At 33.4% G+C, this 57,671-nt stretch carries 34 protein-coding genes and 2 pseudogenes (2 of these 36 only partly in view); 20 read left to right on the top strand and 16 right to left on the bottom strand.

All coding sequences use genetic code 11. The annotated features are described in order from the left end of the window. The 4 genes from phytr_RS05200 to phytr_RS05185 all read left to right on the top strand — a co-directional run. Nucleotides 1–1,140 carry the 3' portion of a baseplate megatron protein TIM-barrel domain-containing protein gene (locus tag phytr_RS05200; RefSeq protein ID WP_106874812.1) on the top strand. Its footprint begins 696 nt before the window's first position, so the window shows 1,140 of its 1,836 coding nt (coding positions 697–1,836); its start codon lies beyond the left edge, outside the window; the stop codon is at nt 1,138–1,140. A 429-nt stretch (nt 1,141–1,569) separates the two neighbouring features. Continuing rightward, the gene (locus phytr_RS05195) at nt 1,570–4,215 is read left to right on the top strand and encodes an AHH domain-containing protein (protein ID WP_106874811.1); all 2,646 of its coding nucleotides are present in this window, start codon (nt 1,570–1,572) and stop codon (nt 4,213–4,215) included. Next, nucleotides 4,196–4,948 carry a hypothetical protein gene (locus tag phytr_RS05190; RefSeq protein ID WP_106874810.1) on the top strand — a complete coding sequence of 251 codons (753 nt, stop codon included), beginning with the start codon at nt 4,196–4,198 and terminating at the stop codon, nt 4,946–4,948. Before phytr_RS05195 ends, phytr_RS05190 begins: the two co-directional genes overlap by 20 nt. A 13-nt stretch (nt 4,949–4,961) precedes the next feature. Beyond that, the gene (locus phytr_RS05185; RefSeq protein ID WP_106874809.1) at nt 4,962–5,717 is read left to right on the top strand and encodes a hypothetical protein; all 756 of its coding nucleotides are present in this window, start codon (nt 4,962–4,964) and stop codon (nt 5,715–5,717) included. Nucleotides 5,718–5,732: 15 nt separating this feature from the next. Here the strand turns inward: phytr_RS05185 and phytr_RS05180 are convergent, their stop codons facing one another. Together phytr_RS05180 and phytr_RS05175 are read right to left on the bottom strand one after the other, a co-directional pair. Beyond that, the gene (locus phytr_RS05180; RefSeq protein WP_106874808.1) at nt 5,733–6,962 is read right to left on the bottom strand and encodes an ankyrin repeat domain-containing protein; all 1,230 of its coding nucleotides are present in this window, start codon (nt 6,960–6,962) and stop codon (nt 5,733–5,735) included. Nucleotides 6,963–7,202: 240 nt separating this feature from the next. Then, nucleotides 7,203–7,814 carry a recombinase family protein gene (locus phytr_RS05175; protein WP_106874807.1) on the bottom strand — a complete coding sequence of 204 codons (612 nt, stop codon included), beginning with the start codon at nt 7,812–7,814 and terminating at the stop codon, nt 7,203–7,205. Nucleotides 7,815–7,962: 148 nt separating this feature from the next. On the opposite strand from phytr_RS05175, the gene phytr_RS05170 reads away from it, so the two are divergent. Further along, a complete protein-coding gene (locus phytr_RS05170) occupies nt 7,963–10,989 on the top strand; it encodes a Tn3 family transposase (protein ID WP_106874806.1) in 3,027 nt (1,008 codons plus the stop codon). A 117-nt stretch (nt 10,990–11,106) separates the two neighbouring features. Here the strand turns inward: phytr_RS05170 and phytr_RS05165 are convergent. Then, nucleotides 11,107–11,864 (bottom strand): annotated as a pseudogene (locus phytr_RS05165) (IS110 family transposase). A gap of 248 nt (nt 11,865–12,112) precedes the next feature. Between phytr_RS05165 and phytr_RS05160 the strand changes: the two are divergent. Then, entirely contained in the window at nt 12,113–12,346 is a 234-nt protein-coding gene (locus phytr_RS05160; RefSeq protein ID WP_234352487.1) for a PIN domain-containing protein, read from the top strand. Nucleotides 12,347–12,416: 70 nt separating this feature from the next. On the opposite strand, the gene phytr_RS05155 is transcribed toward phytr_RS05160, so the two are convergent. The 3 genes from phytr_RS05155 to phytr_RS05145 form a co-directional block, all read right to left on the bottom strand. Then, nucleotides 12,417–12,911: a hypothetical protein gene (locus tag phytr_RS05155; protein WP_106874805.1), complete on the bottom strand. Its 495-nt coding sequence runs from the start codon at nt 12,909–12,911 to the stop codon at nt 12,417–12,419. A 93-nt stretch (nt 12,912–13,004) separates the two neighbouring features. Then, a complete protein-coding gene (locus tag phytr_RS05150) occupies nt 13,005–13,763 on the bottom strand; it encodes a hypothetical protein (RefSeq protein ID WP_106874804.1) in 759 nt (252 codons plus the stop codon). A 22-nt stretch (nt 13,764–13,785) separates the two neighbouring features. Continuing rightward, nucleotides 13,786–16,374 (bottom strand): ankyrin repeat domain-containing protein, encoded by a 2,589-nt coding sequence (locus phytr_RS05145; protein ID WP_106874803.1) that lies wholly within the window; start codon nt 16,372–16,374, stop codon nt 13,786–13,788. Between the two features lie 572 nt (nt 16,375–16,946). Here phytr_RS05145 and phytr_RS05135 point away from each other — a divergent pair. Further along, entirely contained in the window at nt 16,947–18,086 is a 1,140-nt protein-coding gene (locus phytr_RS05135; protein WP_410519431.1) for an ATP-binding protein, read from the top strand. A 232-nt stretch (nt 18,087–18,318) separates the two neighbouring features. Here phytr_RS05135 and phytr_RS05130 read toward each other — a convergent pair. From phytr_RS05130 to phytr_RS05110, 5 genes and pseudogenes are all read right to left on the bottom strand, one after another. Beyond that, nucleotides 18,319–18,723, bottom strand: a pseudogene (locus tag phytr_RS05130) (ankyrin repeat domain-containing protein); the annotation flags it as partial. Between the two features lie 15 nt (nt 18,724–18,738). Then, a complete protein-coding gene (locus phytr_RS05125; RefSeq protein WP_106874800.1) occupies nt 18,739–25,776 on the bottom strand; it encodes an ankyrin repeat domain-containing protein in 7,038 nt (2,345 codons plus the stop codon). 318 nt (nt 25,777–26,094) lie between these two features. After that, entirely contained in the window at nt 26,095–27,882 is a 1,788-nt protein-coding gene (locus phytr_RS05120) for a hypothetical protein (RefSeq protein WP_106874799.1), read from the bottom strand. Continuing rightward, nucleotides 27,882–28,235, bottom strand: a complete 354-nt coding sequence (locus phytr_RS05115; protein WP_106874798.1) for a hypothetical protein — start codon at nt 28,233–28,235, stop codon at nt 27,882–27,884. Before phytr_RS05115 ends, phytr_RS05120 begins: the two co-directional genes overlap by 1 nt. 196 nt (nt 28,236–28,431) lie before the next feature. Continuing rightward, nucleotides 28,432–29,055 carry a recombinase family protein gene (locus phytr_RS05110; protein ID WP_106874797.1) on the bottom strand — a complete coding sequence of 208 codons (624 nt, stop codon included), beginning with the start codon at nt 29,053–29,055 and terminating at the stop codon, nt 28,432–28,434. Between the two features lie 346 nt (nt 29,056–29,401). Here phytr_RS05110 and phytr_RS05105 point away from each other — a divergent pair, with 346 nt between their 5' ends. From phytr_RS05105 to phytr_RS05090, 4 genes are all read left to right on the top strand, one after another. Next, a complete protein-coding gene (locus phytr_RS05105; protein WP_106874796.1) occupies nt 29,402–29,644 on the top strand; it encodes a type II toxin-antitoxin system Phd/YefM family antitoxin in 243 nt (80 codons plus the stop codon). Then, nucleotides 29,637–30,056, top strand: a complete 420-nt coding sequence (locus tag phytr_RS05100) for a type II toxin-antitoxin system VapC family toxin (RefSeq protein ID WP_106874795.1) — start codon at nt 29,637–29,639, stop codon at nt 30,054–30,056. Before phytr_RS05105 ends, phytr_RS05100 begins: the two co-directional genes overlap by 8 nt. Nucleotides 30,057–30,243: 187 nt before the next feature. Continuing rightward, nucleotides 30,244–30,513 carry a hypothetical protein gene (locus phytr_RS05095; RefSeq protein ID WP_106874794.1) on the top strand — a complete coding sequence of 90 codons (270 nt, stop codon included), beginning with the start codon at nt 30,244–30,246 and terminating at the stop codon, nt 30,511–30,513. Then, nucleotides 30,506–30,805: a hypothetical protein gene (locus tag phytr_RS05090; protein ID WP_106874793.1), complete on the top strand. Its 300-nt coding sequence runs from the start codon at nt 30,506–30,508 to the stop codon at nt 30,803–30,805. The genes phytr_RS05095 and phytr_RS05090 overlap by 8 nt, the downstream gene beginning before the upstream one ends. 41 nt (nt 30,806–30,846) lie before the next feature. Here the strand turns inward: phytr_RS05090 and phytr_RS05085 are convergent, their stop codons facing one another. The 4 genes from phytr_RS05085 to phytr_RS05070 all read right to left on the bottom strand — a co-directional run bounded on the left by phytr_RS05085 (nt 30,847) and on the right by phytr_RS05070 (nt 34,787). After that, nucleotides 30,847–32,067, bottom strand: a complete 1,221-nt coding sequence (locus phytr_RS05085; protein WP_106874792.1) for a lipoprotein-releasing ABC transporter permease subunit — start codon at nt 32,065–32,067, stop codon at nt 30,847–30,849. A gap of 304 nt (nt 32,068–32,371) precedes the next feature. Further along, nucleotides 32,372–32,497 carry a hypothetical protein gene (locus tag phytr_RS06490; protein WP_267895090.1) on the bottom strand — a complete coding sequence of 42 codons (126 nt, stop codon included), beginning with the start codon at nt 32,495–32,497 and terminating at the stop codon, nt 32,372–32,374. A 27-nt stretch (nt 32,498–32,524) separates the two neighbouring features. Beyond that, on the bottom strand, nt 32,525–33,025 hold the full coding sequence (locus phytr_RS05075) for a hypothetical protein (protein WP_106874790.1): 501 nt from the start codon (nt 33,023–33,025) through the stop codon (nt 32,525–32,527). A 64-nt stretch (nt 33,026–33,089) separates the two neighbouring features. After that, complete coding sequence (locus phytr_RS05070; RefSeq protein WP_106874789.1) at nt 33,090–34,787, bottom strand: hypothetical protein; 1,698 nt, start codon at nt 34,785–34,787, stop codon at nt 33,090–33,092. A gap of 277 nt (nt 34,788–35,064) precedes the next feature. Here phytr_RS05070 and phytr_RS05065 point away from each other — a divergent pair, with 277 nt between their 5' ends. The 7 genes from phytr_RS05065 to phytr_RS05035 all read left to right on the top strand — a co-directional run bounded on the left by phytr_RS05065 (nt 35,065) and on the right by phytr_RS05035 (nt 49,012). Next, entirely contained in the window at nt 35,065–41,232 is a 6,168-nt protein-coding gene (locus phytr_RS05065) for a MobA/MobL family protein (protein WP_106874788.1), read from the top strand. A 59-nt stretch (nt 41,233–41,291) separates the two neighbouring features. Next, nucleotides 41,292–42,674, top strand: a complete 1,383-nt coding sequence (locus phytr_RS05060; protein ID WP_106874787.1) for a tetratricopeptide repeat protein — start codon at nt 41,292–41,294, stop codon at nt 42,672–42,674. A 55-nt stretch (nt 42,675–42,729) separates the two neighbouring features. Next, nucleotides 42,730–43,677 carry an Rpn family recombination-promoting nuclease/putative transposase gene (locus phytr_RS05055; RefSeq protein WP_106874786.1) on the top strand — a complete coding sequence of 316 codons (948 nt, stop codon included), beginning with the start codon at nt 42,730–42,732 and terminating at the stop codon, nt 43,675–43,677. Between the two features lie 1,072 nt (nt 43,678–44,749). Beyond that, the gene (locus tag phytr_RS05050) at nt 44,750–45,181 is read left to right on the top strand and encodes a helix-turn-helix domain-containing protein (RefSeq protein WP_106874785.1); all 432 of its coding nucleotides are present in this window, start codon (nt 44,750–44,752) and stop codon (nt 45,179–45,181) included. Nucleotides 45,182–45,288: 107 nt separating this feature from the next. Then, complete coding sequence (locus tag phytr_RS05045) at nt 45,289–45,540, top strand: type II toxin-antitoxin system Phd/YefM family antitoxin (protein WP_106874784.1); 252 nt, start codon at nt 45,289–45,291, stop codon at nt 45,538–45,540. Continuing rightward, nucleotides 45,540–45,794, top strand: a complete 255-nt coding sequence (locus tag phytr_RS05040; protein WP_106874783.1) for a Txe/YoeB family addiction module toxin — start codon at nt 45,540–45,542, stop codon at nt 45,792–45,794. Before phytr_RS05045 ends, phytr_RS05040 begins: the two co-directional genes overlap by 1 nt. A 56-nt stretch (nt 45,795–45,850) precedes the next feature. Beyond that, entirely contained in the window at nt 45,851–49,012 is a 3,162-nt protein-coding gene (locus phytr_RS05035) for a tetratricopeptide repeat protein (protein WP_106874782.1), read from the top strand. 85 nt (nt 49,013–49,097) lie between these two features. Here the strand turns inward: phytr_RS05035 and phytr_RS05030 are convergent, their stop codons facing one another. Beyond that, complete coding sequence (locus phytr_RS05030; protein ID WP_158706876.1) at nt 49,098–50,453, bottom strand: ankyrin repeat domain-containing protein; 1,356 nt, start codon at nt 50,451–50,453, stop codon at nt 49,098–49,100. A 404-nt stretch (nt 50,454–50,857) separates the two neighbouring features. Here phytr_RS05030 and phytr_RS05025 point away from each other — a divergent pair, with 404 nt between their 5' ends. Beyond that, nucleotides 50,858–56,539 (top strand): hypothetical protein, encoded by a 5,682-nt coding sequence (locus phytr_RS05025; protein WP_106874780.1) that lies wholly within the window; start codon nt 50,858–50,860, stop codon nt 56,537–56,539. A gap of 10 nt (nt 56,540–56,549) precedes the next feature. Next, nucleotides 56,550–57,671, top strand: partial view of a preprotein translocase subunit SecA gene (locus phytr_RS05020; protein ID WP_106874779.1) — the start only. The gene runs 6,936 nt beyond the window's last position; only the first 1,122 of its 8,058 coding nucleotides appear in the window; the start codon lies at nt 56,550–56,552; its stop codon lies off the right edge, out of view.

The raw sequence follows: 57,671 nt of genomic DNA, 5'->3' as shown, positions 1-57,671 counted from the left end.
GGTGGAACAATAAATGATGCCAGCGTCATTGAATACTTAAAACATGCTCAAGAACTTGGATTTAAGATAATTTTTTACCCATTGATTATGGTGAATCAAATTGGTAAGCCATGGCGAGGATGGATAGGTAAAGATGAGCAAGTGACAGTCGAAGATGTTCAGAACTTTTATGAGAACCAATATAGACCTTTTATCTTGCACTACGCAGAGTTAGTTGCAGGTAGGGTAGATGCATTTATTATTGGTTCTGAGCTGATTGGACTTACTTCACTTAAAACTGAAGATAATCTGTTTCCTTTTGTCAAAAAACTAATTGAACTTGCAGGGTTAGTCAGAGAGATATTAGGACCAGACGTAAAGATTAGTTATGCAGCAGATTGGTCAGAATATCATAGCGTAGGTGGATACTTTAGACCTCTTGATGAGTTATGGGCTAACCAAAATATAGATTTTGTGGGAATTGATGCATATTTTCCTCTCACTCATTCTCAAGAATCGCGGTTTAGTTTGGAAGAAATAGGGAAAGGATTTACTAATGGTGAGGGATGTGAATTCTATTTTGATGGTGATCGTAAGATAGAGTTTAAGAAATCTGAGCCTTGGAACCAGTGGAAGAATTTACATGATTGGTGGCACAATGAGCATTGGATTGGAAATGATAAAACTTTATGGCAACCTAAGATGAAACCTATATGGTTTACTGAATTCGGTTTCCCTTCAATTGATAAGGCTCCAAATAAACCTAATGTATTTTATAATCCAGAATGCCGTGATGGAGGTGTTCCTACTTTTTCGAATGGCAAAACAGACTATGCGGTACAACGTCTGGCACTTAGAGCGGCATTAGAATATTGGCAAGAGTTCGAATTTATGCAAAATATGATTTGCTGGACTTGGGATGCTAGAGGTGAGAATTGGATGAACTGTTCATATTATGCTGATGGTCCTTTATGGAAATGTGGACATTGGATAGATGGTAAGATAGGCGCACCCAGAAATGAAGTTGCTTTAAAAGGAAATAATATAGATATCAAAAATCTTGTTGTTGCAGCTCCTAAGGTTAAATTTGATCAAATAAACATAATTATAAGAGATGTAGCAGCTTTGTCAGGAGATTCTTTAACTATCTCAGATAGTTGAATTAGCGCAGGTCGGTTATTTGCCTCCTTTAAAAATAACGCCAAAATTACCCCAAATATACGAGCAGAGTTTAATCGCTATGATTTTGGTAAAACTGTTATAACAACTGATATAAGCTATGTTACTAATCAGATCATTGATGCAGAAGAGGCATTAATAGTTATAGATGGAGATCTAGTTATTGATCACGCTACTTTAAAAATCAAAGATCTATTTATTAGAGCTTCTGATGTAGATTTCGGAGCAACTGTTACCGAGAATAAAAGAGAAGAGCAACGTGGCAAAAAATATTCACTTGATGATTGGGAGGAAAAAATTGAAATAATTCAAACTGCTCATACTGTACAAATAATTAGTGATACATTAGAAATTGATGTAGATAATTTATTTAAGGCCACTGCTGCTAGGATTATTACCTCTGAGTTAGGCATGGAAGCTAAAGATTATCACTTTACAGGTATAACTTTAAATCATAGCGTATCAGTTGAAGGTCAAAAAATTAGAGGTATACTTTTTTTTAGTAGTATTAAAAATTATGGCAGTAACACAAGCAATCAAAACATAGAAGGTGTGGAGGTTTTTGTTGCTGGTCATGCATATGTTATTGCGGATGGCAAAATTTGGTTACAAGCAAGCCAAATTAATGCTGACGCAGTAACTATGAAGGCAAAACAAATAGAGCTTGAAGCACTTGTTGGAACTAACTTTCACAACATGTGGATTAAGAAACATAGCTTACGTCTTGCTTTTACTTGTGGCAAAGGTGAACTGTCTGCTGGAATTGAGAGTAAGTATACTTATACTAACACGACCGTAGTGGAACAACATCTTGCTCCTTCAGCTATAATTGGCCGCAGTAGAGTAGATATAGAAGCAGATGAGCTTAATCAGATTAGCAGTGCCATTCAAGGCTCTAAAGGTAAAATCAAAGCAAAAAAATGGATAGCAAAAGCGATAGAGCTTATTAGATCAGTTGAATCAGATACGGTAGAGGTAAGTGTTGGGCTAAAACTAGGGGTTCAGGAAAATATAAGTGGTACTACAAAAACTATAAAATACACTATTTCTAATTTAGACAAAGGAGGAGATTTTGCTGGCATCAACACTATATCCAATATTTATTCAAGTGTAAGAGGGGTAATGGCACTTGCTGGAGGTAATATTATTTCCCCTTGCCCATGGGTAAGCGCTAGTGCCAGCGCAAGCCATTACGAACGCAGCGATACTACTTATGCAATAAGCGAAGCAATGTTCGATGAGTTATACGTAGAAAGTGACAGTATAGAGGGTGCTCTTAACATTCAAGCAGAAGCTGATATTAAGGCTGAAAGTATGAATTTAACCAAGCCTGAAGGTAAGACTCATGAGGAAATGAGTTTTACTGGAGTTAGTGTATCTAATACAGGATTTTCTGCAAATCATTATCAAGAAGAAAACGGTCGTGGCTTTGGCTTTGGGATAAGTGGCAGCTGGGATAGAAAGAACCAACTATTTGGTGACACGTACAATTTTAAATATAAAAATGGAGAACATTTTCTAGATGTTTCATATGCTCATCCTAATCATGAAAAATTGAGTGAAGTAGATCTTAGCCTGAAAAATCTACCATCAAGATGCATAGATAATGTTAACCAAACATTACGCAGCGTTTTTGAAACAGTGGGCCTAAAATATAAACCTTTAATCTTTGATACCATACAAAGCGAGTCAAAAGAGGAGCTGAATCAAGACGATCCTAACATTTCAGAGCAAGATCTAGATCCTTTTGATCAACTAGCTGATGAGATCGATACAGCATTCTCTGAAGAGATTCCTGATTCTTCAGCTATCGATAAGGAGAGGGTAACATCTGCATTAATCTTAATTAAAGCCAACGAATTAGGCTACAATGCTACTGACATACAAAATGACGAAGTTTTGGAGCATGCCTCCGATTTAGTTAAAATCGACCTATCAATAGCAGAGTGGAAAAAAGTATCTGACCAAAATACAGGCATTAAAAAAGTTTTTGCTGATAACATGGTAGCTTCACTAAATGGGGTCAGAGATGATATAGCAAATGGCAACAAAAGTTTTGAGTCCTATTGGGCTGAAACAAAGCATAATTTAGAAAGCGGAAAAACAAGCTGGTCAGGAGCAGTTCCCGACGGCGTTGGTAACTTGGTATCATATGTAGAAGGCAAGATCGGCAACGTGATATCTAATAACTTACCTAAAGTCAAAGCCTCTGTTTACGCTACGCTAGGCACAGGCTTTGCTTACGCTTTAGAAGGCGCTAGGAAACTTTTTGGAGATGAAAATGTTGCAGCAGTAATAAACAAAATGAAGGACTGTAAAGAATGCATTGACGAGCATTCTACTTCTGGACAAAGAAAAGTAGCAGAATACATATTAGGATTTACAGCTGGTGCTCTTATTAATAAGACATACTATGCAATCAAAGGTAAAGGTAAATTGCCACATATTCCGGATGAGTTTATAGGCAGTGCCAAGAGTAAGATATTCACTAGTACCGAGAAAATAGCAGAGATACTAAATCCATTAAATAAAAAAGGCCAAAAATTCTTTGATACAGGTATTTCGGCAATTGAAGAAGCTGTTTTCAATAAAACTAAATTTAATGAGCTACCAAGTGATGTCAAAAAGTACTTTGCTGGTATAATACAAGTAGATAAAAACGGAGTAGTTGAAGGCATAGCGCATATGCAAAGCCACCATATACTACCAAAAGCTGTATCTGAGTTTGAAGATTTACTAACCTTAGGTGGTATGAACATAAACGATAAAGTTAACCTTACACATTTACCTGACGGCGTTGCTAAAGGTCTCTATCCTACAGCTAGAATGATTCACAGCGGTAAACACAACAGCAAAGAGTATATCGACCCCTTACTAAAAAAAGCTAAAGAACTTACTACTTTAGGTACAGCAGAGAGTTGGTCTCAGGAGCAATATAAAAATAAAATCATTGAATTAATAGGACAAACAAGGCAAGGCCTAGAAAATGGCACTATAAAGCTTAATAATGCAAAACCATTATTGGAAAAGGTAAAAGATGGCTCTATCAAAAGATGAAAAGACTCTATCAAAAACACTAAAGGATCTCTACAATATTAACTGGGAGAAATATCAAGAAAGATTCAACGGCACAAAACCACTTGAGATCTGGACAGGAGGTAGGTATCCAATGCGCTTATGGTTGGGTTACAAAGATCGTGAACAATTTTTAAGCATAAGCTCAAAATATAAACTTAATAGGTTAGGTAATAATGCTTATATAGAACTAGGATTTAAAAAAAAGGTAGATCCAAATGAGGTAAAAAAATTTCGATATATTCTTGCTAGCTCTATGGGCCCTATATTTCAGAAAGATATTATAGATAAAATACTTGAAGTTTGTCCTGACGACTTTGAACCTGTAAAAGTTACTCTAAAAAACTGGCATAAAAACTCAGAGCCTTTTTCTATAGAAGGTTTTTATGCTATCAATGCCCTAAAAGTAATTAAAGCTATAGACGAAAGTAAATCTGAAATAAGCTGGAGTGATGGGATTGCTAATATAGGAGACTATAATTACAAAGAAGACCCTTGGCAAGATGGTTGTGATGTACTATTCGGACCAAACTCTCCTAACAATACTAATAGATACCCCCCTAAAAAGCTTGATAAACCTTGCATGATTGCAATTGATGCACTCAGCGGTGCAATAGTATGGCATCCTAAATTAGCCAAAATCATCCCCCCCCATCCGTACCTCTTTTTCGCTCAGGACTTTGAAACTCGCGTACACCTATACGGCTCCTACTAAAAAAGATAAAGAAATGAATCTAACAAAAGAAGAGAAGGCCTTAGCAAGAAAATTAAAGGAGCAATATGACATGAGTTGGGATAAATATCAAGAGAGATTTAATGGAACAAGACCTCTAAGTATTTGGCCTATAGATGACACGTATCCATTACGCTTTCAAGGTGAACCTAAGGATCTAATGTGGTCTATATTAAATATAAGTTCAAAATATCTTAGACCTATAGACAATAACATTCGTATAGAAATTGGTTTTAAGAGAAAGGTAGATGCAAATGAGCTCAAAAAATTTGAATATCTTGATGGTGGATTAAAGGATCCCATCTTCCAAAAAGATGTCATTGATAAAATGCTTGAGATTTGTCCTGATGATTTTGAGTCCATACCCGTAACGCTAAAAAATTGGAATAAAAAAACAGAGCCTTTTTCTATAGAAGGTTTTTATGCAATCAATGTCCTAAAAGTAATTAAAGCTATCGATGAAAATAATACAGAGATACGTTGGAGCGATGGATGTGCTATGATGCAAAAATATTGGTTCAAGGACAAACCATGGCAAGATGGTTGTGATGTTATTTTGGGACCAGATGCGCCTAAGGATACCTCTCAGTACCCTCCTAAAAAACTTGATAAACCATGCCTTATTGCAATTGACGCTCTAAGCGGTACGATAGTATGGCACCCCAAGTTAGCTAAAGTAATTCCAGCTCATCCTTACCTCTTCTTTGCACATGATATTGAGGTTTGGAAAAGCCTATTTACCAATGTGTAATCCAAGTTTCATCCGTTATTGACAGATTGATGTCGTATCATTTTCATCTTGATGACCAAGGATCGAAGGTTCTGTACAGGTTCCTGATACTTCATCTTTAATTGAATCGCCTGATACTTCAGTATCATGATCCATAGTATTGGTTTTGATAATTTTACTCACCTGTCTTAATCTGCCTATATCTCGTATTTCTAAATACTTTCCTAATAAGTCTGCTATATCTTTTTGGCTTAACATATCAGTTTTTTCCCCAGAATAACCGGAAATTTTTGAATCATCTCGTACAGCATGTTTTTGTGGAGAATCATCAGGTACCGTTTTGAATATTTTTGTGCCTTCTTTTTGTGCCGGTTTTAATTTTCCTTCAAAAAGTTTATATTCAGTTGGATATATAGGTAGTTGAGCACCTAATAATGTATCGCCTATATACTTAGTTGAAGCTTCATCAAAAAGTTTTATGGTTTCCTGTAGCTTTTTATTATCTTTATATTGAGTTTTGTTATAAAGTTTGTGAGCAACTTCTGCATCAGCCTTCTCGAACCTCAAATCCTTGTACCCCTTTTCAATTTTTTGATTTAATTGTTTGATCATCAACGTTTCAAGTTCTTCCATGAGACCAGGAATTTTTAGAACTTGAGGGCAGTCTAAAATAGTTTTATCTGGACTAAATCTTAAATCTGCTCCATTTTTACATAATCCATAGACTATCTTCATAAAATCATACTTAGCAGCTAACATTAAAGCAGTATTTTTATTATTATCTTTCAAATCCAAGTCCGCTCCAGCTTCTATTAATGCTTTGATTATTCCAGTATGGCCGTTGTAAGCAGCCCTAATCAGTGCTGTTGAACCTGTGTTATCTCTTGCATTTAAATCTGCACCTGCTTGTATTAAAGCTTGAACTATTTCTATATAACCACGTTCAGCAGCAGCTATTAATGGAGTAATACCACAACTATTTTTAAAATTAACACTCATCCCTTGTTGTAGTAATTCATTAACTGATCTTATACTTCCTAAAGTGGCGCCATTAAGTAATGCTTTTACTTTTAAGTTATCTTCTCCGTAACCATTTACGGTGGCTTTTGCATGAGCTTTAATCCTTTTCATATCTTCACGCATACGAGCTTCGTATAAAGACATTGTATTAAAATTATTATTTTGATCTATATCAGATTTGTTATCTATCGTGATTCTTGCCCACCCACAACCAGGAATAGGTACTATAGTTGTTTTATTTGTCATAACTTTATATTTAAAAAATGTAATTAAAGTAAGCTTGCGTTACAAAGGTTTATATTGTGATGTTTTTTCTTCCTTTTCTGGGATGCAACATAGCTTTTACTGATCCTTTATAAATATTTTTCATATTTATACTTAAAAATATAATATCTTTACGAACCTTAAGTCAAACAAATAAATAAGCAAAATATTAGAAAAGCGTTAAAGCCTAGATCTAAGCTTAAAAAGTGTTATGGTAGTTTGTTAAGAATTGAGGAGTTTTTGGCCGTGAGGTCTGATTGTACCGTTTGGAGAGACGTAGCGATAGAGAGTAGCTCTAGTAACACCTATTTCTTTGCATAGTTCTGATACTTTAGTATCTCGAGATGCCATAGCTGCTTGTGCTAGGCGTATTTGAGCTTTCGATAAAGCAGATTTTCTACCTCCTTTACGTCCTCTAGCCCGTGCTGCAGCAAGTCCTGCCTTTGTTCTTTCTCTGATAAGCTCAGATTCAAATTCCGCTAATGCAGCAAAAATTCCGAACACTAACCTACCGTTAGGGGTTGTGGTGTTGATATTAGCTCCTTGTCCAGCTAGGACTTTAAATCCAACCTGACGTTCTGAAAGATCTTGTACTGTATTGACTAAATGCTTAAGATCTCTGCCTAGTCTGTCCAATTTCCATACTACTAGAGTATCTCCCTTTCTTAAGGCTTTGAGGCAAGCTATAAGACCTGGACGATTATCTTTAGCTCCAGATGCTTGATCTTCATAAATGTTTTCTTCTGATACTCCAGAATTTATTAATGCATCTTTTTGAAGATCAAAGTTTTGAGAGCCATCAACTTTAGAAACTCTGATATAGCCAATTTTCATAATAAATTTTGTATCTTAAACGATCGTTTGTGAAGCAACAAGAATTATAATCTATTATGTCCTTAAACGCGTATTTTTAAATATATTAAAAACTATGTATACTATACCATAGTAATATTTAGAAAACAATACTAATTTAGGTCATATTATGCCAAGAATGAATATTTTGGATAAAAATAGCTTGTTAGCTTTTCAAACTCCACCCGAACTAAGTTCATTAGAACGTAAAGTTTGTTTTAGTTTTCCAAAGCAAGTACTGGAATTTGCTAAAGAGTTACGAACCCCTTCCAATCAAATAGGTTTTTTGCTTAGTTGGGGATATTTTAAGTTTTCTAAAAGATTTTATGATCCAAGATATTTTAATAACCTTGATATTCTTTATGTTGTAAAATCTTTAGGTTATAACGAAAAAGCATTTTGTCCAGAAAGTTATGTTAAACGTACTCAGCAAGGGCATCAGTTAAAAATAATCAAATTATTTGGCTTCCAAAGATTTAATAATTCGTACCAAAAGAAGCTAGATATAGAGGTATTTGATATGGTTAAGCAATATCTAAAACCCAAGCTAATTTTTTGGCGATGTATCGACTTAATAATAGCTGATAAGGTTATTTTGCCTGCTTATTATACGATTCAAAATCTAATTTTATCTAATATCAATAGCTATAAGTCAAAGTTAAATGCTATAATTAAAGATCATATAACCCCAGAATGTAGCAATATGCTGAAGTGCTTATTCGAACAAGAATCAGAGTCTAATAAGTACAAACTCACTTTGTTAAAAAAGCCTTCTCAAGGCAAAACACCGCTAAAAATTAAGGATAAACTAGATGATATGGTTTTGCTTAAAGAGCTATATGGACATATTGAGCCTCTTTTGCGAAAATTGCAATTAACAGCTGAGGATATTAGGTATTTTTCATCAAGTGTCATTAAAACCAAAACAAATCACTTACTTAGAAAAGATCAGACAGACGTAGATCTTCATTTAATAGCTTTTATTGCTAACCAATATTATAATCTGCAAGATAATTTAGTTGATGTATTTTTAAGCTCAGTGAAGAGCACTCAAAATGCTGCTAATAAGAAGCAAAGAGATTGGTATTATGAAAATCGCAACCTACCTAATGAGACTGTTATTGATAAGCTTGATCAGTTAAAGCTAGACATTCTTGTAAAATTTGAGGCTATCAGTACTGTAATCAAGGACCATAATTTATCAAAAATCCATAAGTTAGAACGTATCGAAGAAATAGTCTTAGAAAAGGATATTGCAGATACCTCTAAGAAATTTAAGGATATTACAGACGATTTAGATAATACTGATGCTCAAAAGGAACTATATTATGGCATTTTAGAAAAGGCATCAATACCTTTGCAAAATAGGGTTAGTGGTATCCTCAAACTACTCAACTTCCAAAATAATGGAACTGCAAATGAGCTTATGGATGCTATACAAGATTTTATAAACAAAGATGGTAATATTACTCCTTCAGCTCCATTGAACTTTTTAAGTACAGAAGAACGAGCAGCTTTGATACGAGATAATAAATTTCGCGTTTCTCTTTATAAAGTCTTTTTATTCCAACACGTAGCTGGAGCAATTAAGTCTGGTTGTCTTAACCTCAAGCACTCATATAAGTATCGCTCTCTGGATAGTTATTTAATAAGCAAAGAAAAGTGGGTTTCTGAAAAAGATCAGTTGCTAAAAAGAGCCAACTTAACTAATTTCACTAACCCAGACCATCTGTTACAAGGCCTTGATAAAAAGTTAACAGAGCAATTTGTATACATCAATAAAAAGGTAGCCTCAGGAGAGAATCATTATATTAAATTTACTAAAAACGGAGAGTATTCAGTTAGTACACCAAAACAAGAAGAAGATTCTGATACCATAGCAACACTTTTTCCTACCAGCCACTTTATACCTCTAACTGAAATACTAGCTACAGTAAACTGGCAGACTAATTTTACTAATGAACTGCAACACTGGCAACAGAGGTATAATAGAACCAAACCTATTAACTCTTTGTTTGCTGGGCTAATAGGTCTTGGTTGTGCTATTGGGATAGGGAAAATGTCGCGTATAGCAAACAAGATTGGTAGGCAAGAGCTAGAAACTGCAGTAAATTGGCACTTCTCTCTAGATAACGTGCAGGCAGCTAACGATGCTGTAGTGAGTTACATGGATAAAATGGATTTACCAAACGTATATCGCTCTTCACCTGATAGACTGCATACTGCTAGTGATGGACAAAAGTTTGAAGTGACTACTGATTCCCTAAATGCAAATCGTTCTTTCAAATATTTTGGTAAAGGACAAGGTGTTAGTGCCTATACCTTTATTGATGAACGCAATTTGTTATGGCATTCTTTGGTCTTTAGTGCAGCTGAAAGAGAAAGTGCGTATGTAATTGATGGATTGATGCGTAACGATGTAATAAAGTCAGATATTCATTCCACCGACACTCATGGCTATAGCGAAGTAATCTTTGCAATTAGTCATTTGTTAGGGTTTTCTTTTGCCCCTCGCATAAAAAATCTTAAGAAGCAGACTTTATATATTTTCAAATCTACCCCTTACAAAGATCGAGCAAATTGGATGATTAAGCCTACAAAAACTATTAACGTTGAACTTATCAAAGAACATTGGGATGATATATTGAGGCTTGTTGCTACTATTAAACTCAAGGAAAATACAGCTTCTGAAATTTTTAGAAGATTAAATTCATACTCCAAACAACACAAGTTATATGCTGCACTTAAAGCTTTTGGACGAATCATTAAATCCCTTTTTATCACGAAATATATTGATGAAGTTGAGTTAAGGCAGATGATTGAAAAGCAGCTACATAAAGTAGAGTTATCAAACCGCTTTTCACGAGCTGTAGCAGTAGGTAATCCAAAAGAATTTGTTTTTGGTACTAAAGAAGAACAAGAAATTGCCGAAGGTTGTAATCGTTTAATCAAAAACTCCATCATATGCTGGAATTACATGTATTTAGAAAAACAAATTGAAAAATCTGATGTTACGCTACAGACCAGAATAGTAGAAGCTATTAAAAGTCACTCCCCAATGTCATGGGCACATATTAATATGCTTGGTGAGTATGATTTTTCAGAAGAAAAGATGAGGGACTCGTGTGGAATTTTGCCTACCAAAGCTACTTCATGATTCTTAGAGATAATTCTGGCAATAGAAGTAAACTTTTTGTTCCCAATCAGACTTTCATAGCTATGGGGCAAAATCTTAGTCCAAATATATCAATTACGTTAACTTTCAGATACCGTGTTAAATAGCAATAGCTTTTTCAATTATTTTATCATTTAATTTAGTAACATCGGGGTTAAAACAAGTTTTGCTTTTTAAAACACCATAGATGATATGTACTAACTTACGCATAGCAGCTATTAATATCACCATTTTATGTTTACCAGCATCACTTAAACGATCAGCAAATTCTTTGATAATAGGATTAAACCTCATTGAGGCTATTGCTGGCATATAAAAAGCCTTACGTAAATCTGAATCTCCTGTTTTGGATATCCTACTTATACCACGCACAGAAGACCCAGATTGTTTATGTTTGGGATTAAGACCAACATAGGCTGCAATCTGTTTAGCCGAAGTAAAATTATCGATATTGAGAAAGGCTATTACTTTTGCTCTGGTTTTCTCTCCAATACCTGGAATAGAAGCAAGTAGTGCATCCTTGCCTGACAAAAATAAGCTATTAATTCACAATCTGCTTGATCAGTTTTGACTCTAGATAACCTGCTTAAAGCAAAGCCTTTAACCCTAGCGGGATTAACTACACTAACCTTTATTTTGTTATCATAAAGGTACTCAGCTAATTTATTTTCATAACCACCTGTAGCTTCCATACAAGCATGCAGAGAGCTTACTTCTTTATTCTGTAGCCACCTTGTCAATTCAAGAAACCCTCTTGGATTATTATTAAATTTCTTAGGTTTTATTTTATCGTTAATTAACAAAGCCACATCAAATGTAGCTTTAGAGACATCTATGCCTAAAACTGAGCTATACATAATCTTGCACCTATGATAAAGGTTAAAGTAGATACTCTTGGATCAACCTTGTCAATTCAGGATCATGGAAGAATCCATGTCCTCAGCTACCGTCCGATCTTTGGTAGAGTATTTAGAAGGCTAGTGCTTAATCTAAAAGGCAGGATCTATGCCCTAAGAAACCCTTCAACTTACTAGCCTTCTTACTTAAGTTTTACCTTAAGTGCGCTTTATTTACTAAAGCTACTTTTAACATACAAGATACCCTATTGCGCGTTACGTACCTTTGCACCCCTGAACCCAGTGTACCAGGTTTGGTTATCAAAGATATATCGCCAGAAGTAGCGGCTGAAAATGTTTTGTTGACAGATGTATTTTATGGAGATCCAGTAGATAGAATTATCGTAGCCACTACAAAAGTTTATGGAGCCACCTTGATTACGCGTGATCAGAAAATTTTATCTTGGGCAGATCAGGGAGATATTAGAGTTACAAGAGGTTAATAAATAGTTGTTAAGTGTAAGGGGAAAGATCACTACTACTGAACGTGTTTAAGGTAAGAAAGATCTATAATCACATCCCGTCAGTGTGTTCTCCTAATGTGTTTATATTCGGATCTGAAGTTGATATCTGTATTTCTGTCGCTGTTTCGCTTGAATTAGGTAAGTCTTTAGATTCTAAATTTAGATCATGTTGTTGTGATGTTGTATATTCTGGTATTGGTATTAAGCGAAGATCATGTTTTAAGCTTAATATAGAATTTTCTATATCAAGATCGTGAGAAAGTTTTTTATGTTGATAACAAAAATCTTTTGTTATACGAAGAGGTGTGTGAGTACTTTTGAATATATCGCATAATGATTTTTGTCCATGTTCTCTACTTGCTGGGAATAATATTCCATAAGTTCCTCTGTGAGGGACTGTTAAGAAATCATGGCATACAGCGCAAGATAGCCTAGAAATACCAATATAAGGAAAAAATTCGAGATTTTTTTCTACTACACTTATTTTATCTTGGATAGTTTTTGCTATTTGTTCCTCAAATACTGGTAAGTATTCTTGCTTCATTATGTCTTTGATTATATCTCTAATAAATACTTGTATTTTATCTTGATTAAGTACTTTTAGATCTATATATGATATCTTAGATTTTTCTTCTGGTTACCCTTTTATGTTTTTTGCGCCGGATTCATTTTTGTTTAATTCTCGTTGAAATTCTGGAGAAAGTGCTATATTGATTTCAGCATGATAACATAGAGGATTAGGTAGAATCTTAAATTTTATTATCTGGTTATCTTGTAAGTGAGAGATTAATTTTTCTACATCCTGCTTGGGTCTTATTATAAGCTCTAATTGTGCTTCATTTATACCTGAAGGATTTTGTTTAATTTCCTTTAATAATTCTTCATATTTATCATGTATATTTATTAAGATTTGTGTGCCATATCCTCTCTTTGCTAAGTTTAATAATGGTGTCAAGCCTTTAACTTTCCCTGTAAGCTCACTCCCCAAAGAATTTGTAAAAGCTGCACTAAGTAAATATTTCGAAATTTGATAAAAGTCAGGATTAAGACCCACATGTAGTCCTAAAAGTAATTTCTTTTTTCCTTCATCATTTTTAGCTTCAATTATTAAACTTCTTAAGTATTTAACTGTTTCCTTGTTTTCTTCCTCTGCATTTTCATTATAAGATAATAGATAAATGTTTTGGGAAGGAAGATATGCTACCGCGGCGCATGGACTTTGAATATTGATTATACTAGCTAGACTATCCAGATAACGTACGTCATATTTGACGTTATGCCAATTATCTGTTCTATTAAAATATATAGATTGTGGTTGTTTTTTAAATCCTGATCTAGTTGAGTTGGGTTTTTTATCTGCAAAATTTTTAGGGTGAGTCCAAGAGGTAGCTTTCATAATATATTTAGTCAGTTAAAGTTTAATTAAAATTCTTTGTATCTTCGTAAGTTGTTAAAGCTCCAATAACACAAGAGTCAAGGCCTTCCTCGGTTTGACATAAACCTAAATCTAATAAATTTAATTTATTAGATCCTATAAAGTGAAAAAGTCCATCTTCATCTTTAGATAAATCTTCTTGAAAATTGACCCATTTTTCCTCTGATAGTTTAGTTTGAATAAATTTTAGAGCAAGTTCTATATTACCATTTTGGAGTGCGAGAGACAAAGCTGAATTACCGTAACCATCTTCTTTACAAGGATCAGCTTTTTTATGAAGCAACGAGTCTATTTTTTTATCCATTTCTTTACAGACTGCATACATCAGTAATGTTGATCCTAACTCATAAGGTTCATCTACATTATCTATATTAAGATAGTCTAACCTAATATCTATTAATAATTGTCTTAGGTCTACCCTACAAGCTTCATTTTGGTAGTATATGTCAGCTAACTTCTTTATTATTTCATCATTTGAGCTTTGGTCTATTTTAATAGATTTTACAGCTTCATATAATAATGGATTACTTAGTTTTGCTAGAGCCGTTTGTAATTTTTTAAGAGAGTGATAGATCTCTTTTATATCTTTATCTTGAGATAAAATTATTCCTGGAGCGGTAAGTATATTATCTACATCGCTTTTGCCGACTTTGATTATTGGCATTACCCTTGCTAAAGAATCTTCATTTAAATTCCCTAATTCCTCGGCAATTTTTTGATATTGGTCACAAATTGATTGATATCTCTCAAATAGCTCATCAGAAAGTTCCCCTAATTTATCGTCTTGTATTGACAAATCTTCTGGGAGGCTACTATTTTCAGTTTGGATTTTTGTTTCTACTTCCATAAGTAGCTTTATCGTTTCTTCGCGGTTATACTTTCTTGCTAAGTCAAGAGGGGTATATCCTTCATTATCTTTAGCATGAATATCTGCTCCTGCCTTAATCAGTAGTTTTGTTATGTCTGTATAACCCCGCATTGCTGCCTCATGCAAAGGGGTGAATTTGCATTTATCTACAGCATTAGGATCAGCCTTTGCCTCAATAAGTAGTTTTGCTATATCTGTATAACCTCGAATTATTGCCTCATATAATGGTGTGTTTTTGATTTTATTCACAACGTTAGGCTTAGCGCCTGCTTCGACAAGTAGTCTTGCTATGTTTGTATGACCCCGCATCGCTACGGAATGTAAAGGTGTGTCTCCAGATTCATCCGTAACGTTAGGATCAGCACCTTCTGAGATGAGTAAGTTTAAAATGTCTGAATAGCCTTTTCTAGCTGACCAGTGTAGGAGAGTATAACCTTGGTTGTCTTTAACATGTAAAAATTTTACTTCTAAGAGCTCTTTTACTTTTTCTGTGCTACCATTTATGACTGCTTTATAGAGATCAGTATCTTCTAGTTTAATTTCAGAGTTGAGGTTTGCTGGTCTTTTGCTTTGAAGAGTAGGAATATATTTACGTGAGCCAAATTGACTTTTATCTTGAGTAGAATCATCGGGATCTTCCTCATTGAATAGATCAAAAGGATTAAGATTATAGTGACCTGATAATGTAGTTTGGGGTTCTTTTTCTGTAAGTAACTCTGCAACATCCTTGTGACCATTACGTATTGCCCAATCTAAAGGAGTGCGTCCAAATGATTTAGATTTAGTATTTACTCCTCTTTTTATAAGTAGATCTACTAAATTTGTGTGACCTTCAATAGCAGCCCAATGTAGAAGGTATGCAGTAGTACTTTGGCTTATGTCAATATCTAGTGTTAACGCCATGATTAATTTTTCTATATCTCCTTCGTCTACGGTTCTTATCAAAGCTTTCTCAAATTTTTTATTGTAGTTTTTTGATTCAGAATATGAGGTAATAGGACTATCTTGGTCTATTTTATAGCCTTTGTTTACTTGTGTTGGGTGTGATGAGGTTTTATCTTGTTGTATAGGAGGAGGTAACTTTAAAATCAGGTTTGCTAATCCTGGATCTTTTGCTAAACTAAGTGGAGTTTTGTCGTATTTATCTTTTATTTCAAAATTCGCGCCTTTTTTCAAAAGTAATGTTATCACTTCTGAATTTTTCTCAATTACTGCTATATGAAGAGCTGTACGTCCTAATTTATTTAATGCGTCAATGTTTATGTCTGTTTCTAAAAGTGAGCTTACTATTTTTGGTCTAGAGTCACTCTTACCACTCACAGCATAATGTAAAGGTGTGTTACCAGATTCATCTACAATATCAACTCTTGCATTGAATTTTAAAAGTGAATTTACCGCTCTCGAGTAAGATCCTAATGCTGCAATATGTAAGGAGGTTCTGCCCGAATAATCCCGCACGTTAGGATTGGCTCCTTGTTCTAAACAAGCTTCAATTTCATCCTCATGACCTTCAAGTGCTGCTTGTAATAAGTTTCGGTTAAGTTCTTCAGTAGTTGGTAATGTAGTTTCGGGTTTTGAGTGATCGCCTATAGGGTAATGTATGCTTGTGCAAGCTTGTTCTGCTTGTATTTTTTGTAAAGAAGAGTTTTGTTCTTTCGATTCAAGCTCATGAGAGGAAGAAGAAAGATCTTCTGGTTTTTTCATGGCAAATCTACCTTTTAGATTGACTTAATTTTACTTTATTTAATATTTCTTTACAAATCAAGTTATGAAGAAAAAATAAAGCTGACAGGATTTGCAGATTGTTCAATATGCATAATAATGACCCTCTTAAAAATGATCTTTTCCTATTGGGGTAATTTTTTGATTGAGGATGAAAAGTATAAAAAACGAGCGTTTTTTGAGACAATAATTTTAATAGATATGACCATATAAAAAATAAATGGCTAGCTAAAAAAATACTTGATCATAATAAATAACCATATTGTAACTATAGTATAGTTTAACTTATAGTATAAATTGTAGGACTATTACAATAGCAATAAGTCAATTTAAAGCTCAGTGTCTAGAAATAATTGGCCAACTACAACGTGATAAAAAAGAAATTATCATTATTAAAAGAGAAAAGCCTGTGGCTAAAGTAATATCTTTAAAAACATAGAAGATGCGACAGAACCCATCTTATTATTTAGTAAGTGATAAGAAAATAATTTGACTAATAGAATCAGGTTATTTACAATGAAATTATTACTTGATAACGTTATTATTTCATGGAGATTAAAAGAAACAAACTATTAAAAAAAATAGAAGAAGAATACGAAGTGCACCAAGTATGCGCTCTTTTAGGACCAAGGCAAAGTGGTAAAACTACTTTGGCTAAGACGTATATGAAGAATATAGATGATCAAGTGCATTTTTTTGATTGCGAAAATTTTTTACATTTATCTCAGCTTGAAAATCCATTACTTACTTTAGAACCTCTGAAAGGGTTAGTAGTGATAGATGAAGTCCAGCTGAAACCTGATTTATTTGGAACATTGAGGGTATTGGTAGATAACAACCCAGACCAAAGATTCTTAATTACGGGCAGCGCTTCTAGAGACTTAATACATCAGTCATCAGAAACATTAGCTGGTCGTATAGGATACCATCAAATTACTCCCTTTTCTCTTGAAGAAGTTGATAGTAATTGGCAACGATTATGGGAGGTTGGTGGTTTTCCTAAGAGTTTTTTAGCTAAATCAAGCAAAATTAGCGAAAGATGGCGTGATGAATATATAAAAACATTTTTAGAAAGAGATATTTTAGGTTTGGGATTAGAAGTCTCCCCACAAGTAGCAGGTAAATTATGGCGTATGCTAGCTCATATGCATGGACAAATACTTAATATGCACAATTTAAGTAAATCTTTAGGTATAGATCAGCGGACTGTTAAGAGATACTTAAATATTTTGGAAGGTGCATTTATGATTACACTATTAAGACCTTGGTATACTAATGTAGGCAAGCGTGAAATCAAATCACCCAAGGTATATATAAGGGATAGTGGTATACTACATAGACTTCTTAATTTTAGCTCAGAAAATTTTCAATTTAATCCATCTATTGGAAGTTCATTTGAAGGTTTTGTCGTAGAAGAAATAAGTCGCTATTTTGATTGTTATGAAAATGCATACTTTTGGGCAACTCACAATGGTGCTGAGTTAGATTTAATAATTAATAAGGGTATGAAGAAAATAGGATTTGAGGTTAAATATACAGATAAACCTTGCGTAACTAAATCAATGCGTATAGCTTCAGAGGCTTTAGAACTGGAACATTTATATGTGATAATACCTGGAACACATAATTTTAGGCTAGATGAAAAAATTACGTGTTTAGGTATTGCTAATTGTAGCGACTTGATTTCGAAATGAGCTCAGCTCGCTTTCATTGCAACAAACTGGCTCACATTAAGTAGTCGGCTCTGAAAAAACACAATCAATTTGACGTTACCTAATTATGCATAATTCAGCTAAGATGGAGGTTTTGCATGATTAGGTTTCGCAAGAGCGTTTTGCAAGATTAATTTCGGTAAAATAGGGAATTTTTGAAGTTATGCTAAGAATCTTGCAAAAACGGTCCTTTTTGCAAAAAGTCTTACAAAAATCATGCTGCCTCATCTAACACGCTTCTTGCTTCATCGCCTGTAATAGTAGCTGATATGACAATCCCCCCACCAGCCGCCTCATCCGCTAGCACAATGCTTGTTATAGAACCCTTACTGGCTTCATCTAAAGTATCTATATCATGATCTACGGCAAGCTGAATGGTTTGCATGTCAGTATCTTTATCCCCTTTTAGTAATTGTATTATTTCTGGATTGCCATTTTTTTCAGCTAATTCTAGAGGAGTATGACCATCTTTATCTTGAGCTTGTTTATCTGCACCTTTTGCTAAAAGCAGCTTCACAACTTCAGTACGACCATTTTCAGCGGCAAGGTGTAAAGAGGTTTTGTTATTATCAAGCTTTGAATCCAAATCTGACCCTTTACTTAAGAGCAATTCTACTACATTAGCATGTCCTCTTTATGCAGCCCAATGTAAAGGAGTATGGCCATCATTGCTTTTAACTTGTATATCGGAATCTTTATCTATTAGTATATTGACTATTGCTAAATTACCTTTTGCAGTAGCCCAGCTGAGAGGTGTATCACCATCAGCATCTTTTGCTTCTAGATCTAGATTAGGATTTTTATCTAATATGAATTTAACTAGTTCTATATTTTGGCTTGATACAGCGCAATGTAAAATCGTAGATTGGTGCTTAGTTACAGCATCGATATTAGCACCATTGGCCAGAAGCTCTTTAACAAAGTCGAGGTGACCTTCATATGCAGCTGTATTCAGAGGAGTCCAGCCATCCTTGGTAGCAGCGTTGATGTCAGGTTTAGGTTCATTGCTTAATAGTGCCTGTACAACCTCGAGGTGACCCTTATTTGCAGCGCTATTCAGAGGAGTCCATCCGTCCTGATCCGTAGTCTCGATATTAGCACCATTGGCCAGGAGCTCTTTAAAAACGTCGAGGTGACCTTTATTTGCAGCGCTATTCAGAGGAGTCCAGTCATTATTATTAGGAGCGTCGATATTAGCACATTTTTGTAGTAAAAGGCTAGCTGTTTTTTGATTGCCATTTCTTGCTGCCCAGTATAAAGGTGTTTCACCATTATTGTTATCAGCGTCGATATTAGCACCTTTTTCTAATAACAGTTCTATGGCTTCTATACTATTATTGAAAACAGCCCAATGAAGGAGGGTCCGTCCAAAACTATCTTTAGTATCAATGTTGATTTCTCCTTTTATTAAATTTTCTATGTCTTCTCTTTTGCTACTTAATGCAGCTGTATATAAAGAATGCAGCTTTCCGTATCTTTCATCATAAATCTGTCTTGCCAGGTTCTTGGTGTCTTCGTTTATGACGTACAAATTTTCTGCTAATTCGGAGAAATTTACTACTGGTAGAAGGATGTTCCTTGTCAACACGCGTTTCAAATCTTCGTCCGATTTTGTTATCTCTAAAGTTAGGTCTTTTCCTTTTATTTCATATTGTGTCCCGAGTTTCTTTTGAATCTTTTCCTGAGTAGCTTGATCACTGCAGTTTATTATACAACTATAGCCGTAGGTAGCTTTATCTAGGTTATTAATTTTTATTTCAAAGGAAACTGTATTTTGATCAATCTGGACTCCCTTGATCTGGTCAGATAATTCCTTAGAATGATATTCTTTGAGTTTTGATATTATTGTATCTCTTTCTTTTTTGTCTTTGATTTGTTCATATTTGCTGCATACATATATTTTTGCGAATTCTTCTCTGATGTTATCTGTGTCTTCTAAGTTAGAATATTGCACATCTTCTTTATTAGACTTAATTTGCTCGGCTATTATTTCCATATTCTTAAGAGCAAGGATTCCACAAGATGGATCGGTATCCTGTTGATGGTTTGTAGTAGAGGGTAAGGTAATACCTAGTTTTTCTAGCTCTTCTGATAAAGATCGGTCCTCCTTACCGTATGGACCTATATACAAAGCTTTTTTGTTGCCATCCTCGTTTTTCGAAATAGCTAAAGCAGTCCAGTCTAAGTCACCTATGTCATAGATACATAGTATTGGTTTGTCGTCTAATTTACTTATTGCATTTTTGAGAATCTCTAAAGAAGACGCATTCATCGGAGGTAGGATAACGAAATCTTCTTTATATACTTTCATTAGTTCATCTTGGATTGTTGCAATGTCTTGTGCTTCATACCAATAATCTGGGTTATTACTTTGGTTAAAGGCGTTTGGTCTTATGAAAGGCATTTGGTTGATTTGCTCCTCTAATGCAAATTCAGGCGTGAGGGAAAGAGTTTTATCATAATAAGCATCTAGCAGTTCTGGTTTTATTGAAGGCTCAGGTTCATCTACGTATTTACCTATACCTACAAGACGTATCTCAAATGCTGAAATATCTTTTTTAAACTTGTTGTATAAAGTAAATTTCTGATCAAAGTCATTGGAATAAGCAAGTTTGGTGTAACCTTTGAATCCTTGATTATCTATCTCTTTTAGCTTAACAGACCATAAAGTGTATGGGCTAAACATAGGATTGACATGGCTTGATTTTCGTATAAATTCATTCGTCTCATTTTCATTAATTTTACCTGGAGTGAAAGTCAAATTAAGAGTATCATGATTTATAGCATACGTATTGTTACCATATCTATAATATGAGTTGCTGCTATGCTTTAGTTCTATTTCATAATTCTCTAAAGAGACTTTTTCATGTGAGTTATATAACTCCATTCTTATATCCATGAACTTAATTGCAGTTTTCTTGTGATGAAATTTGTTTACATCTGCATTTAAGAATACCAGTTTACCGTTTAAGAGCTCTTCGATTTCAGTCTTATAGTTATCATAAGACCATGAAAAAAATGGTGGGTCTATAAACTCTATCTTTTTTCTCACATTGGTCATCCTTGCTATGAGTAAAGTTCTAAATTCAGTTACTTTATCTATTAATTTTTGCGTTGTAGTTTTTATTTCTTCACTAAAATTCTTATCTAAAATATCAAAAGGTTTTGAAATATCAGAGTCATCTATAAACTTGTGAGCAAAAGGAAAGGCCCATTGTTTGGTTAGAGAAACAGCGCTGTAATATTGCTCTAATATGATATTGCGTTGTTTTGCGTTTTCTAGTTTCTGTAGTTCTTCGTCTGTTTGCATATCTGCTGAGGTTATATCACCTATGTAGTGAGCAAAAGCGCTATGTTCCTTATATTCTTGGATATGTTCATGAATGCTGATTGAAATTTCTATGGCTTCAACCATTTTATCTATTATCTTTATAAATCCATCTTGCATTGATGATTCTCTGACCATCTGACTCAGTTCTGTTTTGATATCTTTAAAGAATTTTTTGACTTCCGATTTATTGAACTGTATGGCGATAATTGATTTATCTTTTAAAGCATCGTTAATACTTTTTATCTGATTTGTCATTTCCTCTAGGCGTGCTTTCGATGAGTCCATGGTCTCTTCTCTATGCTTCTGCAATTCTTCTACAAGTGTTTTGGCTTTTTCAATAGCAATCCTTGATTCAGTGATTTTATCTCGTTGTTCTTTGACGTCTTTAAATAACTTTTGTGCTGCTTCAATAGTTGGTTTTACGGCCTTAATTAATTTCCGGATCTTATCTAACTCTTGCCCTCTTACTTCCTTGTTTTTCAATGGATTTTTAATCAATTCCCTATCTTCCCTAATTTCTTGTTTTGCTGGTTGTGTAAAATCACTAATATTATGTTTTGTCCAAACCGTATTCAATTTGTCTAATTTTTCTATAAGCTTTGAGGTATCATCTAAATTTGGTTTGTTAATAAGGTTTATGCAACCACCGACCACAGCTGCAATAGCTGCTCCTGGAGGACCAAAGCCGCTGCCTACAATTGGCAATATGATATTTAATGTTCCTAATAAAGTTGTTTTTATTATAGTCTTTTGTAGCTCCTGTTTTTTATTTTGTAATGTGACTGTATTATCTATAGAGGCTTTAATCTCTTTTTCAATTTTTTCTAGATATTTTTGATTTTCTGTGGCTAGTGCTTGACCAGAACTTTTGATATCTTCTATTAAGAGTTTGATAAAGGAATGTGCTTCTGTAATTTTTTGATTAATTTCTCCTATATACTTCTTTTTATATTCCTGAATTCTTTGTACTTTTTCTCCTTCTTTTAGTGCTTGAAGATTGCTATTTATTTGATTAAAAAACTTATCCATATTTATGACTATACTGGATTTAGAATTAGCATCTAGTTGAGCAATTCTGCTTAAGGTAAATGTATAAAGGTATTTTAGTTTTTTTATTGATTGATCATCTAATGTACTGGAATTGGAATAATCACTAATCCTTTCTGCGATTGCATAATAGAAGGGTTGAAAATCAAATTTTACTTTTGTAGTAGTAGATATGTAATTCTCTAATCTGAGCAACTCATTGATAAAGTATTCTGCATTTTCCTCTGATATTACTTCTGGGTGATTTTTGAACTTTTGACAGAAGGACTTTGACAGCTTATATACCATATCAGATTTTTGTCCTAACAGCATTTCGTAATCCAGTAAGCTTATTCTTAGGTTAGGAGCTTGGGCAGAGTCTAAAGGTGCTTGAAATGTTAAATTATTTGCATAAGGCATAATTCCTGAAGGTGCTTTTAACGTGTATGTTTGGGTTTGCGTAGATTGTTTTCCTAATGGACAGCATGGGGTGGGCTTGATACTTGTTACCTCAAGAGTAATGGTGCCTCCTTTTCCAAAGGCTCCTTGATCACCATAAGGTCCATTTTCCCCTGATTTGATGCTGCCTTTAACTTTTACCTTAGTATTAAGGCCAATAACCTTGCATGTACCTGCCTTGCCTCCAACTCCCCCTTGACCACCGGGACCTCCATTGCCACCTATGCTAGGGTGATTATAGTCTGATGATGTTTGATCCTTCAAAATCTCTTCACTTAATTTGGTGAGCTCACTATTTAACTGTTTTTGGCTCGGGTGTTTCTTGAATCGATTTACAAAGTTTTTTACGGAGCTATGTCTATGTGTATCAGGTTTGTTATCTTCATTAAAAGCTTGAATTGCAACTTTAATAAATTGTTCGAGATTACTAGCCTGTTCATCAGGTTTTATATTAACATTTTCGCTTAGTATTACATTTACTATATTATTCCATTTAGCCTTAAGTTTATTGAAAATCTGTTGATGTTTAGGCTGGCCTAGTTTATCTGCAATAAACTTCTGAAACTCGCTACCATATATAATATCTGTATTATCGCTAATATATTGGAGCCAACTAAGCAAGTGTGTTGTATCGTTAGTTGTACCATGTGAAAGGTCTTCTCCTTTATCACCATCACTTCCTTTTTGTCCTGGGCCACCTTTTCCTCCATCGACATTTATAGTTAAATTTCTTGGATTAATAAACTTTTCACCAATGCCGAAAAAGTTCCCTCCATTACCTCCTGCTTTACCATTTAAGCTTTCTTTTTCGTGGTCAGTATGTTCTTTCCCATCTTCTCCTTTTAGGTCAATCGTATAGTTCCCTTGGATATTCCATGTAGGGGCTAAGATAGTAACATCACAACCTGGCATGATCAGATCAGTATCTAAAATAATCTCGCTAAGTGCAAAAATCCTTAGATGTTTAACTTGATTTGGTTGGTTTATTTTTTGATCTCCTTTGCTTTCTTCAACTCCCCTGCTGTTGGTTCTATTTTTGATTTTATTTTGAACATCTGATATCTTAACGCAGTAACCTAGATAAGTCGCTTCTTCTCCTTCTTGCTTAAATTTAACTTGTTGATCTATTTCATAGACTTTTTCTATATCAGCTTTAATTAGATTAAAAATTTCAATGAGTTCTTTTCCCCAAGGTTTTGAGCATATCTCAGGTTTGTTAATCTTTTTGGCTGCTGTTTCCAATTCTGCAGATAAGTTGAGAAATTGTTCAACTTTTATTTTTGGTAAAAACTTATTTTGATTGAGCTTATTAATGTACTCATCTAATGTAGATTCTTGACTAGTTAATTCATCTAAAGATTTGACAAATTCTTCTATTTTATCTGGTTTGATCTCTATATATTGTCTATAGTTTGATGCATAAAGTTTTAAGGTATTAACGATCTCTTTTTCTATACTTGGAATTTTATGATTTGCAGTAATAAATAAATCTGCCTCATGATGATTACGGAAAAGGTGATCAATCTCTACTTTCCAAGATCTTTGTGTGGCATTTTCTTGATCGCTAGCAAATTGTGTTGTGAATTTCAAATTTTTGATTAATTCATTAAAAAGAGCTATTTCTACTTCGTTATCTGGAAAAGCTTCATTAAAATCTTCTATACATTTTTTTATCGTTGTTTCTGATTTGATAAGGGATATAGTAAACTTTTCTAGTTCTTCTATAAATTTCGGAAATTTATCTTGTTGACCAGAAGCTTTTTGTTCTTTAAACCTCTGTCCTATTATATCACTTATCTTACTTTCTAAAATCTCATTAATCTTATCTTTGATAATTTTACTAACTTGAGACATTATTTCTCCTATCTTAGGGGAAAAAGAAAAATTAAAGCCGGATATATCACTTATGTTTTTATATGCTAGTTTGGTATTTATAAGTTCAATAAGTTCCTCTTTTTGATTAGGAATCCATTCGGGAGCAGTATATTCGCAGTTTCCAAAGCTAAACCAGCTTTGTGTTTCTTCCGGCTTACAAAATACCTTGATTTTATCATTGTCTATTAGATAGCTCAATAAAGCTTTAGATTTATAATAAGTGTCTCCAAGACGTTCTTTTGTTTGAGTTTTAATTTCTATAGTAGTATTACTAGTGCGATTAGCGTGAGAAATAACTAATGCTATGTTATCTTTAAAATCTTCGAGGTTACCGATAAAACTAGAAAGAGCTTCTAATCCTTCAGCAAAAAATCTACCATATTGACCTGCTGGGCCTAAATTGCTTTGAGGGCATAAAAACACAAGCTTCATTTCTCCTGTGAGTTTATTAGCTACAAGCTTTCTTATTGCTGAGTTAATGATTTCGCCTACTACGCCTATGCTATCAAAATCTCCTGCAAAATCAATAAATGTAACGCCTTGAAAATCTGGTGAATCTAAGGTTCGAATGTTTGGTATATATGTAGTAGAGCCATAACCATCACTTACTAACACTATACTATTGTCTTTAGGAGTTAGAAACCTTTTCACCTGATCTCCTTCCTTTTCGTATTTATAAATTAATGTTTTGCCTGCAAGATAATTAAGTAAAGTACTTTTACCAGAGCCAGTAGCTCCTACTAAAAAAATACTTTTATGACGCTGTAATGTACCTTCAGATCTCTGTCTGTCTAATGCTTGTTCAATTCTTCCAATTTCTTTTTGGATAAAACTTATAACTTGTGAGATCTCTTGGTAATCAGAGTTGTCTATAGCTTTGATTAACTTGTTATTTTGCTCTCTAATTATAGTTCTGAAGTCATCTTGGCGGGATGGGTGCTCTACAAAATGAGGTGAGGAGTGTCTTTTTGCTTCTTCCATATGATCCTTGCTATTTTGAGAGTTAACTAAAATCTTATTACGGCTAGTTTCCTGTCTTAGAGCATAAATATATTTAAATGATAGCAGCTAATTAATAAAGTTAAAATTAAAATTTTAATAAATTTACTTTTGATGACTAAGATTGATTAGTTTAAAAAATAGAATCTCAAAATGCCTTCGTTCCATTTAGTACAATTTTATATAAAATTTTGTTGTGTACAATTTTTGTACACAAAATTCTTCCTTTTAATATTTATTGCGCAGAATTTGTAGTTACTTGCAACTGTACAATAATAGTATAGTTTCATAGTTATGCTACTAATCTAAATGAGATCCAGAGCCCATAGCGTATGTTGTAATATCGTCTTCTTGCCGGCTTTGGTCAAAAACTGTATTGTGTACATCTGACATAGCTTCGCTTTTGGCAATTTTACTTTCTATTCCTTCTAAATCTTCATTCTCTCTTTTTAAGCTTTTTAAATTTTCCTCATCGCTTTTCTCGGCTGAAATAAGTTCTTCTGCAAATCCTTTTATTCCGTACATTTGAAGGCTATAATTGTAAAGTCCCTTTAGAGATTCTATTATCTTGCAGTTCAATTGCTTAATTAGTTCTTTTGAAGTTCCAAACTCAGCCAAAATAATGTTGACTTTACTGTAAAATAACTTTGTTATTAATTTTGTTATACCTCTGTTGCCATTGGCGCTATCAATTTCAGTTGTTTTTTCTGGAAAATAGTTGTTTAAAGATACTTTTTTCTGTTCTAATGTTCCTTGTCCTAATACTTCTTTATACTGCATTGTTAAAGATTCGATTTCACCAGATAAAGGCAAAGTTAAAAATTCTTTACAATCTGTTAAATACTCTAAAATATCTTCAATACTCATAGTATCATGCAAATCTTTATTTGCCACAATGATTAAGTTCCTGACTTTCATTAGCCCTTCATTATGAGAGCGACATATTGTGCCTTGTGCTTTTAATAGGTTAATGTGTGTTTGGTCTTCGTGATTAAAATCCATAGAATGAGTATTTTCTAGTAACGGTTCATTGATTAAATCTCTTGAAGACTGCATAGCTCCTTTTAGTGCCATTGGAAATAAATCAATTAATTTATTTTTTACATGTTTTTGGCTTATATCTTTGCTTTCTAGCAGATCTAAAAACATTAATATTGTAAATACAGCAGCTTTATTTCTTGCTAATTCAGATATGAAGAGCAGCTGAGTGAGTTTATCAGTTTGTTGAATGCTATCATCTGTTACGTTTAAGGTTTCCTTGTTTAACAGTAGGTCAAATATACTACTAATTATACTTTTTTTAGTATCTTGAGTAATATATTCAAAAATGTCGCTATAGTTTCCTAGGCTTGCTATTTTGTTTTGTGCTTTCTTACTGCTGGGTCTTAATATCCAAGATTCATTTAGATCTGTAATGTGTTGGGTTTTAAATTGTATTTGGATAGATTTATCTACTTCCGTAGAATCTTGAGAGGTAGATATTATTACTTTTAATTCATTCTTTATATATCTATTAATTAGCTTACAAAAAGCGAGAACCTCGGCAGCGTTTGTAGCATTGGATGATTGTATTAAACTTAAAGTCCTTAAAGGAAAAGCAGCCTTTATTGCTGATACAAAACTTGAATCCTGAGATATTTTCTGCAGTAGCTTTGTTTTATAATTCTCTGATGGACTTATTACTTTAATCTTTGAAGTTAAAGTTACTCTATCAGTAAAGAGATGATTAAATAATTGGATAATTTCTTCGTCTTTAGTAGATGGATCAATTGAGAGCAAATCCGATTGTTTCGTAAAAAATGATCTAGCATTTTTGATAAATTGATTACAAATCTCTGCATCTACGTTTATATGCTCTGTTTTCAATAATTTGTATTGCTCACCTACTTCTGTATGACGAAAGAACCTATCAGCGAGATGTTGTAATGCTACACCTATTCTATAATCAAAAACAAAATCTGGATCTTGCATTTTGCAAATGCCTGCAATATCTATAAGTTCGTTTGCGATATAATGAAAATAGCCAACTTTCCTAATTTTACTTATTAGTAATTCCTCTTCATCATCTGAACTATCTATACACTCCATTATGTTTCATCACTACCTAAGAATTCATAATGGAAACTCTTATCCCATCCTAAAGTCTTGCAGCGACTACCAAAGTCATTAGCTTCTGTAATGAGTTTATCATCCAATAGTTGGTGATATATGGACTTAATGCCATATTTATCTTGTACTAATGGTATATCATCTGTTGTGAGATCAGTTTCTATCTCGCCGGTACTTATTTTTACTAGTATTTTAAAAGCCTCAAGGTGTTTAGAGCTTTGAAATAAATCCTTAATTTGCTTCATCAATGCTTCAATCTGCTTTTTAGTTTTGTCATCAATTTCTTCTTGAATTTTCTGTTCTTGATTTTCTGGATTATGATTATTTGGCATACATGAACCCTTATTTAGTACTATTACATTAAGTATATCATAAAATTATAAGTTTCTAAACATGAATATTTAATTATCAAGATTTATGTTTTAAGAAATGATAAAGTAATTAAGCACTTATTTGATGACTGTAATTCATAATTCCTTTCTCTCTTTTGCAATCCAATCATAGCCATTTTTGGTCTTAAGAAAAATTTTAACTATCTCTAGTTTTGTTTAAGAGTAGGGTGCCAGCTTCTTTAAGACTGCCATCGCTATTAACATAATGATAGAGGGTAGTGGTGGTAATATTAAGTCGTTTTGCGACCTCTCTAGCTACTGACTCTTTGTTTTGCATAGCTATGCTTGCTAGGTTTAAGGTAGTTGCATCCATTTTGCGTGGTCTGCCTCCTTTTCTGCCTCTTGCTCTGGCTGCAGCTAATCCTGCTTTAGTACGCTCTATTATAAGCTCACGCTCGAATTCTGCCAAGGCTGCAAACATACCGAACATAAGTTTACCTTGGGGTGTTGTTGTGTCTATTTGAGCTCCTTGGCCTGCTAGTACTTTAAAACTTATGTCTCTGTTTTTTAAATCTTCAACCGTATTTATCAGATGTTTTAAGTTACGTCCTAATCGATCAAGCTTCCAGACTACTAAAGTATTGCCTGGTTGTAGGGCTTTGAGACAGGAGTTGAGTCCTGGTCTATCATCAAATCTACCTGATGCAAGATCTTCATATATTCTATCGGGGGATACGCCGGCATTTATCATTGCGTCTCGTTGAAGATCTAAAGTTTGACTTCCGTCAGTTTTAGAGACTCTTATATAACCTATTAACATATTGATTTTACTAACCTATCAAAAAAAGTGTAAGAAAACATAAACAGTGTAACAGAATATTGTGTAGTTTACTATAACTGTTTTTCTGACACTTTTGGGTCCTTATTAGTGTTAAAAGTGAGGTAACAAGAAAAACGAACGTTTTTTGTATGGACGTTTTGCTAAATTATGACTATAATTAGTGATCAAGTAAAAAATAGCTGGCTAATTGTATAATAATATTATATTTAGTTTATATGAGTAATTAAAACCTTAACATAGTCAATTAATTTAATATTAACTTGCTTGACTAATATAACTGATCAAATTATATTAATACTATAGTTTAACTTATAATATGCACTATATGTCTACTACAATAGGTATAAGCCAATTTAAAGCTCACTGCTTAGAAATAATTGACCAGCTTCAGCGTGACCAAAATGAAATCATCATCACTAAAAGAGACAAACCTGTAGCTAAAGTAATCTCGTTAAAAAAATTAGAAGAAGAAATAAGTTCTATATTTGGTATGTTAAAAGAAAAAGCTGAAATTAAATCTGATTTAATAGAAGCTATAAATGAAGAATGGTCTGCTGAAAATGAATAGTAATATGATAGTTTTAGATACTCACGTTTTACTTTGGTCACTTTTAAAACCTGAAGAATTATCAGAAAAGGTAAGGGGGGTAATATCTTCTGCTCAGAAGGAAAGTAAGTTAATTGTTTGCTCTATTTCTCTATGGGAAATATCCATGCTCAAATTTAAGAAAAGGATAAATATTTATCAGCCTGTTAAGAACTTTTTAGCTGCAATAACTAATGTACCAGGTTTGATTGTTAAGGATATATCATCGGAGATAGCTTCTGAGGGCGTTTTATTGACGGATGAATTTCAAGGAGATCCGGCAGATAGAATTATTGTGGCAACAACAAAGGTTTATGGTGCTACCTTGATTACGCGTGATCAAAGAATTTTATCTTGGGCAGAGCAGGGGGATATTAGGTTTTTGAGGGCTTAAAAGCATTTTAAAATTAGCTCAGCTACTTTTAATCAATACATCTTAAAGGTTTTAATGCCGTAGAAGACAACTATGAAAATGAGTAAATTTGAGACAGTTTATCTATTATATTATTAAGTAAAATACTCTAAGCTTGACATTATTTTCCTAATGTAGTAATATCCTAATATAGGAATATAGGTAATTTATGCTAAGTAATACTCAGATTAAACATGTTGGTAAAAACGGTCAAGTTTCTTTAGGTAAGGAATATGCTGAAAAGCAAATACAGATTTCTAGACTTTCGGATGGGACTTTGATAATCAAGCCTGGAAAATTTATTCCTGATAATGAGCTATGGCTCTATACCCAAAATAATATTGAAAAATTAGATCAAGCTATAAAGTGGGCTGAAAGTGCTTCTAGAAAAGAGACTAACCTAACTGAGTTAATAAATAAATTAGCAAAAGATGTCTAGAATACTTTTAGACATGAATTATCCAGCTTTTCAACAGTCTCTTTTTGGATTGGAGAAAGTTGAGCAGAGAGCTATATTAAATACTCTTAAAAAAATCTCGCAATTAAGCTGGGAAGCCTTATACATCGATAAAGGGATCAAATGGGAATTAATCACTTCTAAAAGGACTGCCAGGGGTAATAACTTGTATTCTTTTAGATTTTCAAAAAAATATAGAGGCACTGCATATAGAGATGGTGAATATTTGGTCATACTGAATCTCTTTGTAGATCATGACAGTGCTTACGAGTAGATAAGCTTTTTTTGCATATGCTTTCTAACTTTGGGATTGTTTTACTCATGTCGCAAGATTTCTACAGGGTTCAAGTTTGCTGCTCGATAAGCTGGATATATTGTAGCTAAAAAGCTGATGCCTAAGGATATGCTGCTGACTAGTATAACATCAGAGGTCTCAATTTGAGCTGGTAAGGTGTAGAGAAAGTAAATGGCTGAGTCAAAGATAGGAATGCCGGTAAAGTACTCTAGAAAGTGACGTATACCTTCGATATTGCGTATGATTGGAATGGCTATGACGATCCCGGCAAAAGTGCCTATGATACCTAGCATGGAACCGCTGAGCATAAAGATCAGCATTATGGAATTTTTAGATGCTCCAATAGTCCTTAAGATAGCAATATCTTTACTTTTGTTTTTTACTAGCATGAAAAGGCTTGAGATAATATTGAAAGATGCGACCATGATTATAAGGCTCAAGACCATGCCCATAGCTGTTTTCTCTATCTTTAGTGCAGAAAGTATACTTTTGTTTGTAATTTTCCAGTTACTAATTGAATCTATGTGGCCGACTAAGTCTTGCTGTAAAATTTTTGTATAAGCATCTACTTGGTCAGGATTATCGGTATATATTTCAAGCATTTTAGGTCTGTCAAATACCTTTTGAGCTGTTTCAATTGGGATAATTATATTTGCAGCATCGTATTCGCTAAGGCCACTAGATATAATTCCTGCTACTTTTAGTTCTTTTGATTTAGGTAATGAGCCGAAAATTGATGCTCTTGTTTCTGGTACAAGTAGCGTTACAGCGTCTCCTGTCTTTAAACCAAGATTTATGGCTAGTTCTTTGCCTAAAAGGACTGTGTTAGGATCATTTAAGGTTTTAGCTTGTTTTGATAGATTTTTAGATAATTGTTTTTTTAAGATAAAATCACTTTCGCTTAAGCCTTTTACCATAACACCAGTGTTATGATCTGGAGTAGATAATAGGCCTTGTCCTTCTATTGTAAAACCTATACCGGTTACAAATTTATATCTTGCTACTTTATCTTTTAAATATTCGGGATCATCTCCTTGTAATACAATATGACCATTAGTACCTACGGTGCATCTAATTAGCTCATTATGAAAGCCGTTCATGATGGACATAACGATAATTAGGGCAGCTACTCCAATTGTTGTGCCTACTAAAGAGAAGGCAGATACGAAAGAAATGAACCTATCTCCTGCTTTTGGGAAGAAATATCGGAAGGCTATTTTTAGTACGAAGTTTAGGTTCATAAATAGTTGTTATGTTTATAAAAGCTTTGTTGATTAAATGATATCATACTCTTTTTCTAATAAATTTAGATAAGGCTCAAAGCGGTAGATTCTGTTTCTTTTGTTTACAATTTTTTCTGATACAAAATTTAGCTTTATAAATACTTTTAAAATGTTATGTATGGTATTGTAAACCTTATCTAAATTATTGCTTATTTCACTCACACTAGTAATAGGGTTTGCAAATAAAAAATCCAAGACTAGGTTTGCGGTATCTCTCATTTTCTTGAGGCTTGCATCCTCTCTTACTATAATTTTGAGCTCTTTATTGAGATCCTTTTTCGATTAGAAGTGTAGTAAGAAGTTGAGTGATTTTACTAAAATCTTTTTCCTCAATACTATCTTCTAGAAAGTGGGTGTAATATATAACATCATCTAAATATGGTGACATAAAAATATTTTTACTGATAAAAGTGAATCAGCCCTTATCTTCAACTGTTTCGCCTATTAAGTCTTGATCTGTTAAATCATTTAAAATTTCTTCTCTCAATCTCCATGCTTGTTCCATATTTTTATCAGTTTCGGAATGTTCTTTAATAAAATCTTCGAAATTTTTAAATATATCGAATAAGGTCTGTTGTGCAGGATGACTGGTCAATATAAAGCTTTTTTCATCCTGTAATAGGTTAGCTAGTATAGTTACTTGAAGTGCAGTAATTGTGTCATTTACGTTGATGAATTCTTTTATTAATGTGTGTAGCTTTTGGTGTTCTCCTTTTTTAAGGTATGCAGATATTAAAATTTTTTCAGCTTCAAAAAAAGATTTGATAGTTTTTAGGTCTGCTTTATTGTCTGATTTTAAAAAGTGTCCTTGAATCCATTTGTATATATTGCCATCGTGGTTTTCAATAGATTCATTTAAGAATCTTACAAAACCTCCGGTATCATCTAAATAATTTTCTAAGGTATTTTTAAGCATAGGCTTTCATATAATTATTTATTAAATTATATCACAAAACCTAAAAAATTTACTTGTTATTTTTTTAACCTATTAATTGATAATAATAATCGTTTTGATCAAGATTATGTTGCGTGCCATCTGTAGTCCATGTAGTTTCCCTATGCTCACTTTCGCTGCTACCATCGCTGCTAATGTAGCCTTGTTGTGATTTGATCCATAAGTCAGTTTCTTCAATATGAGCAGTAAATTCTTTGATGCTAATGCCATAGGCAGATGCAACAATTTCTCCAAAAGAATTGAGTATAAGGGATGGATAATTTTTTTCATTTTCTCCAAATCCTTTTAGAAAATAAGTAAAAGCTAATAAAGATAACTTGAAATGATCTATCATTTTTTCTGCTATTAAGCTAGTATCTTTGCCTTCTTGGCGAAATACTACTTGTTTATTGTAGTGTTTAGCATTTTTTATTTGCTCTTGACGATATTCTTTTCCTTTTTTGATACAATATTGTGTCGTATTTCCTGCTTTTAAAAACACTGTTATACTTTTTTGATCCTTAGATGGGTGTTTAGCTGGGACAAAAACTTCTTGTTCTAAAGGTTTGAAGTCAAATAACAAATATAGATGTTTAGCTATGTGGTATTTTAGTAGCTCCTTAATTTGATTTTTTGGTAAGGATTTGTTGTACTTTTTTGTTTCAAGGGTATATGGTTTATATAGTTTAAGTCTTGCGTTATGTTTTGCGTTATACTGGGCTAAATCAGAGTTGTAATCTATTTTTTGTCTAAATTTAAAAATAATACTATCAAGTATATTTAATGCTTTAATGGTTTTTTTAACCAAGGCTCCTTCATTATATACAATTCTGATTTTGTAATTTAATGTTTCTACCTTCATTTTATTCTTGACTTCATAAGGAGTAAGAACCTCGAATTCTGATGTTTTTCCTTCTTGTGCTTCATCTGCTGAGTTGTATAGGCGTATTTCGTATGCTAATGTGTTACCTTCTGTAGGGAAGGAAATTAAAGGTTTTTGATTAAATAAGGTAAAAATAAACCGCGCAAGTGATTCGCAAGCTATTGCATAAGTGTTTGTGTCATCGATAGCTTTTTGTAGGTATTGCATCGCGTTTTTGATAAATTTACTTTTTCTTTCTGTATATAATTTTTCTAGTTTCGGACGGTATGGGGCTATAGCAGTAATGATTTCGAGGCTTAATCTTTCTGTTTGTTGAGGACTAATTAAATAATAGGTATTTTTGCTTGTGACCATTTTGATTTTATAAAAGTCTTCTTTTAGTCCGTATTTTTCATACTCTGTTTGTACTAGACAAATTCCCTTATCATCTTGCATAAATACCATAATATTTTTACTTAAATCGGCTAATAATTGTTTGGGAGAAGGGAGGGTTTTAACACGTAGTTTTATAAGTTGTTTTAAAAAAGCATAAGGCGTAATATGACGCATTTGTAGTTTGGGGCTACCTGTAACTGGAGTGCGTCCAAGTACTATCAAATCGTTTTGGTAATCGTTAAAAGTTATATCTACTAGTACATTGTTGCTTACATCTATTTCTAATATGTTCTTTAAAAATATTATGATTTTATGTTTTTCGATTTTATGTTGTTGAGATAGTTTTTCTTGTAACTCAAGTATTTCTAATTTTTGCGTATGTATTATCTTTTTTTGTTCTTCAATCTTTTCTTCTAGTAAAGATATTTTCTGCTTTTTAGTTTTAGCAGAAGGTAATTCAGTAAGGTTATCGAACTTTCTTTTCATGATAAGGTATATACAATATGAAAAAATATAGCATAAAAGAATAAAAAAGTCTATACAGGGTCAAATAAGGATGGTAATATTAGTTTTAATAGCGCACTTATACATGTATGCTGCAGGCATACATGTTGAAGGGTGCGAAAGTGCGTCAACGAAAATGTTGTGATTGAGGTGATCCTAGCTGAAATTAGGGGGGTAAAAAGATAATGAGAGATTTGGTGGTAGTGGGAGTAGAAGAAATAGTAGAAGTAACAAAATTAGTAAAGCAAAGGGAATAAAGGTGGCAATATATCACTTCAGTACAAATCCAATTCAAAGAAGTAAAGGAGAGAGCGCAGTGGGAGCTGCTGCGTATCGTGCTGGGGTGAAATTAGTGCAAAAGATTGTAGATCCTGCTACTGGAGCTGTAAGAGAAAAGATTCATAATTATGAAAATAAGAAAGGAGTTGTTCATAAGGAAATATTGGTGCCTGAAGGGTTTGTAAAGGCTGAGTGGTTAAAAGATAGGCAAGAGTTGTGGCAAAGGACTGAAGATTCAGAGATTAGGAAAGATGCTCAGCTTGGAAGGCAGATAGTAATAGCATTGCCTAAGGAATTAAGTGAGGAAGAAAATATAGAGCTAGCCGTTAATTTTGCTAAGGAAGTTTTGGCTAAAGATGGAATGGTTGTGGACGTAGCTGTGCATTATGATAATCCAGATAATCCTCATGCACATTTGTTGATGACAATGAGAGATTTGGAGTTTGATAAAGAAGGGGAGGTGGTATTTGGTGGTAAAAATAGAGATTGGAATAGTAAGCAGAAGATATTTGAATGGAGAAAGGCTTGGGAGAAATGTTTGAATAAGGAATTGAGTATCAAGGGATTTGATATGGAGGTATCGGCTGCTTCATTTAAGGATAGGGGTATAGATTTGGTTGCAACAAAGCATGAAGGTAAGATTCGTCATATTGCTAGGGTGATGCGAGTTCAGGCTTATAACGAGCAGGTAAGACTGGCTAATTTGGAAGTAATTCGTGAAAATCCTGAGATGCTTATAGACATGCTTCAAAGCCGCAAGGGTGTCTTTAATAGAGATGATATTGTTAAGGGGTTTAAGGGGGTATTGTTTGAGAGTTGTGGTGGCAGGCTTACTATATCAGAAGAAGAAGAGTTGGTGCGTGGTGTTGAGGGTATTATGAACTCAGAGAAGCTTGTGAGGGTTAGTGATAGAGGCTTTGGTGGTAAGGCTATGTATGCTGGAAAGCGCCAAGTTGAGAAGGAAGCGGAGTTAGTTAGAGCTGCAAATGAGCTAAAGAGTAGGTATGGTCATATGATTGCTGTGCCTGAAGGTGGAAAGATTGATGAGGGCTTAAGCGTGCAGCAAGAATTTGTTGTCAAGGGGGTGCTTGAGTCAAGTGATTTAGCTATTGTTCAAGGGTTGCCTGGTGCTGGTAAGTCTACTATTGCTAAGACAATAGCAAAGGAATATGAGAAGCTTGGATATAGAGTGTTGGGAACTGCGGTAACTGCTGCTGCATGTAAAAATTTGCATGAAATTACTGATATGCAAGTTCAGACAATAGCTCATATGAAGACTAGATGGGATTGGCTTGAGAAGGATGGTAAGGCGATAGATTTTGGCTCTCGAGATGTACTGATTATAGATGAGATGTCTATGGTGTCTTTAAGTGATATGGGTTATCTGTTAAGTAAAGCTGCAGAGAAAGGAGCTAAGGTTATAGCTTTAGGTGATGTGAATCAGTTTGCTGCTATTAAAGAACATGGTGCTGCTAGTAAGCTAATTGAGATAGCAGATGTGTTTGAGCTTAATCAAGTTAAGAGGATGAAGAATCCACAGCACAGTAAAGCAGCTGAGATGATGGCTGATAAGAAGATAGAGGAGGCTATAGAGGTTTTAAGTCAGCAGGGAGTGTTTAAGCTATCGTCTAGTAGGGTGGTTGCTAGAGAGAATTTAGTGCTTGATTACGTCAGTAAGTATGCGGAGCTTGTTGAGGATGGAGAGGGTAAATATTTAGGTTTGAATAAGAAGATGGTGATACTTGCTCATACAAATAAGGAGGTGAATGCATTAAACAAGATGATTAGATCTGAGCTTAAGTCTTTAGAAGTTTTAGATGCCCAGGATAAGCAGGTGAAGGTTGGATCTAGGAGGATGAGCTTTGCTGTAGGTGAGCAGGTGGTTTTTGGAAAGAATGATAAGGATTTAGGCGTAATCAATGGAGATGTTGGGGTGATCAATGGTATTAAGGAATTTGATGAGTATTCAGGCGGGAGATATGCGGATGTTAAGGTGAAGCTGAGTACGGGTAAGCTGGTTACGATCAATACAAAGGAATATAAGGATATAAGTTATGGGTATGCAATAACTGCTTACAAAGGTCAAGGAGGTACTTATGAATATGTTTACGTTGTTCATGAGAAGGGTCTAAGGTACGAAGCTTTTAATGTAATGATAACCCGTCATGAGAAGGGCCTGATTGTTTACGTTAACGAAGAGGATTTAAAGATCAAAAGCGTTTTACAAGATGCTAAATTTGTAGAACTTGTGAAAAAGTTAGCTAGTACGTTAAGTCTAGATAGTACAAGTGGCCTTGTTATAGACCATGATTTTGAGTCTGTAGAGGCAAAGAATATCCAGCATTATTTGGGAATTAAGGCTGAAGTTAAAGAAGAGGTGGAGCTGTTTAATAAATGGAAAAAGACGCAGATTGCAGAAAAAGGATTTGTTCCTAAGTCTAGCGCTTATGACAACATGGATAGCTTTACCCATAAGGTAGCTTTAAGAAAAGCTGCGGCTAGTATGATACTTGCTGATTTTGATAAGCATAATCGGCTGCTTAAGGTTGCTGGAGTTAGTAAGGGATTGTTGGAGGTTCATGCTGGTAATAAAGAGAAAAATTTGGATGTTAAGCATTTTAGGCTGGTAAGTAGTAACTGGAAAGAAAGCGCTTTAGATTTGACTCAAAAATGGTTAGAGCATCAGGATGATTTGATAGATAAGTTAGCGGCTAAGGAAACGGAGCTACATAGTTTGCAAGTAGAGCATGAAGCTGAAGAATTAAAGTTAAGGTATTTAAATCATTATATATCCTCTCATATGTCTTATTTACAGCGTGTATATAAAGATGCATATCATAAGATACATGATCAATGGGATGAGCTTCAGAAGAAATATGGAGCAAAAAGATTGGTTCAGATGGTTAATAAAAATCCGCAGCTTTTGGGTGAATTTAGAGGTAAGTTTGGTTGGTATGGGTCAGATGAAGAAAGAAAAGAAGCAAAAAGATTGGCTGTAAATATTGGAGATAGCATGCGTCTAGCTTCTGATAATCAAGATAGTTGTATAGCTCATAATGATTTAATGGATAAAAAAGGCTTGGGGACAAAAATAGAAAAGCTGTCTTTGGAGGTGAGTAATATGGAGAAGTTGCTTGCTTCTAAAAAGGATTATAAGTTCATGAATAGTTTAAAAATCTCTCCAGAAATATTAGAAAGGAAAGCTGATTTAGGTAAATGGCAGTCCTTATTGCTTGGAAGTGGTATTGTTGATGATAACGCCTTATCTGGTTTGGTGGAAGAGGTGAAGTTTAAGCAAGCTAACACTTTGTATAAAAATATTTGGAGGTATAAAAGTGTTCAAAATGGATTAAATGATTTGGTTTTACGTATAGCTGATTGGTATAGTAAGGAATCATTGGAATACCCAAGTACTCATTTGTTCTTTGAATATAAGAGAGAGCTGAAGGACTTATGGGTAGATATAACGTCTAAAGAGGGTTGGCAAGGAGTTGTTAAAGCTAGGGGGTTATTTGAAGGGTGTTTGAAAGGTGATTTGACTGAAGAAAGAGATAGGATCGTTAATCGTTTGAGCAAGGGTGTTAGCAAGGAAAATATAGCGAGGCTTGCTGATATCTATTTGAATGAAAGGGTAAAAATTTGTGAAAAGTTCATAGAACATAAATCTAGTTACTTTAATCTTAAAAAGGAGCTAAATGATAAGGAGCAACAAATAAAGATCTTGCAAGGTAAAAAACAAGGAGAACTGGGTAATTTAAATAATATTTATCAAGAGGGAGCTAATGAGATATTAAGTGAGTTCAAAAAATTACAAAAAGTAGAAGGTGATAAGGCTATAGATATGGTTAACCACGATCCTGAGGTACTTGGAACATACAGAGGTTTTGGTATAGGCAAAATCATAAGGACTATGGATCGAGTTAGGGCTCATGAATTAAGTCAAGGTGTTGCTAGTTCTATATCAAGCATCTTTAAATTAGAGTCTGAGATTGAAGCCCTAAAGACAGAAATATCAAAAGGTGGTTATCAAGCTAAAATAAAGGATTTGGATCACAAGGCTTTTGTAATGCAAATCCATGACTTGAGTACTAAAACTTTACAAAACCTACAAAAATTAAAAAATAAGCAAATTGACCGTGATAGCTTAGAAACCTTGGAATGTATTGCTCGTCAAAAGATAGCTGATAAGGATAGATTGTTAGGCATAGAGAATCGTTTTGAAATCAAGCAAGAGGTACTTAAGTTTGATGATGTCGTAAAGCAGCTAAGATCAAGTGATTATGAGCGCCTCTTCAGGCAGTATGCTGGCAATATAGTTGATGGTAAGGAGAATATTAGAGTTCATGGTTCTAGTATTAGCTATGGAAGTTTAAATATGAACTTAGATAATGGTTTATGGATCAGGTTCTCTACAGGCGAGTCTGGTAATATCTTCCATTTTGTACAAAAGGGTGCTGGAGTTGATAAGGTACATAGCTTACAAATAGTAGCTGATCAGGTAGGGTGTGCGGGGCTTAATGCTACGTTTATTAAAAAAGCAGAGTTGCACCCAGTAGAGCCGGAAGTAAAGCAAGAGCAGCGCTTAGTTCCAATAACCTTTAATGAAGAACTGACAAAAGAAGCTTTTGAAGAGCGTTTTGGTTATCTATGCTCTGCTAATAAGTTAGAAGCTTTGCATAGATATTGTGATGATCAAGGGAATATTTTGGGTTATGCTGCAAGGTTAATAGATAGGCAAAGCGGTAAGAAGCAGGTGTTACCAGTGGCTTACCTATATGATCAAGAGGAGAATAAAGCAAAAGTGGCGTTGAAAGCTTTTACCGATCAGAAGTTAGTATACGGCTTAGAAAAGTTGCGTGATAATAAGACAGTGTTGATTGTAGAAGGCGAGAAGACGGCTGACATAGCGCAAACCTTATTCCCAGAGATGAATGTGATTTCATGGATAGGGGGATCGAACTCAGCTTATAAGGTTGATTGGAGTGGTGTTCATGGTAAGCAGGTAGTTATATGGCCAGATAATGATGCGCCGGGTGTTAAGGCTGCTGAGATAATACATGAGAGGTTATCAGTATTAGAAAATTATAGTGGTGATAAAGTATCAATCGTTGATGTAAAGAATCTAGGTCTTCCAGAGAAATGGGATTTGGCTGATAAGTTGCCAGAGCATTTATCCAAAGAGAATATCAAGGAGTTAGTGAGCATTCATGATAAAGATTATTGCGTCAAGCAAATCAAGGAGCAGGCAAAAGAGATATCTCTAGAATTAGAGCATAAGCTGGAGAAATTGCTAGATCCTAGAGATGAGCTTAAAGCCTTACGTAAAGAATTACAGCAGTTCAAGCATCCTCGTTTGAATAAAGATATTATCAGAGATATCGCCACGGAGCATGTCTTTGAGGCTACTTTAAAGAATAATAATATGCCTCTATCAGAAGAGCAAAAAGTAGAGATATACCAACGCTTAGCTCATGATATAAAGGACATAGCTTATGAGTATGAAGCCTTGAGTTATGAGCAAATAGCAAACGATCCTGATTCTTTCAAAAGGTTTTATTCCAAAAAAGGGCCAAATAATAAGCTCTTACTACAAGAAATAAGGCAAAAGATAGAATATGAAACCCGGGTTCGTGAAATGGGAAGTGATCCTAGAGATCGTAATATGGAAAAAGATTTTGGTAAAATGCTAGAGCAAGCTCATGAGAACCATTTTGTTAAAGAGATAAGTAAAGAAAATAAAGACATAGGTCAAAGCGTAGCGGAACAGATAGCAGATTATGGTTTAAAACATGGTATGAGTAGCCTGACAACAAAACGTCTAGAAATAATGCATGATATCGCCAAAGAAGAGCATCAACACCTTGATAAAGCTATAAGTCATGGATTAGATCATCACAAGGAACTAGATATAGAGCATGATCACTTCAAAGAGATGAATCGTAACCTAGGCAGAGCCTTCCGTGATCATATGCTACACGATCATCTACATAATGATCATAACCACCATGATCATCACATAGATCATAATCATCATCAGGAGGAAATAGCCAATCGTTTAGCTCATGAAGCTTTAATGCATCATTTGGAAGAGCAGCACCGTATCCAACATGAACTAACTGTTACTCATACTCTTAAACTACATCATTAATTTCTATGATTACTAGAAAAGAGCAGTTATACTTAAGTTATTGATATTGATACGACTTTATGGCTTTAAAACAGACCTTATCCCTTTTACAAAAAGATTTAGAACAAGAAATTGTAAAGCAGTGTGAACACTTAGAAGAGATAATGTCGCAAAGCCCTGATAGTGATTTGCTGAAATTAATGGATCTTATGGCTCAGGGTAAATGTAATGAAGCCCTAAAGATGTGTAATGAACTTATCGCTAAAGATATTGAAAACCCTAAAAAGCATATCATAAAAGGTATCACTCTTTTTAGCTTGGATAGAAATAAAGAAGCAATAGATGCTTACAATATTGCGATAGGTCTGGATCCAAGTGATGCTGAGGCCTATCATAATAAAGCTAATTCCTTAGTTAAATTAGGGAAAACTGAAGAGGCTTTGAGTGAATGTGATAGAGCTATAGCTTTGGATCCAACATCTGCTATAGCCTATTATAATAAAGCCGTTATTCTTGCTGATCTGGGCAGAAGAGAGGAAGCTATAGAGTATTACAACAAGGTGTTAGAAATAGAGCCCCAAGATCTGATGGCTTTAAATAACATGGGAGTGAATTTATTTTTCTTAGGTCGCTACGAAGAGTCTATTGATTTATTTAATAGAGTCATAGCGCTTTATCCAAACGATAGTGCTATACCATATATTACAAAGGCCAGTGCATTATTCCAATTAGGGAACTGTGAAGAAGCTATAGAAGTTTGTGATCAGGCACTGAGGATAGATCCACAAGATCCCTTGATATACATTACTAAGGGTGATGCACTAGCCATGCTAGATTCAAAATATGGAGCTATGGATGCTTACAGCAAAGCGATTGAGTTCGACTTCCAAAATGCTGAAGCATATCTCAAAAGAGCTGATGCATTAGCTTCTGTAGGCAGGTATCAAGAAGCAATTACTGATTACAACAGAGCTATCAAGTTTGAGCCTGAGAATAGTAGCGCTTATATCAATCGAGGGGTCGTTTTATACCATTTAGGAGAATATCACCAAGCCATAAAGGATTTTGACAAAGCCATTAAGCTTGATCCTCATGATGTTGAGCCTTACATTAACAAAGGAAAGAGTTTATATGAGCTAGGAAAATATCGCGAAGCTATTGGGGAGGCAGAAAAAGCAATCAAACTAGATCCAGATAATGCTCCTGACTATCGCTATAACATAAGCTTAGTATTAATGAGGATTGGTAAGTATCAAGATGCTTTGAGGGAGTGTGAGAAGGGACTTAAGGTAGACCCAGAGCATAAACTGTGTTACTACAATAAGAGCACTGCTCTATATGAATTAGGGAAGTACAAAGAGGCTCTTGAAGCATGTGACAAATTATTCCAGCTGGATAATAGTTTCCCCGACATCTATAAACTCAAAACCTTAATTTTAATAGGACTGGAGAAACCAAATTAGGTATGAGATTTCAGCATTTTTGATATAATCAGTCTTATTATTTATATATAGTTTCATGAGAGATAAATCCAAGCATAGATCAAATCACGACTCATTTTTTAAGCAAAGTCTTGCTATTCCTGAAGTAGCAAGGGAAGTAATCGAAATGCATCTGCCTGAAACAATACGTAACAAGGTAGACTTAAATTCTCTCAAACAAATCCCAGAAACTTTTGTTGAAAAAAGCCTGCAAAAGCAAATAGTAGACGTACTGTTTTCTTGTTCTACAAAAGAAAACAAAGAAACAGTTTTTATCTATTTTCTTTGTGAGCATCAGCGAACTGAGGATTATTGGATGGCTATGCGATTGCTAAAATATATGTTAGCTATTTGCGATAGATTTAGGCGTGAGAATCCTGATGTCAAAAAGCTTCCTTTGATCTATCCCCTGGTTTTTTATAATGGAATTCATCCTCATAATGCTCCCCGTCATTTTTATGAATTATTTGAGTTTCCTGAGGTTGCAAAGAGTATATTAGAAGGACCTTTTGCATTAGATGATTTGACTCAAATCGAAGATGAAAAGTTAAAAGAAAACATGTGGGGAGGAACATTGTTATTCTTCATGAAATACGTGGATATAAGAAACAGGCTTGTTGATTTAGTGAAGGAAAAAAGACTAACATTAAAACAAATTCATGCTTCAAAGAATGGTGAGGATTTTTTATACGCTATTTTATGCTATAATGGTGTGGAAGAGCTAGAAATAGGTGAACAACAAAACTTACTAGAGCTTCTAGTGGATATAACAGATAAAGAAACAGCAGATAATCTTATGGGAACTTTAGCACAAAAATGGTTTGAAGAAGGCATCCAAAAAGGTGAGCAAAAAGGTAGACAAGAAGCTTCAAAGAAATTTGTCTGTAATATGCTAAAAGCTGGAATGGATTTTGATCAAATTTCCAGAATTACAGGTCTATCTGTTGCTGAAGTTAAAGAGCTGGGTAAAGCAGATAAAAAATAACATATCGCTTATATGTATGCGTATAACGCGCATTATATAACGAATATAGGTTATAATTCCATATTTCTCTTAAATTTTTTACAGCACAATAGGTTTGCTCCATGATTCTTCTATATGGGGTCCAGCGGGACAAAGGAACGAAACGCGCAATAGACTAAAATAATTACAAGGTTATTAGACTAAAATCGCAATGAAGGCTTCAATATAAGTTTTTAAGCTTATTTTAATAGGCTAAGAGAGGTTTTATTCCTAAATCATAAGAAAACATAGCAGTGCAATAAAAATATGGGTCCAGCGGGACAAAGGAACGAAACGCGCAATAGGATTTCTGTTATATCTTGAGAGAGTAGCAGGAAAGAAGGTATCGTATTACCTACCAAATTTAGTCAAAAAACATGCCGTAACTTCGGTAAATGAATCATTTTCTAGTTTTACGCATATTTTTATTGCACTGCTATGTTTTCTTATGATTTAGGAATAAAACCTCTCTTAGCCTATTAAAATAAGCTTAAAAACTTATATTGAAGCCTTCATTGCGATTTTAGTCTAATAACCTTGTAATTATTTTAGTCTATTGCGCGTTTCGTTCCTTTGTCCCGCTGGACCCTATCTAAGACAAAAAGTGTCTACATTTATGTATTAAACCTTTTTGCGCTTAAGATATTTCTAAAAATATTCAAATATCTCATAATTAATAAATACGTAAAATCTACGTACGTAGTTTACGTACGTAGTACTTAAATCATTGATTTCAAAAGCTATCTGAGGGGATAAAAAATTATTTTTAATTTTTTTAAGTGTAAGGATTGATATAGGTATTTAAGTAATAACTGACTATTTGAAAGGACATTTAAAAATATTTGATGAAGGGTTTTTATCATATATTTCCTTTTTAAGTATGTAATTTATGTTGTAGAATATAGGTTTATGGGTTACATAAAACACGTAGTAATAATATTACTATATATAACAATATATTTTATACGTATGTATGTCAATCATACATTTGTATAAAATTAAATAATTTTTGCTCTACCCAAAAGCTCAAAAAATTATTTGATTTAAGACAAAAATGATAGAAGCGATAAAAAAGGCAATAGAGAAATATATTCAAGCAAATGATATTTCTATAGCAAGGTTAGAAAAAAAGGCTGGTTTAAAGACGAATGCAATACGTAATATTTTAAATGGAAAATCACTCCAACCAAGTGCTGCAACTTTGAAAGCAATAAGTGAGGCGTTAGGTTGTTCTATCGATTCTCTACTATCTGAAGATTCAGTAAATGACTATACAGAATCAGAAAATTTAATTACAAATTTTAGATTATTTTCAGATTGTGTCGATGTTGTTTTGGATCAAATGGAAAACAAAAAATATACACCATCCTTTAAAGAACTAATTTTTTTTATTAAGGAAGTATATGATTTTTCCATTGGTAAAGAAAATCAAGAAGCTGATAAAAATTTTGCTAACTGGATAATAAATAAAAATCTAAAAGTATAGGTTACTTTAATATTCAGTATTTTGGAAATTTTAGGAATTAATACTAATCTTATTGACAATTATACGTACATGTACTATTATAAGTACATAACTAAATATATAATATTATGGAAGCTATATCTTACACAAAAGCTCGTAAGAGCTTAGCGACTCTCATGGATGAGGTTTGTGAAAATCATGATCAAGTTATTATTACTAGACAAAAACAGAAATCAGTAGTGATAATGTCTTTGGATGATTACAATGCTTTAGAAGAAACTGCCTATTTACTTAAAGGCATAAAAAATGCTCAAAGGTTAAGCAAAGCAATGGATGATTTGAAAGAAGATAAAAATTTTATACCCCAGCATATTGAATAATGGATATATTATTTCATAAAAACGCTTGGGAGGATTATGTCTATTTTTTAGAACATGATAAAAAAATTATAGTTAAAATTAATCAGATTATTAAAGATATAACACGAAATCCTTTTCATGGTATAGGCAAGCCTGAAGCCTTGAAGCATACTTTATCGGGATTATGGTCAAGAAGAATAAATCATGAGCATAGATTAGTATATACCGTTAAAGATTCTACTATTTATATCTTACAATGTAGATATCACTATTAAATTCATATTCTTAAAATTTAAGTACCGGAACTAAAGTGGCAATTTTGGGAGATAGTATGAAAGCACAACAAATATCTCAAATAAACGGCATAATATTTACTCCAAGGGAAGTAGATATAATTTCCTGTATTACTAATGTACGTGGAATGAAGAAAATTGCCGATATTCTAGGTATTTCACCGAGAACCGTTGAAGGTTACGTAAAAAATATTTTAACGAAAATTTCATCCAATTCTCAAGAAAGCATAAAAGATTTTGTCGAGAGATCTTCAGGACTGCTATTAATAAGGCAACATTATATAGACTTATTAATAAACAAATTATTCTTATCTGAACTAGCTAAATTAGCCGCAAAATTAAAAAACAGTAGTATATCATGCATTGTGAGTCATGTAGTAGATGATAAACTTGGATATATAGTTAATTGTTTAAAGTTAGCTAATGTTAATATTATTAAAAAACCTAATAAATTTGATGTAAACAACAAAAAAACTATAGTAACGTTAACGGAAAAAAATTTGTTACAATTAAAAGAGAAAGAAACGTTTGGTAATGTTATACTTATCTGCTTCGACAAGAGAGTAAAGGATGGTTCCTTAGAGGAATTTTCTGATATTAAAATTATAGATTGCTTTCGACGAGATCAAATATATTCGGCAATATTTAAAATCATAGAATTATTAGCGCCGAATATAGATATAAGTGTTTTAGTATCAGACTTTAATAAACACAAGAATAACATAATTAACTTTAGAAGTGATGTAACAACAAAATTATTAGATTCAAAGAAAGATCAAGATCTAAAAGACAAAAAATCAACTAAGAGAATAATTATGATTACCTTATTGATCATAGCAATAGCAGTAATATTATCGCTATTTATCCTAGGTTACACCAACTATATAAGTCAAAATTCTTTTCACAATATTAGCGTCAACTTTCTATTGCCGAGTAAAAAAATATTACTCGAAAGAAAAGAAATTCAGGATCGGCTGGGAAGAATATTTGCAAAATCGAATGAAATTAATACGGCTGTGTTAGTAGGCGTTGGAGGTTCTGGTAAGACTACGATTGCTCGTAATTTTGCTAGAAATCAAAAAGCTTCTATAATATGGGAACTTAATGCCGAAACTAAAAATAGCCTATCTTTGTCACTGGAGGGTTTAGCATATGCTTTGTGTAATACTAATGCTGATAAGCAAGAATTGAGAAATATTTTAGATATTAAGGATCTTGCTAATAAAAATAAGCAACTATTAATCTTTACTCAAAAACAGCTCAAATCCTTCACTAACTGGCTAATTATTTATGATAACGTTGAATCATTTAAAGATATTTGTGAGTACTTTCCGCATGATAGAAGAAGTTGGGGGAATGGGAGAGTAATCATAACGACTAGAGATGCTACTATCAAGAATAATAACTACCTAGATAACCTGAATGTAATTAATATAGAGGAGATTAGTAAGGAAGAGAAACTAGAATTATTTAAAAATATCACCGGTGATGCATCGACCAAGCGAACTCATGATCAAGAAAAAATAGAACAATTTTTAGATCAAATTCCCTCATTTCCTTTGGATGTATCAATAGCGGCCCATTATTTGAAAGATACAGGTATGGAATATGGTAAATATCTTGAGGAGATTGGATCTCCTAAAAAAGAATTTAGCAAGCTACAAAGCTCAATATTACAAGATGTTAATCAGTATACAAAGACACGCTATAACATAGTATCTTTAACATTGAAAAAGATGATGCAATCGAATAAGGCATTTAGTGATTTAGCATTATTAATTGCATTACTTGATTCTCAAGATATCCCTGAAGAATTGCTTGTTCTTTTTAAAGATCAATACGTTGCTAGTGATTTTTTGAGAAGTTTAAAAAAGAATTCATTGATTACTAATATCAAATATAAGGATAACGCACAAAAAGGCATTGATAACTTAGCGAGTTTTTCTATTCACCGTAGTACGCAGATTAATATTTTGGCTGACATTATAGGATCATTGAGTACCAAGAAAAAGCATGAAGTTCTATCTGTTATTCTAAATAACATCCAATCCTATATATTGAAGCAAATAGATTTAGAAGATTCAGCGGGATTAAAGAATTTTATTAGACACTGTGAGACTTTATCAAATAAACAGAATTTACTAGACAAAGAGGATTTGGTTTCGATAGATAATGCTTTAGGGATTATATATTATTACCTGGGTAATGATAAGCAAGCGCAACGTATTTTAAAGACAAACCTCGATATTAATAAGCAAGACGAAGAAACGGCCTTGATATTAACGCATTTAGGTGCAATCTACAGAAAAATAGGTCAAGATTATCAAACGGCTATCGAATACTTAAAAAGAGCCGTAGAAATTTATAATATCATATCACTAGATAATCCAAGAGAAGGTCTGGCTCTTACACATTTGGGGAATACTTATAGAACCTTAGGTGATTTTCAAAATGCTATAGAAGCTTTGCAAAAGAGTGTAAATATTTATCATAAACAACCAGGTTATTATGCAGGAGAAGCAAGGGCTTTAGGGTACTTAGGAGTCGCTTATCGTGAACAGGGGAATTTAGTGAAGGCTAAAGATTTACTAGAGGAAGCTATTAGCCTTTATAATAAAGGGAACTATCCTAAATATAGTTCTGTGTATGCCGGAACTTTAGCACATTTAGCTATCACATACAGGATGATGAAGCAATACGATAAAGCTAAAGGTATTCTGAAAGAGAGTGTTGAAATATATAAGCAAATTAGGCCTGAAAATCACCCTGATATAGGGAGGAATATATTGAATCTAGGTATAATTTACGGTGAAATTAAAAATAATACTAAAGCCAAAGAATTGTTAGAGAAAAGTCTTAATGATTATGAAAATAACTATGGTAAAGATCATATAGAGACTGGTAAAGTGCTGAATCATTTAGGTAGATTTTATATACTAGCTAAAAATTATGAAGACGCTGAAATGGTACTTAAAAGAGCAAGTAATATCTTGCAACAAAACTCTCATCCAGAAAGTTATAGGTCATTTGAATTATTGGGTGACTTATATATGAGCAACATAGGAAAACAACCTATATTAAATAAACAGGTTGCAAGAATCAATTATGATAAATCATTAAAGTTAGCTCTAAAATACTTTTTAAAGGATTCGTTGAATGTTAAAAGGATTAAAGGGAAAGTTGAGGACTGTATTGCCTAAAAGTCAATACAGTTTTGATGAGTTTAGCTTTCATTTATTGTATCTTTCATGTTTGATAACGAATTATAGTTAGATGTATAGAGTACTAAGCGGCGTCTATTGTATCAATTACAGTATTGCCTGATAGTTCAGTTTTATAATCTAACTGATCTGATGATCCATTATCCTCAGCTATTTCTGTAGTAGATAAGTCGATTTCTTGTTCTACTAACTGCACTATATCTAATACTTTTTGGTCGTTATGAGTTTGACTATAATCTTGGAGATTTTTTAAAAGATTGGCTTTTGCAATAGCCTTTTGTTTTTCATAGCCATCAACAGCAAATATCGCTTTGATATTATTTTCGTCTGTGAAAAATTGGCGTACAGGATAACTTTCCAAGTCTATTTTGATATCTCGAGAGTTAGTTAGTAGTAAAATGACCTTGTTTTGAACTAGTTCGTTATCTAACTTATGTAATATAATTTTCTTAAGCGGGTTCCAGGTTTTAGAATCAAATCGATTAATATCAGCTCCGTTTGCTATTAAAAATTCTAAAATTTCCAAATCGATATTTGCAGATCTTATAGGCTCCTTGTATCTACATTCAAACATCCCCTCTAAAGGAGTTACTCCAAAATTATTTTCAGCATTAATGTCGGCATTGTTGGTTACAAGGAATTTGGTTGCTTCTAAATTCTTCTTCAAGATAGCCTCGTGCAAGGGTGTATATCCATCATCATTTTTTAAATTAATGTCAGCACCCCCTTCTAAAAGTGCTTGAGCTACTTCTAAGTGAAACCCTAGCCAAAGCTTTTGATGTAATGGGGTGTTTCCTTGCCAATTTTTATGATTAGGATTTGCTCCGTGTTCTAGAAGTAATTTAGTTATTTCCCCCGATCGAGCATAGTGTAATGCGATATTAGCATAATCATCTTGTATATTTACATTTGCTCCTCTTTCTAATAGTAACGCTACAATTTCGGGATCATTATGCATGACAGCAAGATGTATTAAGGCCCTGCCATTTGGATCACAAGTATTGACAGGCAATTTATCTATTAGCCAATTTATTGCGTCAACTCTATTCATAACAAAGGCAGTCATCATTATCGAGTCTGGATCTTTGATATCAGAGGCTTCAAAATATTGCAGTAAGCTACTATCTAAAAAACCATCAATGATGAAGTCAAGTAAACTAACTTTGGATTCATCACCGTAAAGATTAATATAAGGATTAATATCTTGACCTGCCTTCTTAAGTTCTATAATTTCTTTTTCAATCTCTTTTGAAAGTTGTGCAGTTTGTTCAAATAATTCTTCCCAAACTTTGTCCGTTTGGTTAAATAATTCTTCTTTCATCTCAGGATTATCTTCTAAAAACTGATTTTTCCATAAATTTTCAACTCTTTCGTGAGCTGTTTTCATGTAGTTAAAGAGTTTGTCTATAGAGCTTGTCATATACATACTTGATAGTTTAATTATTATGCAAAAATAACATAATCAAAATATAGTTTCAATAAGAAAAGCACCTTTTTGGTTGATTATATTATAATAATCTAAATCTAGAGCTAAAATAATTACATGGAATATTTTATTTTTAAAATTTAAAATATAGCAAAGATCTGAAGCATAAGGTACTTTTGGGATTATATTAATTAAAGTTATATAGGCTTTTTATATAAAAATCGTAAAAAAGATTTTGACAGAAAAAGATTGCATATATATAATGCGAATTAAATCAATAATGTTCTTAGAGAATTAGGAAAATGTTTTGAATATCGTAAACTTAAAAAAATTTTCTTATTAAATTATATAAATTCAATTCTATTATCTATTAACTAAACAAATGCTTATTCTGAAAAATGGAAAATGCTCAACAAGATTATAATGTTCCTAAAAACTACGGCTATTGGTTTAAAAGAGATCTGGGTAAAGCTAAAGGAAAAGCAACCAAGTTAAAAATTGAAGGTAGTAGTCAGGAGATTCGTTCTAAACTTGAGTCTATTGATGGGAATATAAAGCTTACTCAAAATAGAATACAATCATTAAACGAGGAATTAACTACGGCAAACGAAAATATTGAGTCTGCTGAAAATCATAGAAATTCCATTAACAGAGAAAATTATAAACAACAGAATAACCAATGGGATAGGCTTTATGGTCTAGGCAATCCTATGATCATTGCCCCTATAGTCATTTTTGATCCTAGAGGAGAGATATACGATGATAATAAATATAATGAAGATAAAAATTCAGCAGAGAGAAATTTAGAAGAAAAATTAAATAGAAAGAACGATATAGAAGATGAACTAGAAATTGCAAAAAAAGAATTAAAAGCTCAAGAATTAGAAAAATCCAAACTAGAGAATGCTTTATTAAATGCTGAAGGTATAGAGTGCCTCCAAAACCGAAATTTTGATGAGGCAAGACTAAAGTTTAGAACAGCAAAAGAAACAACTGAAGACGATTATCTAAAAAAGGTTTATCAAGATAACATAGCGATATCTTTTAAGGAGCAGGGAACGGATTTGAGAGCCAGAGGAGAATATGATGAGGCCTTGGTTTTTGTGGATAAGGCTGTTGGCGCTACTGCAAATTCATCTTTAAAATCAAAGTTTAAGCAAGATAAGGCAGAGACCTTATATAAGCAAGGGAATGATCTATTAAAAAAGAAAAATGACCTCCTGCATGCGGAAGCGGCGTATAGACTTGCTTTGGCTTTAAATGAAGATGAGTCTATGGGTCCCCAAATAAAGGAAGGGCTTGCACAGACTCTCTGTGCTGAGGCTGATGAGCTCAGCAAAGCAGGAAATTACAGTGATGCTGTAAAATTTTTGGAGAAAGCAGAATATTATGCTGTCGATGAATCAACTAAATCTTTAATTCAAAGTAATAAAATGAAAGATCAACTTTTAGGTTTTGGTAAGGAATGTTTAAAGGAAGTAGCTAGAGAAGAAATAGTAGGTACTTGTAAGGATATTGTAGGTTGGGCAAAGTTCAAGTTTAAGGATTGGTGGTCTAATAAAGCTGTAAGAAATTCAATTATAGATGGAATAAAACTCCTTGAGGAGAAAAAATATGCAGAGGCTTTAAAGCAGTTTAACGAAACATCGATATTGGTCAAAAGTTATAGAAGTCCTGAATTGGAGGAGCGTTTTAACTCTGACATAAACGATTTGAAAGTGCTAATTTATGAAATACAAGGGGATAGTGCGTTTCAAAAGGGCAGTTATAACGATGCTATAGAAAAATATGAAGAAGCGGTAAATTTAACCAAACGTTTCGGTAAAAGTAGTGCGGTTTATCAAGCTAAGTTTTTGTTATGTAATGCATTGAGCGATTTATCTAAAGAGGAGGTAGATTATGAAGAAGCTTTATCTAGTTTGAATGCAGCATATAGAGTTAAGTTTTCAGAAAACTCAGGTTATAAGCAATGGCAAAATATTATTTCGCGACAAATACGCCAGATACGTGATGAGTTGGGTGAAAAGGCCTTGAGTCATCAAAAGTATGAAGATGCAATTAGGCACTTTGAAATAAGTAAGAATGATATAAAACTGTTATGCGCACAAGGTTGTTATTTTGAACAGCAAGGGCAGTATGACCAAGCCTTAAAATGCTTTGATAATATTTTGAGTTCACAATATAAGCTAAAAGAAGATCCAAATCTAGAGAAATTTATTAACGAGCATATTGCAAGTAGTTCATATAAATTGGGACATCAGTTTATCGCAGCTAGTATGTTCAACAAAGCGTTGCTTCATTTTAAAAGAGCAGAGGATTTGGTGCCTGAAAATTTAAGATATACTTTAGAGGTAGAGTATTTGGAAGGAAATTTAAAGTTTAAAGATAATGATTATAAGGATGCGTCTTTAAAATTTTTGAAAGTTTTAGACATTCTAGAAAAACAAGATGAATCTCTTAATAAACAATGGGCGAATCAGATTGTGGCTTGTTTAGATAAATATGGTGATGAGTTACGCGATCATGGAAATTATAGAGGTGCACAAATTTATTATGCAAAAGTATGTCAGCTAAGTAATTCTGATGAACATTACAAAAAATTATTATCTACAGAAGTCATTAATTATCAGCAACAAGGACAATATGATTTATTATCTATCACACTGCAAAAGCTTTTAGCATTTGTCGAAAAAAAAGATAAAAGTAGCGTATTATCTACACTTCAATACCTACTTCAAGTATGTGAGGATTATGGTGATCAATTGCTTGAAAGTGGGCAATATCATAGCGCTAAAGACGAATATTTTAAGGCTGTTTATTACAGTAAAAAATATGAACTTGATCATCACATTAAATTAAATCAAAGCAGATTACTCGCTTCTGAAGGTGGAGAACTATGGCAAAGTGGAGAATATGATCTTGCTCAGGAGAAATTTGATAAAGTAATTGAGCTTATTGAACATAAATGTTTCATTACAGAATTTGTTGCAGACTTTTACAGCGATTTTGGTGAAAAGCTTTTAGCCAAAGGAGATTATGATGAAGCAAAAGCAAAATTTTATAAAGCCTTTGAATTAAGTGAAAATCCTGAGTTATATACTAAAAAGATCTCAAGAGTTGAAGGATACAAAGAGTTTGCTTTAGAAAATTTTTCCGAAGCCTTAGATAAGTTCAAAGCAGCTGATAAGTCAGGGAATAAAGAATTAGATGAGCTTGTCGTTCAAGATAAGATTAAAGTGCTTGATACTTGTGCTAATATTCTTTATGCATCTAATGATTACCATAATGCTGCCCAAGGATATCTAAAGGCTTGTAGGTTAACTAATGATGCTCCAGAGTATAAAATTAAATACCTATTTGCAAAAGGATACGAATTACATATTTCATCAGATGTACAAGGTGCCGTAGATGCTTTCGAAGAGCTTATAGATATAGCATTAAGAGGTAGGGCGGAGTATGATGTGGAAGCTTTATTGAAAGTGTTAGAGATTTGTGGAGATCATTTCTTAGATCAGGGCGAATACTCTAAAGCAGAAAAGTACTTTAAAGAAGCTGATTCATTAAGTGTAGATTCTTGGGGGTTTAAAGTAAAGATATTAGCAGCCCAAGCCTGTGAATTGGTTCAAAAGAATGAATTAGAAAAGGCGGAACAAGAATTTGCTAAAGCTTATTCATTGGCGGTTGATAAATATGATCAACATAAAGGTTATGTAGCTAAATATGCCGCGTCTTTTCTTCACGAATTAGGAGATAAACTGTATGCTCAAGGAAATTATCATTGTGCAATAGATAAATATAATGAGGCCTATAAATTAGGCGGTCGTTTTCAGTCTAAAATGAAAATTCTATCTGTCCAAACTCGCTTAGCATTCAACTCGGCTGTTGAATTTATAGATAAATATTTAGATCGCTGGGATCCTGGCTTAACTCCAGAAGATAAGATATCAGAAAGTTTATCATTACTCCAGGAGCAAAATTTTGAGGCTGCCTGGAATATTCTTGAAGAGGCTGCTAAGGATTCCGGAGAAGGTTTAAAAGAGTACATAGTTAGGGGCAGAATTCAAATTTTGAACACATGGGGAGATCATGAATATCAAAAGCAAAATTATGGTATAGCAAAGCAGAAATACGAGCAGTTAAGTTCGCGTTATCCGAGTAACTCAACATATCAAATTAAGTTGCTGTCAGCCAAAGCCCATGAAGCATGGATTGGTAACAGAGAGAATGAAGCAATACAAATTTGTAAGACGATGGTGGAAGGCTGGGTTAAGGATGGAAAGTTAGAAGTAGAATCAAATTTAAAATACGCAGCTGATATTTTTAGACTTTATGGAGATATACTTTCTAAGAAAACTGACTATTTGAAAGCAAAAGAAATTTTCAAGCAAGCATTTAGTCTGACTCAAGATTCTGAGTTTAACGCACAAGCATTATATGCAGACGGTTGTTACTTACTAAAAAGGAATCAAGTTAATGCAGCTATCAAAAAATTTACTAAAGCTTTAAGTTTTGTATCTACTGAAAGTGTAATTTATAGCGAAATTTTAGCAAATATAAATGATACTTTAGAAAGCCAAGCAGAAATATTATTGAAGCAAAATAAATATGATGAAGCAGCAAATCAATATACAAAGTTATATGAGTTAAATGATGAAAATTCGTATTATGAACTAAAATTACGCTTTGCAGAAGGTTGTTTAAAATATCAACAAGGGAAGAATGAAGGAGCAATACAATGCTTAGAGGAAGCATTAAAAATAGCTAAAAAAGAAGGACATTTAAAGGATAAAGATGCTATTTTATATAAATTACAATCTCTCTTAGAAACACAAGGGGATAATTTTTATGAAGAAGGGGATTATGTAAATGCCAGTGCCAGTTACAGCAAGATGCTTGAGCTCGAAGGCCGAAATATCAATAAGAATAAGGTTTTAGTTGATAAAAGCCTTAAGCCAGCTAAAACAGAAAAATATAGTGAAGGTTCTAAGACTAATGACAACTCTGGTAAGATAAATAAGTTCATATTTTTGGCAAATAGACTACATACAGAAGGTCTTAGTTTACACCGAGAAGGCGATTACGATAAGGCATTGAGCAAATTTGATGCAGCTTTAGAATTACTTACTGATAATCCTAATGCTTTACATGAGGTTAGATTAATAACAAATAGCAAAGCATCTATCTTGAATGTTTTAAGTAAGGAATGTATTGAACGAGGAGAATATGAAGATGCTTTAGCTATGATTCACAAAGCTGAAGGTTTAGCTATAAACAATTCGACAAAATCCGTTACTATGATTTGCAAATCTGAGGCATTAAAGCTTAAAGGAGTAGCGTTACATAAAGAGGAAAAGTATGATCTGGCAATCAAGACATATAATGATGCTCTCAAATCAACTATAATTTTTAGCGCTCTTGGAAAAGAAATCGAAAAGAATAAAACTGATGCATTAGTTGCCTTAGGAGATCAACATACCCAAAAACAAGAATTTTCTAGTGCCGCTGAAAATTATAGACAAGCATATGATTTAAGTCATAAATCAGAATATAAAGCTTTTTATTTAAACGCTGAAGCTTGTGAGCTACTGCATAACAAACAATACTTTGATGCTATAAAAAAGTTAGACCAAGCTCTAAAATTATCTACCTCTGAGGATTTTGATCGGTCCTTTATAGAAGAAAATAAAGCTTTAGTGTTTATAGGTTTAGAAAACTACAAAGCGGCATTACAGTGTGCACGTAATGATAACACAGTACAATTAATACACCAAAAAATTAGCGATTTAAGATCTTCTGAAGGAAAAGTAGAAGTTCAAAATCAAAGAGATTCCCATATCATGTTAAAGGGTGACTTATTTAAGAATCTTATAGCAACTCGTAATGCATATCTTGATAAAAAGAATAAGGGGGTTGAGGTCAATGATGAAGTAGATGCTTTGAATCATTTGTTGTGTGAAATCAAATATTCAGTTTCGGATCCGTTAGAAAATCAAACTCAGCTACTAAGAGATGTACAAAAAATTCTCCTTACAGAATATAAAACGCCTATTGTTGGAGATGGTATAGATTCTGCTAACTAAGAGGATTTATATGGGTTTGGATGAAGCAGAGGATGGTGCGCAAGGTACTTTAGGATTAGTGGATCCTGAAGGGGAATATTTGCTGAATGTATCGGGAAATGTTGCCGAAGAACAAGTCGTTGATCCTAAGATCATTCAGAAATTACAAGATGTTAAGGAAGATATCTCATTTTTGTATATTTCTAACAATACATTTGATCAAGACAAGTTAAGTGAATTTATCCTGAGAGATATTTATAAATTTGTTGATCAAAATCCTGAATTACTTGAAGGAGTTTTAGCATATATTTCTTTTAGGATTGATCCAGGAAAGTTAAGTCATAGTTTTGTCAAACCTTTAAGGCTTCTGCATTATATATGTGATAAAGGATATAAACTTAAAGATGATAAAGTAGATGAGCTGAAAAAGGTTTATTATTCCGATAAATGTGACTTAGAAGAGAAGAATCTTGCACTTGATTTGCTATCACAGCACTTAAAAGATAATGTATTTGGTTTTAGTCAAGAACAAGTTATTGATCCTAAAATTACCCAAAAACTTCAAGAAGCTCGAGAAGATATATCATTCTTGTATCTTTCTGGCAAAGTATCTGATCTAGATCAGCTCAGTGAACTTATCTTAAAAGACGTATATAAATTTGTTGATCACAATCCTGAGTTACTTGAAGAAGTTGAAAAATCTGTTTCATTAACTAGCGATCCAGGAAAGTTAAATAATAGTCTTGTTAGACCTCTCAAGCTGCTAAAATATATATGTGACAAGGGCTATAAACTTAAAGCTGATAAGATAGATGAATTAGGAAAGGTTTTTCGTTCTGATAAATGTGATCTAGAGGCAAGGACTTTTGCACGTGATTTATTATTAAGCAATACAGATGATGATGAGGTAAAACAGAGGATAGTAGCTGAATCTCTTGATATCTTTTATGAAGAAAGTGACTTTAAGCAAGATTTAGATTCGTTGAAAAGTGGAATTGAAGGGGTAGAGCAAAATGTTTTTACGGAAGGTGTTAAGGCTATTACCAACATAATTAATCAAACCATTAGCAAAAAAGGTTTTGAATTTTACGAGGAGATTAAAGATAAGCTAGAGGATTTGGTGAAGACTGACAATCCGATAATAAATCTTTTC

The sequence above is a fragment of the Candidatus Phycorickettsia trachydisci genome, assembly GCF_003015145.1.
In the GTDB taxonomy this organism is placed as follows: domain Bacteria; phylum Pseudomonadota; class Alphaproteobacteria; order Rickettsiales; family Rickettsiaceae; genus Phycorickettsia; species Phycorickettsia trachydisci.
This window is presented reverse-complemented; position numbering and strand designations above follow the sequence as displayed.

Bases quoted from the DNA above. Each gene is read 5' to 3' on its own strand.
- phytr_RS05070 (WP_106874789.1), bottom strand. From the start codon at position 34,787: ATGAAAAGAAAGTTCGATAACCTTACTGAATTACCTTCTGCTAAAACT.
- phytr_RS05085 (WP_106874792.1), bottom strand. From the start codon at position 32,067: ATGAACCTAAACTTCGTACTAAAAATAGCCTTCCGATATTTCTTCCCA.
- phytr_RS06490 (WP_267895090.1), bottom strand. From the start codon at position 32,497: ATGTCACCATATTTAGATGATGTTATATATTACACCCACTTTCTAGAA.
- phytr_RS05150 (WP_106874804.1), bottom strand. From the start codon at position 13,763: ATGAAAGCTACCTCTTGGACTCACCCTAAAAATTTTGCAGATAAAAAA.
- phytr_RS05170 (WP_106874806.1), top strand. From the start codon at position 7,963: ATGCCAAGAATGAATATTTTGGATAAAAATAGCTTGTTAGCTTTTCAA.
- phytr_RS05025 (WP_106874780.1), top strand. From the start codon at position 50,858: ATGGAAAATGCTCAACAAGATTATAATGTTCCTAAAAACTACGGCTAT.
- phytr_RS05115 (WP_106874798.1), bottom strand. From the start codon at position 28,235: ATGCCAAATAATCATAATCCAGAAAATCAAGAACAGAAAATTCAAGAA.
- phytr_RS05190 (WP_106874810.1), top strand. From the start codon at position 4,196: ATGGCTCTATCAAAAGATGAAAAGACTCTATCAAAAACACTAAAGGAT.
- phytr_RS05095 (WP_106874794.1), top strand. From the start codon at position 30,244: ATGCTAAGTAATACTCAGATTAAACATGTTGGTAAAAACGGTCAAGTT.
- phytr_RS05120 (WP_106874799.1), bottom strand. From the start codon at position 27,882: ATGGAGTGTATAGATAGTTCAGATGATGAAGAGGAATTACTAATAAGT.
- phytr_RS05105 (WP_106874796.1), top strand. From the start codon at position 29,402: ATGTCTACTACAATAGGTATAAGCCAATTTAAAGCTCACTGCTTAGAA.
- phytr_RS05045 (WP_106874784.1), top strand. From the start codon at position 45,289: ATGGAAGCTATATCTTACACAAAAGCTCGTAAGAGCTTAGCGACTCTC.
- phytr_RS05090 (WP_106874793.1), top strand. From the start codon at position 30,506: ATGTCTAGAATACTTTTAGACATGAATTATCCAGCTTTTCAACAGTCT.
- phytr_RS05040 (WP_106874783.1), top strand. From the start codon at position 45,540: ATGGATATATTATTTCATAAAAACGCTTGGGAGGATTATGTCTATTTT.
- phytr_RS05155 (WP_106874805.1), bottom strand. From the start codon at position 12,911: ATGAAGCAAGAATACTTACCAGTATTTGAGGAACAAATAGCAAAAACT.
- phytr_RS05055 (WP_106874786.1), top strand. From the start codon at position 42,730: ATGAGAGATAAATCCAAGCATAGATCAAATCACGACTCATTTTTTAAG.
- phytr_RS05060 (WP_106874787.1), top strand. From the start codon at position 41,292: ATGGCTTTAAAACAGACCTTATCCCTTTTACAAAAAGATTTAGAACAA.
- phytr_RS05030 (WP_158706876.1), bottom strand. From the start codon at position 50,453: ATGACAAGCTCTATAGACAAACTCTTTAACTACATGAAAACAGCTCAC.
- phytr_RS05175 (WP_106874807.1), bottom strand. From the start codon at position 7,814: ATGAAAATTGGCTATATCAGAGTTTCTAAAGTTGATGGCTCTCAAAAC.
- phytr_RS05145 (WP_106874803.1), bottom strand. From the start codon at position 16,374: ATGAAAAAACCAGAAGATCTTTCTTCTTCCTCTCATGAGCTTGAATCG.
- phytr_RS05185 (WP_106874809.1), top strand. From the start codon at position 4,962: ATGAATCTAACAAAAGAAGAGAAGGCCTTAGCAAGAAAATTAAAGGAG.
- phytr_RS05100 (WP_106874795.1), top strand. From the start codon at position 29,637: ATGAATAGTAATATGATAGTTTTAGATACTCACGTTTTACTTTGGTCA.
- phytr_RS05035 (WP_106874782.1), top strand. From the start codon at position 45,851: ATGAAAGCACAACAAATATCTCAAATAAACGGCATAATATTTACTCCA.
- phytr_RS05050 (WP_106874785.1), top strand. From the start codon at position 44,750: ATGATAGAAGCGATAAAAAAGGCAATAGAGAAATATATTCAAGCAAAT.
- phytr_RS05195 (WP_106874811.1), top strand. From the start codon at position 1,570: ATGGAAGCTAAAGATTATCACTTTACAGGTATAACTTTAAATCATAGC.
- phytr_RS05110 (WP_106874797.1), bottom strand. From the start codon at position 29,055: ATGTTAATAGGTTATATAAGAGTCTCTAAAACTGACGGAAGTCAAACT.
- phytr_RS05180 (WP_106874808.1), bottom strand. From the start codon at position 6,962: ATGACAAATAAAACAACTATAGTACCTATTCCTGGTTGTGGGTGGGCA.
- phytr_RS05075 (WP_106874790.1), bottom strand. From the start codon at position 33,025: ATGCTTAAAAATACCTTAGAAAATTATTTAGATGATACCGGAGGTTTT.
- phytr_RS05125 (WP_106874800.1), bottom strand. From the start codon at position 25,776: ATGGAAGAAGCAAAAAGACACTCCTCACCTCATTTTGTAGAGCACCCA.